The sequence below is a fragment of the Flavobacterium limi genome, from assembly GCF_010645075.1.
Taxonomy (GTDB): domain Bacteria; phylum Bacteroidota; class Bacteroidia; order Flavobacteriales; family Flavobacteriaceae; genus Flavobacterium; species Flavobacterium limi.
Window position 1 is genome coordinate 1 of record NZ_JAADZV010000003.1, and the last position, 57,671, is coordinate 57,671.

General features: G+C 34.7%; 53 protein-coding genes and 1 pseudogene (1 of these 54 running past the window's edge). 35 read left to right on the plus strand and 19 right to left on the minus strand.

The window, feature by feature from the left end; translation table 11 throughout:
- Positions 1-55: 55 nt before the first annotated feature.
- Together GXM16_RS07070 and GXM16_RS07075 are read right to left on the minus strand one after the other, a co-directional pair.
- On the minus strand, positions 56-511 hold the full coding sequence (locus GXM16_RS07070; RefSeq protein WP_163393706.1) for a hypothetical protein: 456 nt from the start codon (positions 509-511) through the stop codon (positions 56-58).
- A gap of 2 nt (positions 512-513) precedes the next feature.
- Positions 514-1,818 carry a phage integrase SAM-like domain-containing protein gene (locus GXM16_RS07075; protein ID WP_163393707.1) on the minus strand — a complete coding sequence of 435 codons (1,305 nt, stop codon included), beginning with the start codon at positions 1,816-1,818 and terminating at the stop codon, positions 514-516.
- 409 nt (positions 1,819-2,227) lie between these two features.
- Between GXM16_RS07075 and GXM16_RS07080 the strand changes: the two genes are divergently transcribed.
- Positions 2,228-3,322, plus strand: a complete 1,095-nt coding sequence (locus GXM16_RS07080) for a hypothetical protein (RefSeq protein ID WP_163393708.1) — start codon at positions 2,228-2,230, stop codon at positions 3,320-3,322.
- A 345-nt stretch (positions 3,323-3,667) separates the two neighbouring features.
- Here GXM16_RS07080 and GXM16_RS07085 read toward each other — a convergent pair whose 3' ends face one another.
- Positions 3,668-4,057, minus strand: coding sequence for a hypothetical protein (locus GXM16_RS07085; RefSeq protein ID WP_163393709.1), 390 nt, complete (start codon positions 4,055-4,057; stop codon positions 3,668-3,670).
- Between the two features lie 499 nt (positions 4,058-4,556).
- Here GXM16_RS07085 and GXM16_RS07090 point away from each other — a divergent pair, with 499 nt between their 5' ends.
- The 10 genes from GXM16_RS07090 to GXM16_RS07135 are packed head-to-tail and all read left to right on the plus strand — an operon-like array spanning position 4,557 to position 14,786.
- On the plus strand, positions 4,557-5,120 hold the full coding sequence (locus tag GXM16_RS07090; RefSeq protein ID WP_163393710.1) for a gluconate 2-dehydrogenase subunit 3 family protein: 564 nt from the start codon (positions 4,557-4,559) through the stop codon (positions 5,118-5,120).
- Positions 5,121-5,167: 47 nt separating this feature from the next.
- Positions 5,168-6,871 (plus strand): GMC oxidoreductase, encoded by a 1,704-nt coding sequence (locus tag GXM16_RS07095; protein WP_208797378.1) that lies wholly within the window; start codon positions 5,168-5,170, stop codon positions 6,869-6,871.
- Positions 6,872-6,891: 20 nt separating this feature from the next.
- Positions 6,892-8,046: a Gfo/Idh/MocA family protein gene (locus tag GXM16_RS07100; RefSeq protein ID WP_167519854.1), complete on the plus strand. Its 1,155-nt coding sequence runs from the start codon at positions 6,892-6,894 to the stop codon at positions 8,044-8,046.
- A gap of 10 nt (positions 8,047-8,056) precedes the next feature.
- Entirely contained in the window at positions 8,057-9,109 is a 1,053-nt protein-coding gene (locus tag GXM16_RS07105) for a sugar phosphate isomerase/epimerase family protein (RefSeq protein ID WP_163393711.1), read from the plus strand.
- 20 nt (positions 9,110-9,129) lie between these two features.
- Positions 9,130-9,492 carry a c-type cytochrome gene (locus GXM16_RS07110; RefSeq protein ID WP_163393712.1) on the plus strand — a complete coding sequence of 121 codons (363 nt, stop codon included), beginning with the start codon at positions 9,130-9,132 and terminating at the stop codon, positions 9,490-9,492.
- 12 nt (positions 9,493-9,504) lie between these two features.
- Entirely contained in the window at positions 9,505-10,968 is a 1,464-nt protein-coding gene (locus GXM16_RS07115; RefSeq protein WP_163393713.1) for a Gfo/Idh/MocA family protein, read from the plus strand.
- A gap of 29 nt (positions 10,969-10,997) precedes the next feature.
- Positions 10,998-11,708, plus strand: coding sequence for a 3-keto-disaccharide hydrolase (locus tag GXM16_RS07120; protein WP_163393714.1), 711 nt, complete (start codon positions 10,998-11,000; stop codon positions 11,706-11,708).
- A 47-nt stretch (positions 11,709-11,755) separates the two neighbouring features.
- Entirely contained in the window at positions 11,756-12,985 is a 1,230-nt protein-coding gene (locus tag GXM16_RS07125; protein WP_163393715.1) for a nucleoside permease, read from the plus strand.
- 19 nt (positions 12,986-13,004) lie between these two features.
- On the plus strand, positions 13,005-13,895 hold the full coding sequence (locus tag GXM16_RS07130; protein ID WP_163393716.1) for a hydroxypyruvate isomerase family protein: 891 nt from the start codon (positions 13,005-13,007) through the stop codon (positions 13,893-13,895).
- A gap of 18 nt (positions 13,896-13,913) precedes the next feature.
- On the plus strand, positions 13,914-14,786 hold the full coding sequence (locus tag GXM16_RS07135; protein WP_163393717.1) for a sugar phosphate isomerase/epimerase family protein: 873 nt from the start codon (positions 13,914-13,916) through the stop codon (positions 14,784-14,786).
- Positions 14,787-14,885: 99 nt separating this feature from the next.
- Here the strand turns inward: GXM16_RS07135 and GXM16_RS07140 are convergent, their stop codons facing one another.
- From GXM16_RS07140 to GXM16_RS07150, 3 genes are read right to left on the minus strand one after another with little or no spacing between them, the layout of a single operon-like run.
- Entirely contained in the window at positions 14,886-18,872 is a 3,987-nt protein-coding gene (locus GXM16_RS07140; RefSeq protein WP_163393718.1) for a T9SS type A sorting domain-containing protein, read from the minus strand.
- A 45-nt stretch (positions 18,873-18,917) separates the two neighbouring features.
- Positions 18,918-19,679, minus strand: coding sequence for a LytR/AlgR family response regulator transcription factor (locus GXM16_RS07145; protein WP_163393719.1), 762 nt, complete (start codon positions 19,677-19,679; stop codon positions 18,918-18,920).
- Positions 19,680-19,691: 12 nt separating this feature from the next.
- Positions 19,692-21,626 (minus strand): tetratricopeptide repeat-containing sensor histidine kinase, encoded by a 1,935-nt coding sequence (locus GXM16_RS07150; protein WP_163393720.1) that lies wholly within the window; start codon positions 21,624-21,626, stop codon positions 19,692-19,694.
- A 345-nt stretch (positions 21,627-21,971) separates the two neighbouring features.
- Between GXM16_RS07150 and GXM16_RS07155 the strand changes: the two genes are divergently transcribed.
- On the plus strand, positions 21,972-26,324 hold the full coding sequence (locus GXM16_RS07155; protein WP_163393721.1) for a PKD domain-containing protein: 4,353 nt from the start codon (positions 21,972-21,974) through the stop codon (positions 26,322-26,324).
- A gap of 16 nt (positions 26,325-26,340) precedes the next feature.
- Positions 26,341-27,342, plus strand: a complete 1,002-nt coding sequence (locus tag GXM16_RS07160) for a PorP/SprF family type IX secretion system membrane protein (RefSeq protein ID WP_163393722.1) — start codon at positions 26,341-26,343, stop codon at positions 27,340-27,342.
- A 107-nt stretch (positions 27,343-27,449) separates the two neighbouring features.
- Here GXM16_RS07160 and GXM16_RS07165 read toward each other — a convergent pair whose 3' ends face one another.
- From GXM16_RS07165 to GXM16_RS07175, 3 genes are all read right to left on the minus strand, one after another.
- Entirely contained in the window at positions 27,450-27,860 is a 411-nt protein-coding gene (locus tag GXM16_RS07165; RefSeq protein WP_163393723.1) for a VOC family protein, read from the minus strand.
- A 193-nt stretch (positions 27,861-28,053) separates the two neighbouring features.
- A complete protein-coding gene (locus GXM16_RS07170) occupies positions 28,054-28,479 on the minus strand; it encodes a lipocalin family protein (protein ID WP_163393724.1) in 426 nt (141 codons plus the stop codon).
- A 163-nt stretch (positions 28,480-28,642) separates the two neighbouring features.
- On the minus strand, positions 28,643-29,581 hold the full coding sequence (locus GXM16_RS07175) for a hypothetical protein (protein WP_163393725.1): 939 nt from the start codon (positions 29,579-29,581) through the stop codon (positions 28,643-28,645).
- 363 nt (positions 29,582-29,944) lie between these two features.
- Here GXM16_RS07175 and GXM16_RS07180 point away from each other — a divergent pair, with 363 nt between their 5' ends.
- The 12 genes from GXM16_RS07180 (at position 29,945) to GXM16_RS07235 (ending at position 37,943) form a co-directional block, all read left to right on the plus strand.
- Positions 29,945-30,103: a hypothetical protein gene (locus tag GXM16_RS07180; protein WP_163393705.1), complete on the plus strand. Its 159-nt coding sequence runs from the start codon at positions 29,945-29,947 to the stop codon at positions 30,101-30,103.
- An 83-nt stretch (positions 30,104-30,186) separates the two neighbouring features.
- Complete coding sequence (locus GXM16_RS07185; RefSeq protein ID WP_341874169.1) at positions 30,187-31,887, plus strand: tetratricopeptide repeat-containing sensor histidine kinase; 1,701 nt, start codon at positions 30,187-30,189, stop codon at positions 31,885-31,887.
- Positions 31,888-31,893: 6 nt separating this feature from the next.
- Positions 31,894-32,562 carry a response regulator gene (locus GXM16_RS07190; RefSeq protein WP_163393727.1) on the plus strand — a complete coding sequence of 223 codons (669 nt, stop codon included), beginning with the start codon at positions 31,894-31,896 and terminating at the stop codon, positions 32,560-32,562.
- A gap of 160 nt (positions 32,563-32,722) precedes the next feature.
- On the plus strand, positions 32,723-32,929 hold the full coding sequence (locus GXM16_RS07195) for a hypothetical protein (protein ID WP_163393728.1): 207 nt from the start codon (positions 32,723-32,725) through the stop codon (positions 32,927-32,929).
- Between the two features lie 4 nt (positions 32,930-32,933).
- Entirely contained in the window at positions 32,934-33,224 is a 291-nt protein-coding gene (locus GXM16_RS23080; RefSeq protein ID WP_425279965.1) for a DUF4236 domain-containing protein, read from the plus strand.
- A complete protein-coding gene (locus GXM16_RS07205) occupies positions 33,160-33,486 on the plus strand; it encodes an excalibur calcium-binding domain-containing protein (protein ID WP_163393730.1) in 327 nt (108 codons plus the stop codon). Before GXM16_RS23080 ends, GXM16_RS07205 begins: the two co-directional genes overlap by 65 nt.
- 3 nt (positions 33,487-33,489) lie before the next feature.
- Positions 33,490-33,885, plus strand: coding sequence for a tellurite resistance TerB family protein (locus tag GXM16_RS07210; protein ID WP_163393731.1), 396 nt, complete (start codon positions 33,490-33,492; stop codon positions 33,883-33,885).
- Between the two features lie 3 nt (positions 33,886-33,888).
- Complete coding sequence (locus GXM16_RS07215) at positions 33,889-35,157, plus strand: ABC transporter permease (protein ID WP_163393732.1); 1,269 nt, start codon at positions 33,889-33,891, stop codon at positions 35,155-35,157.
- Between the two features lie 4 nt (positions 35,158-35,161).
- Positions 35,162-36,064: a hypothetical protein gene (locus tag GXM16_RS07220; RefSeq protein WP_163393733.1), complete on the plus strand. Its 903-nt coding sequence runs from the start codon at positions 35,162-35,164 to the stop codon at positions 36,062-36,064.
- Positions 36,065-36,191: 127 nt separating this feature from the next.
- Positions 36,192-37,247 (plus strand): type I restriction endonuclease, encoded by a 1,056-nt coding sequence (locus GXM16_RS07225; RefSeq protein WP_163393734.1) that lies wholly within the window; start codon positions 36,192-36,194, stop codon positions 37,245-37,247.
- 57 nt (positions 37,248-37,304) lie between these two features.
- A complete protein-coding gene (locus GXM16_RS07230) occupies positions 37,305-37,715 on the plus strand; it encodes a single stranded DNA-binding domain-containing protein (protein WP_163393735.1) in 411 nt (136 codons plus the stop codon).
- 12 nt (positions 37,716-37,727) lie between these two features.
- A complete protein-coding gene (locus GXM16_RS07235) occupies positions 37,728-37,943 on the plus strand; it encodes a hypothetical protein (RefSeq protein WP_163393736.1) in 216 nt (71 codons plus the stop codon).
- A 79-nt stretch (positions 37,944-38,022) separates the two neighbouring features.
- Here the strand turns inward: GXM16_RS07235 and GXM16_RS07240 are convergent, their stop codons facing one another.
- The 6 genes from GXM16_RS07240 to GXM16_RS07265 all read right to left on the minus strand — a co-directional run bounded on the left by GXM16_RS07240 (position 38,023) and on the right by GXM16_RS07265 (position 45,950).
- The gene (locus GXM16_RS07240; protein ID WP_163393737.1) at positions 38,023-38,478 is read right to left on the minus strand and encodes a hypothetical protein; all 456 of its coding nucleotides are present in this window, start codon (positions 38,476-38,478) and stop codon (positions 38,023-38,025) included.
- A gap of 53 nt (positions 38,479-38,531) precedes the next feature.
- On the minus strand, positions 38,532-38,885 hold the full coding sequence (locus tag GXM16_RS07245) for a nuclear transport factor 2 family protein (RefSeq protein WP_163393738.1): 354 nt from the start codon (positions 38,883-38,885) through the stop codon (positions 38,532-38,534).
- Positions 38,886-39,275: 390 nt separating this feature from the next.
- Positions 39,276-40,025: a phosphatase PAP2 family protein gene (locus GXM16_RS07250; RefSeq protein WP_163393739.1), complete on the minus strand. Its 750-nt coding sequence runs from the start codon at positions 40,023-40,025 to the stop codon at positions 39,276-39,278.
- Positions 40,026-40,236: 211 nt separating this feature from the next.
- On the minus strand, positions 40,237-41,676 hold the full coding sequence (locus GXM16_RS07255; RefSeq protein WP_163393740.1) for a TolC family protein: 1,440 nt from the start codon (positions 41,674-41,676) through the stop codon (positions 40,237-40,239).
- Positions 41,669-44,836: an efflux RND transporter permease subunit gene (locus tag GXM16_RS07260; RefSeq protein ID WP_163393741.1), complete on the minus strand. Its 3,168-nt coding sequence runs from the start codon at positions 44,834-44,836 to the stop codon at positions 41,669-41,671. The genes GXM16_RS07255 and GXM16_RS07260 overlap by 8 nt, the downstream gene beginning before the upstream one ends.
- 34 nt (positions 44,837-44,870) lie before the next feature.
- Entirely contained in the window at positions 44,871-45,950 is a 1,080-nt protein-coding gene (locus tag GXM16_RS07265) for an efflux RND transporter periplasmic adaptor subunit (protein ID WP_188726537.1), read from the minus strand.
- A 9-nt stretch (positions 45,951-45,959) separates the two neighbouring features.
- Here GXM16_RS07265 and GXM16_RS07270 point away from each other — a divergent pair, with 9 nt between their 5' ends.
- Positions 45,960-46,115 carry a hypothetical protein gene (locus GXM16_RS07270; RefSeq protein ID WP_163393742.1) on the plus strand — a complete coding sequence of 52 codons (156 nt, stop codon included), beginning with the start codon at positions 45,960-45,962 and terminating at the stop codon, positions 46,113-46,115.
- A gap of 7 nt (positions 46,116-46,122) precedes the next feature.
- Here the strand turns inward: GXM16_RS07270 and GXM16_RS07275 are convergent, their stop codons facing one another.
- Positions 46,123-46,506: a hypothetical protein gene (locus tag GXM16_RS07275; protein ID WP_163393743.1), complete on the minus strand. Its 384-nt coding sequence runs from the start codon at positions 46,504-46,506 to the stop codon at positions 46,123-46,125.
- Between the two features lie 321 nt (positions 46,507-46,827).
- On the opposite strand from GXM16_RS07275, the gene GXM16_RS07280 reads away from it, so the two are divergent.
- The 8 genes and pseudogenes from GXM16_RS07280 (at position 46,828) to GXM16_RS07315 (ending at position 54,098) form a co-directional block, all read left to right on the plus strand.
- Complete coding sequence (locus tag GXM16_RS07280; RefSeq protein ID WP_163393744.1) at positions 46,828-47,328, plus strand: tetratricopeptide repeat protein; 501 nt, start codon at positions 46,828-46,830, stop codon at positions 47,326-47,328.
- A 120-nt stretch (positions 47,329-47,448) separates the two neighbouring features.
- Positions 47,449-48,408, plus strand: a pseudogene (locus GXM16_RS07285) (ion channel).
- A gap of 73 nt (positions 48,409-48,481) precedes the next feature.
- On the plus strand, positions 48,482-49,381 hold the full coding sequence (locus tag GXM16_RS07290; RefSeq protein ID WP_163393745.1) for a MerR family transcriptional regulator: 900 nt from the start codon (positions 48,482-48,484) through the stop codon (positions 49,379-49,381).
- Positions 49,382-49,416: 35 nt separating this feature from the next.
- Positions 49,417-50,883, plus strand: a complete 1,467-nt coding sequence (locus GXM16_RS07295; RefSeq protein ID WP_163393746.1) for a phytoene desaturase family protein — start codon at positions 49,417-49,419, stop codon at positions 50,881-50,883.
- A 3-nt stretch (positions 50,884-50,886) separates the two neighbouring features.
- Complete coding sequence (locus GXM16_RS07300; RefSeq protein ID WP_163393747.1) at positions 50,887-51,726, plus strand: phytoene/squalene synthase family protein; 840 nt, start codon at positions 50,887-50,889, stop codon at positions 51,724-51,726.
- 13 nt (positions 51,727-51,739) lie between these two features.
- Positions 51,740-52,180, plus strand: a complete 441-nt coding sequence (locus tag GXM16_RS07305; protein WP_163393748.1) for a sterol desaturase family protein — start codon at positions 51,740-51,742, stop codon at positions 52,178-52,180.
- A gap of 158 nt (positions 52,181-52,338) precedes the next feature.
- On the plus strand, positions 52,339-52,809 hold the full coding sequence (locus tag GXM16_RS07310; RefSeq protein ID WP_163393749.1) for an SRPBCC family protein: 471 nt from the start codon (positions 52,339-52,341) through the stop codon (positions 52,807-52,809).
- A complete protein-coding gene (locus GXM16_RS07315) occupies positions 52,806-54,098 on the plus strand; it encodes a cryptochrome/photolyase family protein (RefSeq protein WP_163393750.1) in 1,293 nt (430 codons plus the stop codon). The genes GXM16_RS07310 and GXM16_RS07315 overlap by 4 nt, the downstream gene beginning before the upstream one ends.
- A gap of 295 nt (positions 54,099-54,393) precedes the next feature.
- On the opposite strand, the gene GXM16_RS07320 is transcribed toward GXM16_RS07315, so the two are convergent.
- The 3 genes from GXM16_RS07320 to GXM16_RS07330 all read right to left on the minus strand — a co-directional run bounded on the left by GXM16_RS07320 (position 54,394) and on the right by GXM16_RS07330 (position 57,358).
- Positions 54,394-55,125: a DUF4304 domain-containing protein gene (locus tag GXM16_RS07320; protein WP_163393751.1), complete on the minus strand. Its 732-nt coding sequence runs from the start codon at positions 55,123-55,125 to the stop codon at positions 54,394-54,396.
- A gap of 269 nt (positions 55,126-55,394) precedes the next feature.
- On the minus strand, positions 55,395-56,699 hold the full coding sequence (locus tag GXM16_RS07325) for an ABC1 kinase family protein (protein ID WP_163393752.1): 1,305 nt from the start codon (positions 56,697-56,699) through the stop codon (positions 55,395-55,397).
- Positions 56,696-57,358, minus strand: a complete 663-nt coding sequence (locus GXM16_RS07330; RefSeq protein ID WP_163393753.1) for a TetR family transcriptional regulator C-terminal domain-containing protein — start codon at positions 57,356-57,358, stop codon at positions 56,696-56,698. Before GXM16_RS07330 ends, GXM16_RS07325 begins: the two co-directional genes overlap by 4 nt.
- Before the next feature lie 98 nt (positions 57,359-57,456).
- Between GXM16_RS07330 and GXM16_RS07335 the strand changes: the two genes are divergently transcribed.
- Positions 57,457-57,671: the 5' portion of a TIGR01777 family oxidoreductase gene (locus GXM16_RS07335; protein ID WP_163393754.1), read on the plus strand. 697 nt of this gene lie beyond the right edge of the window; only the first 215 of its 912 coding nucleotides appear in the window; the start codon lies at positions 57,457-57,459; its stop codon lies beyond the right edge, outside the window.

Consider the following 57,671-nt stretch of genomic DNA (forward strand, 5'->3'; position numbering starts at 1 on the left):
TAGGTGGTCATTTTGAACTGGAATCAGGTGCTCACTTTAAAACGGAATGGGGTGATCAATATAACCGGAATTTGCAAAGTAGCTCTTTTGGTTTTTTTTGAAGTTCAATTTGCGCCTTTATGCATTTTTGAAATTCTTTTATTTTACAATTAATCCTATTGTAATCTCTAAATCCTAATAATTCAAACTTATGTTCTTCTTTTTTGATACTCAAAAATCCATCATCAGATAAATAATAATCGACAGTAAATATTGAATTTGTATCAGTTGGTGTTGAACTGTCACAGTTCTCATCTATTAGATTTTCGATAAAAAGATTTTGAGTTTTAATATCTCGGGATTTATTGGATATGCTAATTTGCTCTAACTCTTTTAAATACAATATGTTAAATTCAGAGTTCAATAAAATAAGTAATGATAAATCTTTATTTGTTATTTCATTAATAAACTTCATTATCTCAAATGTGGAAGTGTTCAAGATGTTTTTATAAAAATCTTTTAATTCTGTCATGTTTACTTTTCATTTAAATTTCGAACTACTTCCATTACAGGAGTTTTTAGCGACGGTTGCAGTTTATCAAAATATTCTAGCATTTGATAAGCATTATCATATGTTGTTTTTCCTATATATTTTAAGAATACTCTTTCTGTGCCGTGGGCGGTTATATTCATTAAGATAGGCGTCGGTATATGTCCATAAAAATTAGTTGCGAACGAACGTCTGCAGACATGGCTACTTATGACTTCATACTTTGGATATAATTTCTCCACACTTGGTTGCCCCTGTTTAACTTTTTTACGTCCTTTTGTAGGAGAATCTAACTCAGCAATTTCACAAACATCTTTAATGTACTCGTTGAAATGAGTTAAAGATATTTTATAAGGGAAACCGCTTTCAATTATCTCAATAGCCTTAGGCAACAATGGAATCGCAACTAACTTACCTGTTTTTTGTTGTTTCAATTCTATAATTTGCTTCCCGCCTATTTCCTTTATATTCTTGAGAGTAATATTCAACAAATCTCCTCCTCTTTGACCTAGTAAACATCCCAAAAGAAGCCACTTCCTTGCATTTATTAATGCTTCTCGAATAAGAATTGCGTCTGCTATTTTTCCCTGCTCTTCTTCACTTAAAAAAACAATATCTTTCGATTCTCTACTTTCTGAGACACCTTTAATGTTTTTTATTTGAGGAGAAGTTTCAATGTCATTTTTTAAAGCATCAAGACATATAGTCCTGATATTTGCAATATTTTTACCAACATAGTTTGTTGAATACCCTTTTCCGAAAAGCCACATTTTAAACTGTTCAACAAACTTTAGATTTACATCTCTGACAAGTATACTCTTGCCTTTTTGAGTATCGGATTCGTAACGAATAATTGTACTTTTAAACAACTTTAAGTTCTGAACCCTTCCCTTACTTAATCCAAGTTCTTTCTTAGAATTTTGTTTATACGGAGCTTCATCAATATATTTTTGGATATATGTAGTCAATACATCTAATTCTAAAACAGGAATTTTATTATTATATAAATCTATCTGAAGCTGAAGCCAATCTCCGGTAAATTCAATTCCAGAACTTATTCCATCATTATATGAATTTTCAAGAAATACTTTTAGATCTCGTAATTTGCGATTTAGTTTCTTAGAATCTTCATCTTTTAATTTTACTTTCTCTTTATCAGAATCCCAAAAAACAGAATCAATTACGAATCCTGTTTTTCTCCAAAGAAGTCTTTTCCTGTCAATAGAATAGCGAACATATATGTTTGAATTTTTATTTTCGTTGCGAAGTACAAATTTCAATGTAGCCATAGTTATAGATTTAAATCAAATATAATTAGTTTGCTAAACATTTGCTAAGCAGAAAATATATTTGGGCGAATTAATATGATTTATAATGAATTTAAAAAGTCTCAATCCCTTTATTTATAGTACAAATTGAAACATCTAATTTTATAGAAAAACAGGGGTTTTGTCCCCTCCATGGTCACCACTTTTAAACAACCTCTAAAGTCTTTTGATTTTAGAGTTTTTTTATGGTTCGAAAAAATTGCACTTTTTTCTGCGAATCCTGCGAAGTAGCTTAAATACTGAAATAAATGGTTCGTATAACTTAAGGTCAATATAGCTTCTAAAAGACAAAATTTATTAAGTCTTCTTGATTTTTCAATATCTACTCGACTATATTTGTTAGACATTATTATTTTAAATATAAAGATTAATGAAGCAAAATATTTTTCAAATTCTTTCATTATTTAGTTTTGCAATATATGCTCAAGTTCAAGAAATCCCAACAGATATTCTAAAGTATGATCCAAATCTAACTCCTCAAGAGATTATTAGTAATTATTATCCAGATTCAAACTTAGATAATGATTTTCGAACCAATCGTCATTTTTTTGATATGATTAACTTCGATTTAGAAAAAAACAAGCCCGTTAAAAGCGTTAGTTTTACTCTTTCAGATGATAAATCCCCAGCATATCATTATGAATTTGACAAAGAGGGAAAGATTACTTTTATTAATGATTTCGTTGGTGCATGTACACATAGTTATAGTTATTCTAAAAATTTAATAACTATTATTGAATACAGTAAACATTATAATAAAAATATAAAGATAGATTCTGTTTATTTTGATAATAACCAAAATGTTATCAAACAATCACATACTTCATACATGGACAGAAATTCAGAAATTTGTGTACAATCTTTTTTAATAAACAAATATTCTGAAGATAATAAACTAATAAAAAAGTACTTTTACGGCAATCACAAAAAAGACAAACAGACTATAGGATATATATGTTTGTACGAAAACTTCAAGGATTCTATAATTAAAAGGCAACATTATTTATTAAATGAAAACAGCAGCTACCAAGACTTTTTAAACAATCCAAAGTATATTAGCCCTAAATATAATAAAACAGCATATTATGTCAACAATAAAGGCAAAATTTATAAAATCGAATACACTAGTAATGACGATAATCATAAACTGCGAAATTATAAAACAATAATCTACGACAAACTAGGAAGAATTATTGAACTTAATGAATCAGAAAGTAATTATGACCAATCTTTTGAATATGATAATTTTGGAAATCTAAGTCAATACAAAATCGGTAATGATTTTACTAAATATCATTACGACGATAATAGATATATTTCCAGATCAGAAGAAGTATATGGAACTATCCAAAAAACAATAGATTTATCATTTATAAATGATGAATATGGTAACTGGATTAAAATGCTAAATAAACTTGATGGTAGTAGACCAGTTCTAGCACGCAGAACAATTATCTATTATTGAAAATTAATACTTGATCTTAAGTTTTATCGACATTAATACTTTTATTTAATCGATTTATTGAATTTTTCTTTAATTGATTACTTAAATCACTAATCTTAGAAAAGTTTTTAAAAATATTTAACTCTTCTCAACAAGTCATTTAAATACGGTGAGTTTCTTCAAATTTTCAATTAAAAGGTTCGAATTCTGTACCGTCAAGGTCACTTTAAAAAACCTATTTTGTCTTGAAATAGTTTTTTTATACCTCTCCTAAAATTAATCTTAGTTCAACCTGCAACAGGCGTTTTGCAAATCAAACAGCCTAATCCAATAATAAGAAAAATTAAAAAGTCTTCGTCTCAATCATCATTCCACATTTTTCCATACCCTCCTCATCAGCTTTAATATTGAAAACTGTTGCTTTTCAGCAATCTCAATAACTTTTAAATTTTCATTTTGACTATCATCATGATTCCTCATTTCTAATTCAAAAAGCTCATCCTCATTAAGAGGCTGCTTCAAGTCAGCACCACCTTTATGGGGAAACTGAATGTAATTTTCGGGTGGTTTTGGCAATTTACTTTCACATTCCTTTGAACACAAGTTTACGAGAAGAGACAAAACATCAGTACCTACTTTAAGAGAATTCCAAAATTGATTCGTTTGTTTATATATTAAATTCCGACCAAAAACACTACAACCTACCATTTGTCCTTTATATCGTATTGGATTGTGGTTTAAACGCGGAAATTTCATTCTGTTTCTCCTATTACCATACAAAGCCCTTGTACTTACTCTACTATCTTTAAGATTTCTACATTTTGTTATTTCATAAGGTAACCAATGCAAATCATATGAAGTATAAGGATCAAAGTATTTCAAGCGCGTCCATCTCTCCTATTTCTGGCGGGATACGCTTTAGTCTACTTCCATAATCCTATGTTTAATATTACAAATAGCAAATCCAGATTTAATTTAGATATTTTTAGTAAGAATAAAGCTCTTAATAACATATTTTCTCTATATCTATCTAATATCTTTACTCTTAAAATTTTACATTTTTTCTTACTTCTTCTCTAATCACGCTTTTTGTTTTTAAAAATAATTACTAAAACGTTTTATTATATAAGAATTATTAATTTTATACAATTAATTAAGTTTTAAAATAAAAATACAGTTCTTTTTTTATTATTATTGTAAAGTATTGATAATTAAATTATCCATAATATTTACACCATATTTTTAATATTTTGCAATGGAAAGAAGAGACGCACTAAAAAAGATAGCTTATTTGATGGGTGGAGCAATCTCTGCTACAACAATGGGGGTTTTATTTGAAAGTTTTACTGTATACAATCCCGAACAGAATTACACCTATTCATTTTTAGCTACGGACGAAGAAATTCTTGCCGAATTTGCCGAAATTATTTTGCCCACAACCACAAATTCTCCAGGGGCAAAAGCTGCTGGTCTTGGAACTTTAATACCCTTAATTATAAAAGATTGCTACCCTCCTAATCTTCAACAAGTCTTTAAGAAAGGCTATGAAGATATGCTGGCTTTAAGCAAAACGAAATTCAACAAAGAATTCCTAAGTCTTAATGCTCAAGAAAAAAAACTTTTGATGAATGAATTAAAACAACAAACTATAGACAACAACAGAGAACCATCATTCTTTTTAATTGCCAGAGATTTAACTTTATTGGGCTATTTTTCTTCAGAAATTGGGTGCACTGTTGCAAGAGAGTATTTGCCTATACCAGGAAAATACGATGGAAATGTAGACTACATCCCGGGACAGAAAGCTTGGGCAATCTAAAGTCAAAACGTTTTGAACTTATTTTACTAATTTATCAAAAAGACATCGTGAATATCAATACCAATTTAAAGAAACAAAATACTTATGACGCGATTGTTATAGGTTCAGGAATAAGCGGCGGATGGGCTGCAAAAGAACTAACGCAAAAAGGCTTAAAAGTCCTGATGTTAGAACGCGGAAAAAATATCGAGCATATTAAAGATTATGATTCGGCAATGAAAGCGCCATGGGAAATAGCCTATTGTGGACAATTAACGCAGGAACAAAAGAGAACGCATCCAGTACAAACCAGGGATTATCCATATCAACAAGCTAATGAAAGCTGGTGGGTAAATGATTTGGAATGTCCTTACACAGAAGACAAACGTTTTGACTGGTACAGAGGTTTTCATGTTGGCGGAAAATCCTTAATGTGGGGACGTCAAAGCTATCGTTTCAGTGATCTCAATTTTGAAGAGAATAAAAAAGATGGTCACGGAAATGACTGGCCAATGCGTTATAAAGATATTGCACCATGGTATGATTATGTGGAAAAATTTGCGGGAATAAGTGGTCAGAATGAAGGCTGGCCTTTTTTACCGGATGGTCAGTTTTTACCTCCTATGGAAATGAACTGTGTTGAAAGATCTGTAAAAGATCGCATCGAAAAACATTATAACAAATCCAGAATATTGACCATCGGGCGTAGTGCAAATCTTACCGTACCTCATTTAGGAAGAGGCAGCTGCCAGTATAGAAACTTATGCAGCAGAGGCTGTCCTTTTGGAGCTTATTTCAGCACACAGTCCTCTACTTTGCCGGCAGCAATGGCAACTAAAAAATTAACAGTCCGTCCCTACTCGATTGTCAATCACATTATTTATGATAAAGAGACTAAAAAAGCAAAAGGCGTAATGGTTATCGATAGCGAAACGAATGAAAGCATGGAATTTTATGCCAAAATTGTTTTTGTAAACGGATCAACGTTAGGCTCCACATTTGTTTTACTAAATTCAACATCTGAAGCTCATCCAAATGGTTTAGGTAATGGCAGCGGACAGCTTGGGCACAATTTAATGGATCACCACTTTAGATGTGGTGCCGAAGGAACTGTTGAAGGTTTTGAGGATAAATATACCTATGGTCGAAGAGCAAATGGTATTTACATTCCAAGATACCAAAACTTTAATAACGATAAAAGGGATTACTTAAGAGGCTTCGGCTACCAGGGTGCAGCAAGCAGAGGCCATTGGCACAAAGAAGTAGCCGAATTAGACTTTGGCGGTGATTTCAAAGAAATTTTATCCAGACCGGCTGAATCCTGGACAATGGGATTAGGCGGTTTTGGAGAAATGCTTCCTTATTACGAAAACAAAGTATACATCGACCATTCTAAAAAAGACAAATGGGGACAGCCAGTATTAGCAATTGACTGTGAATACAAAGAGAATGAGGCAAAAATGCGCGAAGATATGATGTATGACGCTGCTGAAATGCTGGAAGCTGCTGGCGCCAAAAATGTAAAAGCTTATGATAATGGATGTTATCCAGGAATGACTATCCATGAAATGGGTACAGCCCGAATGGGGAATGATCCAAAAGAATCCGTACTGAACAAATGGAACCAAATGCACGAAGTAAGCAATGTATTTGTTACTGATGGCTCATGTATGCCATCCAGCGCCTGTCAAAATCCTTCATTGACGTATATGGCTTTGACAGCCAGGGCTTGTGATTATGCCGTAAAAGAATTAAAGAAAAAAAACATCTAGATAGTAAGATTATTGAAAATATGAGAAAATTAAAAATGGGAATGATTGGCGGTGGCAAAAATGCTTTCATTGGAGCAGTTCATCGCATTGCAGCCAACATGGACGGATTAATTCAATTGCATTGCGGTGCTTTTAGTTCGAATCCTGATGTATCCCTTGAATCCGGAAAAGAATTAGGTTTATCACAGGATAAATGTTATGAGTCTTACTCCCAAATGATTGAAACCGAAGCAAGATTACCTCCAGAAAAAAGAATGGATTTTGTTTCGATAGTAACCCCAAATCATGCCCACTTTGCTCCTGCTATGCTGGCACTAGAAAATGGCTTTCATGTTGTTTTGGATAAACCCATGACTTTGAGTCTGGAGGAAGCAAAATTATTGGAACAAAAAGTAAAAGAAACCGGTCTTTATCTTTGCTTAACACATACTTACGCCGGCTATCCTATGGTAAAACAGGCTCGTGAAATGGTAGCTAAAAATGATTTTGGAGCTATTCGAAAAATAATGGTTGAATATCCGCAAGGCTGGCTGAGCACTGACTTTGAAAACGCAGGAAACAAACAGGCAGCCTGGAGAACAGACCCATCAAAAAGCGGAATCAGCGGCTGTATGGGCGACATCGGAACTCATGCAGCGCATTTAGCAGAATATATTTCAGGATTGAAAATTACACAAATTTGTGCCGACATCAATACAGTTGTTGCCCACAGAAGACTGGATGACGACGGAAATGTACTTCTTAAATTTGATAATGGTGCCAACGGAATTTTGGTAGCCAGCCAAATTGCCGCCGGAGAAGAAAACAGCTTAAAAATTAAAGTCTATGGCGAAAAAGGCGGCCTGGAATGGCATCAAATGGAACCGAATACTTTAGTCGTAAAATGGCAGGACGCGCCTGCTCAGTTGTATCGTACCGGAAACGGGTATTTAGAACCAATTGCAGCATTTAACACCCGAATTCCAAGCGGACATCCTGAAGGGTACCTTGAAGCTTTTGGAAATTTATACAAAAATTTTGCATTGACTTTACAGGCAAAATTAGCAGGAAAAGAACCATCTGCAGAAATGCTTGATTTTCCAACAGTAGCAGATGGTGTTCGTGGAATGGCTTTTATAGAAAATGTAATTGCTTCCGGAAAATCAACTCAAAAATGGACTGAATTTATAATTTAAATCACAACAAATGACCACAATGCAAGGACCTGCGGTTTTTTTAGCCCAGTTTATATCTGATGAAGCTCCGTTTAATTCTTTGGAAGGGATTTGCCAATGGGCTGCCAGTCTGGATTTTAAGGGAATTCAAATTCCAACATTGGATTCGCGGTTTATTGATTTGCAAAAAGCCGCTGAAAGCAAAACTTATGCTGATGAACTTACCGGAATTGTTGGTTCATATGGATTAAAAATATCTGAACTCTCTACTCATTTGCAAGGTCAGCTGGTTGCTGTTCATCCGGCTTATGATGACTTTTTTGATGGATTTGCTCCACAGGCATTGCGTGGCAATCCAAAAGCAAGACAGGAATGGGCGGTACAGCAATTGCATTATGCAGCAAAAGCTTCTCAAAATTTAGGACTGAATGCGCATGCTACATTTAGCGGTTCCTTATTGTGGCAATATTTTCATCCGTGGCCACAGCGTCCACCCGGTTTAATTGAAGAAGGATTCAAAGAACTGGCCAATCGCTGGCTGCCAATACTGAATGAATTCGATAAAAATGGTGTAGATGTCTGTTACGAAATTCATCCGGGAGAAGATTTATTTGATGGCGAGACTTATGAAATGTTTCTAAAAGCCGTAAACAATCATCATCGCGCCTGTATTCTATATGATCCTTCGCATTTTGTACTGCAGCAACTGGATTATATTCAGTATATCGATTTTTATCATGAACGAATCAAAGCTTTCCATGTTAAAGATGCCGAATTTAATCCCACAGGAAAACAAGGAACTTTTGGAGGTTATCAAAACTGGCTGAATCGCGCAGGACGTTACCGTTCACCCGGCGATGGTCAGATTGATTTTAAAACCATTTTTAGCAAATTAGCGCAATACGATTACAAAGGCTGGGCTGTAATGGAATGGGAATGCTGTTTAAAAAATCAGGAAGACGGTGCCCGTGAAGGAGCCGAATTCATAAAAAAGCACATTATCAAAGTAACCGATAAAGCTTTTGATGATTTTGCTGCCGTCGAAACCAATACACAGCTTAACAGGAGAAATTTAGGATTATAAATTTGTTTAATTAATAGAATATGAAAATTAAAATTTTAGTTGCAATGATAACTTTAGGCAGTTTATGCTCTTTTTCAAATTATGTATCGATTCCGGCACAATATAGTGCTATAGAGCAAACCAAACCTTCTGAAGGAGAAGCTTTAATAAAAAAAGAAGATTGTGCAACCTGTCATAAAATAGATAAAAAAGTAGTCGGCCCATCCTATTTGGATATTGCAAAAAAATATCCAATGAACGATAAAAACATCAAATATATATCTGAGAAAATTACCAAAGGAGGCTCCGGAGTTTGGGGACCAATACCGATGTCAGCTCATACTGCATTAAAAAAAGACGATGCAAAGAAAATTGCAATATACATTCTATCATTGAACAAATAAATTAAGACCTAAATGGATCAGGATTTAAATAAAAATACAGAACCAGAATCTACTCTTCGTAGAGATTTTCTAAAAAAAGGTGTCTTAGCAACAGCTGGCTTAATGATTATTCCCAGGCATGTTATGGGAAGAGGTTTTGTAGCTCCCAGTGACAAATTAACAATTGCCGGTATTGGTGTTGGCGGGAAAGGAAGATCAGATATCGCGTCTTTTGAAAGAAGTGGTATCGCAAATATTGCTTACTTATGTGATGTTGATACCAGAAGAGCTGCGGATAGTGTAAGTGCTTATCCAAAAGCAAAATTTTACAAAGACTGGCGTGAAATGCTGGACAAAGAACATAAAAATTTCGACGCCGTATCGGTTTCAACACCAGATCATAATCATGCTATTCAGGCTTTTTCTGCAATGCAATTAGGCAAACACGTTTATGTGCAAAAACCAATGGCACATGATATCTACGAAGCCCATATGATGACACAGGCGGCTGCACGTTATAAAGTAGTGACGCAAATGGGAAATCAGGGATCATCCAATGATGGAACCCGAATTTTAAAAGAATGGTACGAAGCTGGTTTAATTGGTGATGTACATACGGTTTACGCCTGGACAGACAGACCTGTATGGCCACAAGGAATTCCATGGTCAACAGCAAAAACTGAAATTCCAAAGGAACTGGACTGGGATTTATGGCTTGGTACTGCTCCATATAAAAATTATGTAGATAAGTTAGTACCTTTCAACTGGCGCGGCTGGTGGGATTATGGCACCGGTGCATTAGGAGATATGGGATGTCATTTGATGGAGGCACCATTCTCAGTATTGAATCTGAAATATGCCAAAGATGTGCAGTGCAGTGTTGGCTCTGTGTATGTTGATGAATTCAGAAGAGGCTATTTCCCTGAAAGCTGTCCTCCTTCAAGTCATGTGACCTTAACTTTTCCAAAAACCAATAAAACGAAAGGCGATATCAAAATGCACTGGATGGATGGCGGTATTCAGCCAGAACGCCCAGAAGAATTAGGTGCTAACGAAATCTTCGGTGATGGCGGAAACGGCACTTTATTTATTGGAACAAAAGGGAAAATGCTTTGTGATACTTATAGTGAAAACCCGAGATTATTGCCTTTAAGCCGTAATGAAAATCTAAAAATAAAGGAGAAATATCCACGAGTAAAAGATGGTGCAAACGGACACCAAAAACAATGGATCGAAGGATGTATTGCCGGATATGGTAAAAAAGAACTAAGCTCTCCATTTGAAATAGCAGGTCCTTTAACCGAAGCCTTATTAATGGCCAATCTTGCCGTAAGGGGCTATGACTTGCACAAAGAATATTTAGGCGAGGATGTTTATCCGGGCCGCTCTGTTAAATTACTTTGGGATAATGATGCCAGGAAAGTAACCAATGTAGATGATGTAAATCAATTTGTAAAACGCGATTACCGAGATGGCTGGAAAAACCTCAGCTTCTAGAAAACAGTAAAGAATTAAATAGTAAAACCATGAAAAAGATTATCACAGCAGTATTAGCATTCAGTTTATTACAAACCTTACACGCTCAAAAAGGGTTCAAACCTATTTTTGACGGAAAAACCACAACGGGCTGGCACTCATATGGTAAAACGACAGCAGGTGCAGGATGGAAGGTTGAAGATGGCGTATTGCATTTTGATCCGGAAGCAGCCAAAAATGGTCAGGGAGGGGATTTAGTAACGGATGCTGAATATGAAAACTTTCATTTAAAATTAGAATGGAAAGTCGCTCCTAAAGCGAATAGCGGAATTATTTTTTATGTGAATGAAAACCCTCAAAAGTATAAAAACACTTATGAAACCGGTTTAGAAATGCAGGTATTGGACAATGAGGGTCATCCTGACGGAAAAATAACAAAACACCGTGCCGGAGATTTATATGATTTAATTCAAAGCAAATCAGAACCGGTTAAGCCAGTTGGAGAGTGGAATACTGCGGAAGTTGTTTGTAAAAACGGAAAACTGACTTTCGTTTTGAACGGAGTTATTATTGTTGAAACAGTACTTTGGGACGACAATTTTAAAGCTTTGGTTGCGGGAAGCAAATTCACAGCATGGCCGGCTTTCGGAACATTCAAAAAAGGAAAAATTGCTTTGCAGGACCACGGCGATAACGTATGGTACCGCAATATTTCAATTAAAGAGTGGAATACGATGGAAACTACAACCGGCTGTAAATAAATAATTATTAGCTTTATAACATCTCTAACCAGAATTAACCACTATATATGAATACAACTATCCGAATTAAATTATCTGTAATGATGTTTCTCGAATTTTTTATCTGGGGAGCATGGTTTGTTACTCTTGGCACTTTTTTAGGAAGCAACCTGAAAGCTTCCGGTGCAGAAACAGCAGCAGTTTTTTCTACTCAATCCTGGGGAGCCATCATTGCTCCTTTTATCATAGGTTTGATTGCAGATCGTTATTTTAATGCGGAGAAAATCTTAGGGATTTTACATTTAGCAGGTGCTTTTTTAATGTATCAAATGTATCAGTCGACAGATGTGGGAATGTTCTATATATATGTATTGAGTTATATGGTTTTATATATGCCAACACTGGCTTTAGTAAATTCAGTAGCATTCAATCAGATGAAAGATGCCGAGAAGGAATTTGCAAACATCAGGGTTTGGGGTACAATAGGCTGGATTTTGGCCGGATTAGCTATTAGTTTTGTGTTTCATTGGGATGCTGTAGAAGCTGTTTCTAACGGACTACTTAAAAATACATTCCTATTGGCCGGAATTGCAGCTTTAGTTTTAGGCCTGTTGAGTTTTACTCTGCCGAAAACTCCTCCAAAAGTTAGTCAAGGAAAAATTAAAATCGCAGACATTATGGGTCTTGATGCCTTAAAGCTTTTGAAGGATAAAAATTTCCTGATATTCTTTATTTCATCGATTCTGATTTGTATTCCGTTAGCTTTTTATTATCAAAATGCACACCCTTTCCTTACGGCTGCCGGAGTTGAAAACCCGACAGGAAAAATGGCTATTGGTCAGATCTCCGAAGCGTTGTTTTTATTGTTCATTCCGGTATTTTTTACCCGTTTTGGATTTAAGAAAACAATTCTTGTTGGGATGCTAGCCTGGGCAATACGCTACGTTTTATTTGCTTATGGAAATGGAGGCGATTTGAGTTTTATGCTAATCACAGGAATTGCTTTACACGGAATTTGTTATGACTTTTTCTTTGTATCGGGACAAATTTATACCAATTCAAAAGCAGGCGAAAAATACAAAAGTGCTGCTCAGGGCTTGATAACACTAGCTACTTATGGTATCGGAATGTTGATTGGCTTTGCAGTTGCAGGCTGGATTACAGATAATTACAAAACTGTTGAAGGGGCAATCAATTGGGTAATGGTATGGATAATTCCTGCCGGAATCGCTTTTGCCGTGTTCCTGATTTTTGCTCTTTTATTTCAGGATAAAAACAAACTGGCAAATGAAATTTAAGTATTTTTAAGACAAAAAAATGAGTACAACTTTTAATAGAAGGACTGCTATAAAAGGTATTCTTGCCGGAACTGTGACCTTAGGTGTTCCGGCGGATTTATTAGCTTTGGCTAAGCCTGACGAAAAACTTAAATTAGATTCGATGTTGAAAGGAAGGATTAATCATTCGGTAGCGCGTTGGTGCTTTAATGATTTTGATATTGAAACGCTTTGTTCAGAAGCAAAAAAAATTGGAATCACCGGTATTGATCTGGTTGGGCCAAAAGACTGGCCGGTACTAAAAAAACACAATCTTGTTTCGACTATGTGTAATGGTGCCGAATTAAATCTGGTGGACGGTTTCAACGATCAGAAATTTCATGAACAACTCATTAAAAATTACACCGAAATGATTCCGCTGGTAGCTCAGGCCGGTTACAAAAACCTCATATGCTTTAGCGGAAACACCAGAGGGAAAACAGACGAAGAAGGCTGGAACAATTGTATTCTTGGACTTCAAAAACTGATTCCACTGGCAGAAAAACATAAAGTAACCCTGGTTATGGAATTACTGAACAGTAAAATCAATCATAAAGATTACCAATGCAGCAAAACATACTGGGGAGTAGAATTGGCAAAACGAATCAACTCTGAAAATTTCAAACTGCTCTATGATATTTACCATATGCAGATTGACGAAGGAGATGTTATCAGAACCATTAGAGAAAATCATAAATACATTGCCCACTATCATACAGGCGGAGTTCCGGGTCGAAATGAAATTGATGAAACACAGGAACTCAATTACAGCGCTATAATGAAAGCTATTGCAGACACCGGTTTTACAGGATTTGTAGGGCAGGAATTTATTCCGCTGCAAAAAGATAAAATAGCCTCTTTGAAAAAGGCAATTGCAATTTGTGATATCTAACTTAATAAAGTAAAAACAATGATAAAGAGAAGAGATTTTATAATTAACAGCGGTTTGGCTTTAGGTGCACTGGCAATTGCCCCTTCCCTTGCGTTTTCGGCTAAGCAAAAAAATATTGGACTTCAACTGTATACTTTGAGAGCAGGATTTTCTAAAGATGTTAAAGGCGTTTTAGAACATGTGGCTAAATCAGGCTACAAAGAAGTCGAAACGTATGGATTCTCAACTGACAAGGGCTTTTTTGGCACTTCTGCGAAAGATTTCAAAAAAATACTTGTTGATAATGGTCTTAAAGCGCCAAGCGGACATTATGATTTTAATTCTTTTATAAAAGACAACAATGCTGATTTTCTAAAAGCCTGTATTGAATGCGCAAATCAATTAGGAAGTGAGTACATAACAGTTCCGTATTTAGACGAACAATTAAGAAGCGAATTAGATAGTTACAAACGAATTGCGCAGAAAATAAATGAAGCAGCCGTTTTATGCAAACAATCAGGATTAAAATTAGCCTATCACAACCATGATTTTGAATTTAAAAAGTATGGAAATCAAACAGGATATGATATTTTGCTACAGGAAACAGATAAAAAATTAGTTGATTTTGAACTGGATTTATACTGGGTAGTCCGCTCAGGAAATGATCCTTTGCAAATGTTTAAAGCTAACCCTGGGCGATTTACGATGTGGCACGTAAAAGACATGGATAAATCCAAAGCAGAATGGAATACCGAAATAGGCGAAGGAAGCATCGACTTTAAACCTATTTTCGCACAAGCTAAACTATCCGGCATGAAGCACTTTTTTGTGGAACAGGAAACAAATTACTCTCCAAATCCAACAGATTCTGTTAAAATAAGCCGGGATTTTGTTTCTAAAAATTTAATTTAAGTTACTCATCGCGTAATTTTTATAATTGCACCAATAAAAAAGCCTTTCAAAATCAACGACTTGAAAGGCTTTTAAGCGGAATAAATAATTTACCTAAATTTATTCCTTAATCAATTTTTCTACTTTGCTTCCCTTCTCAGTAGTAATTCTGATAAAGTAAAGACCGTTTTGTTTATTAGAAATATCAAATTTAGTTGTATTGCTATTTTCTATTGAAGTTTGAAGCAGTCTTCCCTGAACATCAAACAATTCAATATATTTCACAACGGTATCACAGTTGATATTTACATTTCCTTTAGTTGGATTTGGATATACTGAAATACTCTTATCTTTTTCAAAATTATCATTTCCTAATGATTCGAAAACGGTTTCTGCCTTATTAGTTTCAATTGGGAAATTGTAATCAAAAAAGATATTAGCCGTTTTGTCTACGTGATCACCATTAAGAAGATCATCTGCGCTTTTTATCTTAAATAAAATGTTTCCATGACCGCCAACAGGGTTTTTCTTTTTGGAAGTGGAAGAAGAAGCCAAATGGATTTTTTCAAAAACAAATTCAACAATATTTCCGTGAATAACAGTCTTCGAAGAATGTGATGAATTTAATAACTGCAAAGAACTAAGATCATATTTGCTTTCGTCAACAGCTATTTTTACGACTATATTTTCAGCTTCATAAGTACCTGTGTTTTCAAAGTTGACAATATAATGCAAATATTCACCGATTGTACTTGGGGAAACGCTTTCACCCTGGAGACACGTAATATCATTAGGATCAAATGAACCTACAACAGTCTGATGATACGTAAAAGTATTATCGGCAGGTGATTCATCCCCGGCAACAGGTGTTATGGCAACTGTAAAGTTGAAGATATCGCCATTATTTACCGCTGGAGTTTCCATCGGACTGTTTACATTAAATTCGAGATCAATGGTACGGCTTTCAAAGGGAAGCAAGCCATTGTAATTCCATTCGAAATTATTCGTTGTTTCGGTATCAACGGCCGGTGTAGCCGAAAGCAAATCCATTTTTGTATCATCAAAAGTCAACTTAATATTTCCTGAAAGCACCTGATTTCCTTTGTTTTTATAAACAATTCTGTAAGTTGAATCAAAGCCCGGTCTTGCAGGAGTAATGGGACTTATCACAATTTCTACATCAGGATGCACACCGTTTGCAGACAAACAAAAGCTTTGATAATTCGTATTATAGTTATTATCTGTAAAGTTGATTGTAGCTGCTGCCGGTGAAATATTAAAAGCTCCTGCATTTTCTATGTTTGGAAAAATACTATAATTTCCTGCCTGCGTGTAGAATTTCGAAGTTCCGTCAGTATTGGTAAAAGCTGAGCCGGTAGTCGTTCCGTCGTTTATATCAATTCTAATATTTGGGTGTAAAGGATCGTTGAGATTACATCCATTGTTATTTCCGTCAAATATAGTAGTTCCTACTAATGTATTGTGCTGACCGCCCGGAGTGAAGCTGCAATAAGAATTAGCGACAGTTGCCGTCATTCCCATACTATTTAATTGCGATTGTACATTGGCTATTTGAGAATCATCTGCACAAATGTAAGTCAGACCCGGATTTCCGGAAAAATCAAGAGTTTCACTACGTCCATTTTTTAGAAACAAATTAGTAAGCAAATTATTAGCACAATACAAACTGGATAGATTATTTAATGCACTTACATCGAGAGTTGAAATTTGATTACCATTACACGCTACATTGTTAAGCATTGGGCAATTGCTTACATTAAGATTGGTAAGCTGATTAAACCTGCAATCAATAGTTCTTAAATTTGATAAAGCACTAATGTCAATATTGGTTAACTGATTATTTCTGCATTCTATATCCAAAAGATTCGTCGATGCACTAACATCAAGAGCAGTAAGCAGATTAACACTGCACCCTAAATGCAGTAATGAAGTTAAAGGACTTAGATCAAGATTTACCAGTTCATTACCGCTGCAGTAAAGACTATGAAGTTTAGTAAGACCGTTTAAATTAAGATTCGAAAGCTTGTTAGCCCCACATTGTAAATAGTTCAGATTGACCAAATTATTGACATCCAAATTTGTTAGCTTATTATTATTACAGCTAAAGTCAGTCAGATTGGTAAAGGTATTTACATCAAGACTGGTTAGTAAATTATTGCCACAATGCAGTTTAGTAAGCTGGTTTAGTCCACTTAAATCTAATGCTGTAAGTGTGTTATAACTACAATTCAATGTTGTAAGATTAGGCATCGTCAAAACATTCAAAGTACTTATCGTATTGTAAGAACAATCTAATTCTTTGATATTCACTAAACCAATCATATTAAGATTAGACAGTTGATTGTGACCATAATTCAAATTTGTCAGCTGAATCAGGCCAATCAAATCTAAACTTGTCAGGAGATTATAAGAGCAATCTAAAGTAGTAAGATTAGTCAAGCCGTTTACAACCAGACTCGGAAGACGGTTTTTGGAACATTTTAATTGTTGCAGAAGCAATAAATTATTTACATCCAAAGAAGTAATTATGTTTCCTAATGCTCCTAATACACCATTGTAACCATAGTTAGAACAGTCTAAATATTTAAGTTTTGTTAATCCGGCTATAGCCAAAGAAGTAATTTGGTTTCCTATTGAAGTAGTTGAAATATGATTCGAACAATCTAAATATTCCAGGTTTGATAATCCGCTTATGTCCAGACTTCCCAAGACGTTATTGTTCCCATCCAGATACTTTAAATTGGGCACACTGCTCAAGTCAATATTGCTAATTTTGTTTATCCCAAAATTCAATGAAGTCAGATTGGTTAAATTGGTTAAATTCAGGCTTGTCAATTTGTTGTTGCTACAGTTTAGTGAAGCAAGATTGTTTAAGCCATTTAAATTTAAACTTGTCAATAGACCGTTTGAACAGTTGATAGATTTGATATTCGTCGTCCCCGAGCCGTTTACAGTAAAACTGGTGGTCTGATTATTAAACATATTAATATTGGCAAGATTGTTAAATCCTGATACATTTAATGTAATGCTTGCCGGGGATAAGTTTAAATTCAGGCTTTCAATAGCAGGAAAACCGTTTAAGGTTAGATCTGAATTGGCACCTGTATATTGAAACGTTTTCAAAGCTGTAAGGTTTGATCCATTGATAACTAAATTATTAGGAAGATAAGAGCAGCTCAAAGTCTTAAGATTGCTTAAACCATTCAGATTTAAAGTTGCAATATGGTTTTCACCACAGCTTAATTCTGTTAAAAGAGTTGTATTGCTTAAATCTAAGCTAGTGATTTGATTGTAAAAGCAATCCAGCTTCGTAAGCTTTGATAAAGTACTAACATCCAGACTGGTAAGCAGGTTATAAGTGCATTCCAGTTGATCCAGATTGGTTAAGCCGGTTAGGTTAAGATTAGCCAAATTATTATAGCTGCAAATCAATGATTTAAGATTGGTTAAGCCGTTTAGATTAAGATTTGTGAGTTTATTAGTTTCACAAAGCAATAATTCAAGACTGGTTAATCCGGTAAGATCAAGACTTGTAAGTTCATTGCTGCTGCAAAATAAAGTTTTAAGACCGGCTGAGCCATTGACATTCAGACTTGTTAGTTTATTATTACTGCAGAATAAAATTTTAAGATTATTTAAACCACTAACATTCAGACTGGTTAATCGGTTTTGATCCAGAAAAAGATTGACAAGATTGGTTAATGTACTGACATTGAATGCAGTCAGATAATTGGCTGAACAATTTAAGTTTGTCAGATTGGTTAAAGCTGTAACATCCAGGTTTAAAAGGATGTTATTGGAGCAATCTAAATTTTTAAGATTGGTAAAACTGGCAACCCCTGTTAAATTAAGAATTCCTGAATTTGAAACTTTCAGCTGATATACCGCGAGAGCTTCATTTGTATCAATTTCTCCATTATTATCAGAATCGATTTTGATCGAAATTCCTGCCGAATTCAGGGCTATGGAGTTCGTGGCATTTGCTTCCAGCAATTTGGCTTTGAAATTTGCATCCGGAATCGAAACATTTTGTGCATTTACTATTGCGCTCAATAGCAGCACAAACAAAAGTATTTTTCTTTGCATAATTAAAAGGTTTATTGGGGATTAGTTTATAGTTGGAGATATATCTTATAAGGATTTGATCAGTTCCTGCAGTTTTTCTTTTTTGCTTTGGGCGATTGGAATGTTACTGTTATCAGCCATAATTACATAACCGCCATCTGATTTTATATATGATTTCAAATAAGAAAGATTAATCAAATGCGATTGATGAATACGTTCAAAACCATGTTCCGTAAGCATTTCTTCGTATTCTTTTAATGTTTTTGAAATCAGAACCGGTTTGTGGTTTTTTATAAAAAACTCGGTATAATTGGCTTTAGCCTCACAACGAATGATATCTGCGACTTCAAACAGATGAATACCGTCACTGGTGGATAAAGCAATACGTTTGAAATTATCTACTTTTTTTCGAATATTTTCAAGCAGTAAATCGATATTTTCAAAAGATTTCTTTTTTCCGGCCGCTTCTTTTATTTTTACTATTGTATCCTGTAACTCTTCGGGATCTACAGGTTTCAGAATAAAATCCAGAGCACTGAACTTAAATGCTTTTAAAGCGTATTGCTCATGAGCCGTAATAAAAACAACATGTGCTTTTAGTTTTCCGTTTACTTTTGAGAGATTTTCCAAAATATCAAAACCTGTACCGTCGGCGAGGTGAATATCCAGAAAAATAACCTGAGGACGCAATTTTTCAATAGCGGCTATTCCTGTTTTGACACTTTCGGCTTCACCCACAATAAAAATATCATTGGTATAACGTTCTAAAAGTGCTTTTAAACCGGTTCTTAAATGTTTATCATCATCTACGAGTAATGCTGTTATCATTGGCTTTGGTTATTATGATATATATTGAACAGGCAAATACAATATTGCTTTTGTACCTGTTTTTTGTGAATTTGTATTCAAGTCCAGAATTTCAATTTTTGCTGATTTAGATGTAATAGATTCCATAATCTTCAGGCGTTTTTTTGTAATATCCAATGCCATTGACTGATGTGCCGTAACTGAATTTTCTTTTAAAAGTTTTGATTCTGAAAGTCCAATTCCGTCATCAGTAATCGTACAGATTAATTGTTCATTTTGTACATCAAAATCCACATTTATTTTTCCTTTTCCTTCTTTGGGAACCAAGCCATGTAGAATAGCATTTTCTACGAAAGGCTGAATCAGCAACGGAGGCAGTCCTACGTTAAATTCTACATTTTCACTTGAATTGATTTCAAATTCAAATTTATTATCAAAACGAAGCTGTTCCAGTTCCAGATAATTCTGAAGACTTTCAATTTCTTTATCAATCGGAATAAGCGAACCTTTAGAATATTCAAGTGTCAGGCGCATCAGTTTCGAAAATTTCGACAAATATTTTAAAGCCGAATCGGTTCCGTTTTGTACAATAAAACTTGAAATTGAGCTCAGGCAGTTGAATACAAAATGTGGATTCATTTGCAAATGCAGGGCTTTCTGTTCGTATTCGGCAAGATCTTTTTTAAGTGTTAATTGCCTTTTAACCTGCATTCGGTTATAAATTACAAGCCCTAAAACAATTAATAATAACGCTCCCAAAATGGAGAAAATAACAAATTGAATTTCTCTTTTGTGCTTTTCAGAAAGCAGGGCTTCTTTTTTCTTGTATTCGTAATTCATTTCAGCTTCAGCAAATTTTTTGGTCATTTCCTGATTGTTGATGCTGTCACGGGCAATAATGAAATTTTTATAATGAAGCAGCGCTGCTTCAGGATTATTTGTTGATTGATACAACTCGCTTAGTAATTCTTCTGAATGAAAAGTCTGATCCAGAACACCAATTTCCTGAGCGTACTCTAATGATTTTGTAGCATAGCGTATCCCTTCATTATATTTTTTCTGTTCCTGCAGCAATAAACCAATGTTGTACAAAGCAAGAGAAGCTCCGAATTTATTCTGAATTTCTTCATACAAAGCCAATGATTTCTGATAGCATTCATTAGCCAAATCAAAGTTCTTTTGTTCTTTATAATAATCTCCTAAATAATTATTAAGCAAAGCAAAACCTCTTTTATTTTCATTTTTAGCGAAACCTCTTTTTGCTTTGTTGTAATAGTGAATTGCATTTTTATATTCGCCAAGCTCAAAATATATTACTCCGATATTAGTTAGCGTCATAGGAGCATTTTGTTCACCCGTAGCAAGCTGAATTTTATAAGCCTCTTTAAGATATTGTAATGCTTTAGGATATTTTTGTTGTGATTTGTAGAGAATTCCAATGTTATTTAAAGCTTTAGAAATACCTGTTTGTTCGTCTATCTGCTGGTATAATCTTAATCCTTTTTCGTAATTTTTCAAGGCCGAGGTATGATTGCTCTGTTCAGAATACACAACCCCTGAACTGCAGTAAGCACGAGCCAGACCACTTTTTATTCTTTTTTGATGAATTTCTTTCCGTAAAGCAGTTTCAAACTCTGACTGAGCATTTTTAAAAAGCTTTAAAGCGTTCGTATAATCCCCAAAAATGACAGAGGCGTTTCCTTTGTTCAGATAGGCTGTAGCCAGTCCAAAATGGTATTCTTTTTTTAAACTGATTGTCATCGCCTTCTGGGCGTAATAGAAAGTAGAATCCGGATCTATCTCCTTGTACAGGTCTGCTATTCTATTATACTGATCAGCTTTTAGCGTATCAATTTTAGTGTTCTTTACAACTTTTTTCAGACTATCAACCTGAATATTTTGGGCATAAGATGTGCTCCAGCTGAAGATACTTAAAAAGAAAACTATTTTACCTGACTTGAAATTCACTGTTTTATTTGCTTGAGTGTCACAAATGTATAATATGTTTTTTAGTATTATAATCTCAATTATTATTTAATGGGTTTTGATTATTATTTGATTCTTCCGGATTATTTTGAAAAACTTAATTAGGACTAAACCTCTTTTAAGAAAGCCAACTTCAATTTTGAATCTGCGAATTATCAGCAAGTCCAGAAACAACAATCATCAAATATTCAACGAAAGAAAATGTTGATTAAAAAAAATCCAACAACTTAACTTTTTTTCATTAAAAAACAGATTAATTAGTAATCTTTTTCTTTTTTTTTAAAAAAAATCTTATACTTTTGACCCGAAATAAATGAATATTACTGCATGAAGAAACTTTACTTTTTACTCCTACTTTTTATATCCATAATTACTACAGCTGCTTATAGTTTTGAAAACAGCAGCAGTAAATTATTTTTACCCCCAACCGTTGATTTCAGTTTTACCAATGATGATGCCTGTTCAGGAACTCCGGTTACTTTTAAGGCTATTGTAAGCGGGACCGTTCCCCTTACTTACAAATGGGAATTTGGGGATGGAGCAACTTCGACCGAAATCAACCCAAGTCACATCTTTACTGCAGTTGGCTGCGGAACTAAAATTTTTAAGGTAAAACTAACTGTTACAGACAGTACTGGTCAGGTAAATTCGAGAATATATGATGTTTCTGTAAAAGAAAAACCCGATTTAAAGTTTACAGACCAGAATGGATCTAGCAAACCTTTTGAAAGATGCGGGGATAATAATTCAAATCCAAAATACACTATTACTGTTGTAAACAGTTCTACTTCTGCTTCATGTGTAACATCCTATAATGTAGACTGGGGTGATGGCAGTACGGAAACAAGTGTCACTTTTCCGAAATCACATCAATATCAAAGATTAGGTTCTTTCAATATGGTGATTACAGGCGTTGGAAACAGCAGCTGTAATAACTCTGTAACTTATGTTGTTAAAAACTCCAATAACCCAATGGGGGCTCTTATCGCACCAGGAAACACAACTAACTTATGTATTCCTGTCGATCCTATGAATTTTGCCATTGGTTCATGGGCACTCAATCCTATTAATACTAATTATTCTGTTAATTATGGAGATGGCAGCCCTATTGATACTTATTCTCAGGCACAACTTGAAAGTTCAGTTTATTATAATAAACTAAATCCTCAGGCCTCACAAAATTTCCCTATTCCACATAAATTCACAAGAGCCAACTGCCCGTCAGGAAGTACGGTAAGTTTAACAATTACAACAGATGGAACTTGCGGAAGTACGGTTCTTAATGCCGGTCCTATTATTATTTTAGACGTACCAGTAATCAGTTTTAGCGTTCCGTCTGTTGCCTGTGTAAATTCAGCTGTCCGTTTTAGTAATTCAACTTATGCGGGTTATACTAATGGCTGTAGTACTCAAAATGTTTATACCTGGGATTTTGGAGATGGTACTACTTCCAGAGAAGTTAATCCATATCACGCATATGCAGCACCGGGAAAATATAAAGTTACCCTTAGAGCTACAACACCATGTGGTGTGGGAATAACTCCTCCTGCACAGGAAATATGTATTGAACCTGTATTGCAGCCTAGCTTTACCTTTGGTAATGCCTGTGCATCAGAAACGGTTCAAATAACAAACACTACAGATACCAATTTAAATTGTGGTGTAGCAAACTATTATTGGGAAGTGACAGGTTACACCCCTGGCTTTTGTGGTAAAGAAACATTCCCCGGAAGCGGAGGACAATGGGACTATGTCAACGGAACAAATTATGAATCTAAAAATCCGGCTTTTAATTTTAGGACTCCTGGAACTTATTATATTCGCTTAAGAACACTTAATTCATGTGGAATTTACCAATATTCTCCAATAACAGCAATTCAAGTAAAAAAGAAACCCGTTATTTCATTAAAGCCAATTTCAGATTTTTGTAAATCGGCTACAATTTATCCTGAAGGGTTAGTTGAAGAAACCTGTTCTCCATCTTCAGAAATTACATATGAATGGAGTTTCCCAGGAGGTACGCCTTCAACTTCTACATTACCGAATCCTGGAGCTATTAATTACACTAAGACAGGTAATTACAGAGCTACTTTTAAGGTTACAAATAGCTGTGGTACAGCAGAAGTATGGAGAGACTTTTCTGTTGATATGGTTCTTTCCCCTGTTATTACTCCAAAAACAGCAAAAATATGCAGCGGTAATACTTTTCAAATCATACCTGTTAGCAACGGAACAACCGATAATGTCCCTGCAGGAACTACTTATGTATGGTCTAATCCCGTGGTTTCTCCGCCGGGTGCAATAAGTGGTGCCAGTGCGCAATCAAGCCCAAGAACAAGCATCAGCCAAACACTGATAAATAATACTGCTGGTACTGCAACGGTCACCTATACTGTATCTCCAATATCGACTTCATGTCCTGGACCTGATTTTACGGTTACGGTAACAGTCGAGCCAACAATAAAAGTTGTACAAACTATAAAAAATGTCACTTGTTACGGATATAGTGATGGTTCTATCAGCCTGACTGTGAGTGGAGGTACACCTCGTACAACAGGGAATCCTTATACGATATCCTGGACAGGTCCTAGCGGATTTACAAGTTCAGATGAGGATATTTCTAATTTAAAAGAGGGTTTATATTTTTTATCAATCACAGATAACGGAGGCTGTCCTTTTATTACTTCATATAATGTCTCACAACCAGGAGAATTTAGAATCACAGGTGAAAGTAAAAACGATATAACCTGCTTTGGATTAAAAAACGGTACCATTAATACCTCTGTAACAGGCGGAACCCCTCCTTATAATTTTGCCTGGACAAAAGATGGAAATCCTTATCCCGGTAATTCCGGAAACCTAAATAACCTTGAAAAAGGTGTCTATCAGGTGAAAATAACAGAAGCCAATAGTTGTGGGGAACTTACAGGAACAAGTTTCACCATTATTGAACCACCATTACTGGAAGTAAAATGGGAAAGTCAGGTTGATGTTTTGTGCTACGGATATAATACCGGTGAAATTAATGTAAGCTCATCAGGAGGAAGACCTGCTCATCGTTACAGCTGGACAGGACCAAACGGATTTAGAAGTAATCTTCAGAATTTAAAGAACCTTTATGCAGGTATGTATAATTTAACGGTTACGGATAATTCAGGCTGTACAGTTACTCTGAAAGTTGAAATACTTCAAAACCCGGAAATTAAATTAAACTACTCTGTTACTCACTTAACTTGTTACAGTGTCAGGGATGGAGTTATTAAAATTAATGGTATTACCGGTGGTGTTCCTTTTGCAACGGGCGATCCGTATATTATAAAATGGAGCAATTTAGGAACTGGCATGGAACAGTCTAATTTGTCTGCAGGAAACTACCTAATTACCATTACTGATGCCTTGGGATGTCCGAAAGATTTTCCAATAACGGTTAACAATGCGCCGGTATTTATGATTAATCCGGATTTTCAAAATATTTCGTGCCATGGAGCCAATGATGCACACATCCGTCTTAATCTTGTTGGCGGACAGGCACCACTTAAACTGGAATGGAGTGATGGTTCTACAGCCGGAATTGAAAGGAATAATCTTGGTCCCGGAAGTTATAAAGTAAAAATTACCGACGCCAAATTATGTGTAATTGAGGCAGAATATATTGTTGTTGATCCGCTTGAATTAGAAATAAGAGGAGATGTTTCAAACCCGCTTGACTGCGTTAAAGCAAATACAGGTGTTATAGACCTTGTTGTTACGGGAGGTACCGCTCCTTACACTTATGCATGGTCTAATGGAGCACGAACTGAAGATTTGAACCAGCTTACACCAGACAACTATACGGTTACGGTAACAGATTCAAGAGGCTGTAAAAAATCAGATACTTTTAAAATTATCCGATTCGAACAGCTTACACCTACAATTGAAGTCTTAACTGATTTTAATTGTGAGACCCGATTTGTCGATCAGACATTCGTAGGACATGTCAAGGGAGGAATTCCTCCATATACTTTAAAATGGTCAGACGGAGTTGTTTCCGGAGTTAATGGTGAAATAATGAAAACCGATAATAAAGGGTTAATCATTTTTACCGTTACCGATAGTTTTGGCTGTACAGCCGATGTAAATCATAAAGTGCTTAAACCTGTTTTGGGTGTGGCAAACTTTTCTACCAGTTCTTATGGAAAGGAAATGTTTGACCTTTATGCGATTTACGATCCGGTTAAATTTACAAATTTAGCCACGGGAGATTATACAAGCACATCTTGGGATTTTGGAGACGGCAATTTTTCTACAGAAACAAATCCAGAGCACATTTATACCAGAGAAGGTACTTATACCATAAAACAAGTCGTTAATTATCCTTTTGGTTGCAGCTATTCTTATGAAACTAATATTCTTGTAGAAAAAGGATACAAACTGGTTATGCCAAACGCTTTTACACCGAATAATGACGGAATCAATGATTCATTTGCACCTGTATTTCAGGGACTGAATAATGTAACCCTTGATATCTATGATACATGGGGAGGTATTATTTATACAGAGACAGGTGTAAACATTCATGGATGGAGAGGAAAAATTAAAGATCTGGATGCTGAAAACGGCAATTATTATTTCAGGATAACGGCCAAAACCTTCTACAACCATACCATAACAGAAAAAGGATCATTAACATTAATTAAATAAAAGCAACAGATTAAAAATGAGATTAAAATTACTAGTTGTTATACTGATAACATGTTGTTTTTATACCAAAACAAGAGCACAGGATCCTATTTTTACACAATATTTTTTAGTTCCCGAAACCTTAAATCCAGGTTTTACAGGCTTTATGGAAACTACTTATGCCGGAATTATTCATCGTGAGCAGTGGCCTGAATTAGACCTAAGTGTTGATACTGATTATGCATTTGTAAATACCTGGAGTGATCAACTTAACAGCGGAATTGGCTTAAACATTTTAAACCAAAGAGAAAATGCTTCCAAATATAATTATACACAAGTCAATGCCAATTATGCCTACAGGGTAAGAATAAATGATACCTGGACATTCAGACCGGGTATTGAAGCAGGATTTGGATTAAAATCATTTGCATTTGGCAATTTATTACTGGAAGATCAGATAAACATAAACGGCCCGAACAACGGAAGTTCTATTGATCCGCTGTTAGCGAACGATAAGGTTACTTTTTTTGATGTATCTGCTGGTATGGTTTTTAATACCGATGATCTTTGGATTGGCCTTTCAATGAAGCATCTTAACAGACCTAATATAGCATTGAGCACAAACGGAAACCTGCCGCTAAACACATTCTTCTCACTAAGCAGCGGGTATGAATTTCTGGTGGCAGATTATATTGACGTATTGTTCTTTCCGTATGAAACAAAAATGTTTTTCACGTCAAATTATATGCAGCAGGGACGCTATAACCGATTTGATTTAGGCGCTTCAATTTTATTCGAAAAAATGTTTTTTGGAACAACCTTCGTTACCAATCCTGCAAAAAATGGCATGAACAATGAATTGCTGACCTCTGTTAACTTTTTTACCGGACTACAATACGAACATTTGCGATTAGGACTTTCATATGACTTGAATACAACCAAAATAGGAAGAACAGGAGGCGTTTATGAACTATCATTGACATACCAGTTTGATTTGTCACGAAAATGTTTTGGATGCCCGAATTACGGGGATAATTAACAATCAAAATTTCGATTGATATCGTAAATCAAAACCTCTCAAAATATTTTTGAGAGGTTTTTGATTTTATAAGCTACTCCTTGAATATATTTACAGGGCGTTTATTTTTAAGCTGGCTCCCATAATTCGATTTTATTTCCTTCAGCATCCATGATATGTACAAATTTGCCATAATCATAAGTAGCAATTTCATCCAGTATGGTTACTCCGTTTTCCTTGAATTGAGTCACTAAACCTTCAATATTCTGGACACGGTAATTAATCATAAAATCTTTTTTGGACGGAGAAAAATAGTCATCTCCTTTTTTGAAAGGACTCCATTGGAGCGAGTTTATTTCTTCTGGCTTGTTGAGATCCCTGGATTCAAAACTGGAAGTGCCCCAGTCACTGATTTCAAATCCCAAATTTTTCGCATACCAGTCTTTTGTTTTCTGCGGATCATCTGAAAAGAAAAAAATCCCGCCAATTCCTGTTACCTTTGGTATTAAACTTTCTGCATTGGTTTTTTGATTTTCCATAAATTACTGTTCTGAGTTATTAAAATCATCAACTAATATAATCAAAATCAATTGTATCCTTACTTTGCTTCAAACGAATTTAATCACATGACGAAATTAAATTCAGTTTTATAAAAAAACGGAAATAACTTTTATCAGTTATTTCCGTTTTAATTCCAATTCAAATTAACAATTCTTTTACTTTAAGCCATATCTATCTTTTATAAACAGTGATAGCGCCAGTAGTCTTATTTCTTAATTTTAGTTCTTTATTAGTAAGATTCATAATATCGCTTGTTGTAGCTGTAGTACCAACAGTAATTGTTAAATCATTATGAGATCTTACATAAGTTCCGGTTGTTTCAGTTTTGTTACAATTTGCACCGTCGTAATCTCCTATAACCGCAACATTACTCAATTTTAATTCTAAATAATCTTTACTACATCCAGTTGCATTTTGGGGAGCATCAATTAACACTTCGTTATTTCCGTTAGCATCTGCTGTTCCTACTTTGCTTAGCTCATATTTTCCCTGGATTGGTACTATTGTTTCTCCTTCATTATCTTCATTGCTGCAAGATGTTGTTGCGAATAATCCAAAACTTAGTGCTAATACGTATAAAAAATTTCTAGTTTTCATGTTTTTTTGTTTTTAAAAATTATAATTTGATTTTATTTAACGAATTTACACTCGTTATAATTCAAATCTGTTTCATAATTTTCAAAATAACTTACATAATTGCCGTTTATTTGATTAAATCGTAATCTTATGTTAAATTACCAGAGAATTAACCAATAAAGTACTATTCCCTCTGCTTAACATATTTATCAATAATATACTGAGTTACGGGTCTTAATGCTTTTTTGTTTTCCGGGTGTGTTCCGTGTGTATTAAAAAAATCTATTCCGTTTGCTGTTTTAACATACCAGATAATTGCCTGTCCATCACTTTTAAAACAAGTTGTGGTATCACAAACCTTAATTTTCTTAAAATCCAAAAGATCTTTATTGTATGGGATAATAACATTTACATTACCCACAAGTCCAGAACTACAATCTACAATTTCATAATGATCATTAGACCACTGCATACAATGCTTCTTGATGAAGGCAAAATAAATTACTCCACCTATTAAAAGAAACATAACTAAAGTAACTATTATAGTAGATTTTGATTTTTTAAATAGTTTTTCAAAAAAATTCCTTTTAACACTACCGACAAAATTTAATGATTCAGGATTTTTTATAAAGCCTATGTCATCATTTAAATTTTTATTTAGTTGTGACCTATCAACATTATTTACAATACTTCTTTCTAGCTCAGGTTCTACAACAACTTTTGGTTCAGCCATCAAATTTTCTTCTTCCCTATTTTCTTGTCCGTAATATTTTTTAAACTTTCCAAAAGGCCTCGGTTCAAAACCTACCAAAACTGCAGCAAATTCCACTATTTCATCCGTTGGGGATTCTGTTTTCCCTCTAAAAAAAGCTCCTACTGATTTAAACTTATCTGTTTTGGATTGCAAAGTATTCTTTTTTGAAATATCAAAGCAAAATTCAAATAATGTAGAGAAGGTTTTTAAATCATCAGAATTCTTATTTATCTGAAATATTTCCCAACATAATTTTCTAAGTTTTGCCTGAGATGGATTCTGTAAAAAATGGCTATTGTCTCCATTTTTTACTTCTTCATACTTTTCTTTAATAGCTTTTTTATAATGCTCTGTAGTAATGTTTTGCATAGGCATCTATTTTTATTTTTAGGAATTTTCAGGACTTGCTGGGAATTTTCAGGATTCTGAAAACATATGTCGGAATTCCCGGAATTCCGTATCAATTCACGTTTGCAATGGTTGTTACTTTGCCTCAGAATCAAGTTAACGTTTTGATCTGCAGGTTAAAACAAATGTACAAAACTAGTTCAATTAAAAGTGCGGAAAACCGTAAGACGGCATTTATCCGGGAAGTATAGATAAACTCTTACTGTTCTGCGCACTTCACTTCCCAAACACAATTTGGTATTGAAATTAAGATCCGGAAAAGTTCCGGACAGCAATACCCATGTCTAATTTTTAAATCAAAAAAATATGAAAAATTTATTTTTATTGGGAGCGTTTGCACTATTGTCTACTACTCTGTTTTCCTGCACTGCAGATGAATATGAAACTCATACGAAAAAAGAAGTTGAAAAAACAAGTCCTATAACGCCTACATATGCAGATGGACCTGGAGATGATCCTGTAATTCCACCACCACCAAAATAATAATTCTTTAAACTTTTTAATTTATAATTAATTAGTACATTCGGGGAAAGTATGTATTTATGCTACGATCCCCGTTTTTTTATTTGTTTACTTTTCTTTTACTTTTTTCCTGCAAAGAAAAAACACTAACCAACATTAATAAAAGTAAGCCAACTCAAAAAGAAGCTATTAACTTTCGGGATAAAGGAATATTAAACTTTGAAAAGAAAAACCTCAATGTTGCTTTCCTTAATTTTAATAAAGCGAAAATTATATCTGAAACCATCAGAGACAGTGCAAATATTGCTTACAACCTTATCAGGATGGCTTCTATCCAGCAAATTACCGGAGACTATTACGGTAGCAAAGAAACATTAACAGAAGCCTTACCTTATATAAAAAGAAGAGATATTTTCAGCGTATCTGTCAATAATTTTTTTGGTATTGCAGACAAAGAACTTTCACTTTATAATGATGCGATTTACTATTATAAAGAAGCCATAAAAGACTGTACAGATTCTATATCAAAACAATCACCTTTAAACAATATTGCGGCTGTTTATATTAAACAAGAAAAATATGAAAAAGCCATTACTATTTTAGAATCCATTTTAAACAGAAAATTTTTAGACGCAAGTGCCCATGCGAGTAGTAAATCAAGAGTTCAGGATAATTTAGGTTATGCTTATTTTAAAAAAGGAAAAAATGACAAGGGGCTTTTATTAATGAACGAAAGTTTAAAAACAAGAAGACTCCATAATGATTCTTATGGTATCATAGAGAGCTATTTGCATCTTGCCGAATTTTATGCTAAAACTGACTCAAAAAAATCAAACCAATATGCTTTGGATGCCTACAAATCAGCAACAAAACTAAACAGTATCGATGAAAGATTAAGAGCGTTACAATTTTTGATTTTAAATGATTTAGGCAGAAAAAATATTGGATATGCAAAAAAATATATCACACTAAATGACAGTATAATTAAAATTAGAAACAACTATAAAAATAAATTTGCCAAAATAAAATACGATTCTAAAAAAGAAAAAGACGAAAATCAAAAACTTCGCTTAGAAAAAGCTGAAAATTTAGTGGCGCTCAAAGAGGCCGAAAAAGAAAAAATCATATTATATGCATCTATAATTATAGCTTCAACTACCTTTGTATTTTTGGCTATATATTTAAGAAAACGCTACAAACATAAAACCCGCCTTGTAGAAATAACCACAGCATATAACACCGAAACCCGTATTGCCAAAGATATACACGACGAACTTGCTAATGATGTTTTTCATGCTATTACTTATACGCAGACCCAGTCTTTAAATGCCGAAAACAATAAAGAAACCCTATTACAAAAACTTAATCATATTTATTCCCGGGTTCGCGGAATTTCCAGAGAGAATAGTAATATTGATACTGGGCCCAATTATTCAGCCGGTTTAAAAGAAATGCTTTCGACTTATAATAGCAACACTACAAATGTTATTATTACAAATATTGAAAAGATAAATTGGGAGAGTATTGAGGATGAAAAAAAGGTTACTATTCACAGAGTACTTCAGGAATTAATGGTCAACATGAAAAAACACAGCGAAGCTCTTTTGGCAGTTATAAAATTTGACAGCAAATCAAATGCTGTAATTATTGATTATACAGATAACGGAAAAGGCTGTGAAAAATCAAAAATCATAAAAAATGGTTTGCAAAATATGGAAAACCGTATTCTGGCCACAAAAGGAACTATTACTTTTGACACTCAGCCTGATAAAGGTTTTAAAGCAAAAATAACTCTGCCCAAATAAAAGCCCATGTTTAAAAAAGTAATAATAGCGGAAGACCTTGATACCATGAATTTAGGAATTCAGCAAGTCCTGAAAGATTTGGAGATTTTCGATTTTCAACATTCTAAATATTGTGATGATGTATTTCTAAAAATGCGTGCTGCAATCCATCAAAACGAACCGTATGATTTATTAATCAGTGATCTTTCGTTTAAAACAGATCACCGGGAAGTAAAAATTACCAGTGGAGACGAACTCATTCAAAAAGTTCGTGAATTACAGCCTGATATTAAAATCATAGCCTATTCTGTCGAAGATAAAAACTATCGTATAAAATCTCTTTTTTATGATGCTCAAATTGATGGTTTTGTACTTAAAGGTCTAAACAGCATTGAAGAACTGAAAAAAGCAATTCATCTTATTTCAACCTCTGATCAAAAATTTATTTCTCCGGAAGTGGCTTCTGCACTGCAGGAAAAAAACAACTACGAAATGGATGATGTCGATATTAAAATTTTAAAATATTTATCTGCCGGCACTTCACAGGATGAAATCATAGAAATTTTTAAAAGTACCGATATCAAACCCAACAGTAAAAGCGCCATCGAAAAAAGACTCTCTAAACTCAAAGACTTTTTTAAAGCTAACAATACCGTTCATTTGGTTTCGATTACTAAGGATATGGGGATAATTTAGTTCCTCATTATTATATTTTTCAAGCTCCCTCGGGAGCTTTTTTTATTTCTGAAATTTAAAATTTTACGGATTATGGTTTTCCGTAAAATACTGGTTTTAAATAGGTTTAAGTTTGAATTATTAAATTAAATTAAATTAAATCAATTCAAATTTTAAAACTATGAAAAATTATTATGTAAACAACACTGCTCAATTAAACGGAGATCATGAAGTTCATACTGATGAATGTCAATATTTTAAAAGTATTGTGAGTAAAAAATATCTCGGTCAGTTTTCAGATTGTAAACCAGCTGTTGCAGAAGCAAAAAAAACGTATTCCAAATCAAACGGCTGCAAAACTTGTTGCAATGCCTGCCATACAAGCTAATATTATGGGCTTTCGATTTCAAAAAAGGATTAAGCTTGGAGGCGGACTCGGATTAAATATTAGTAAATCCGGGATTTCTCCAAGTTTAAGAACAAAAATGGGAACATTTAGCAAATACGGCTATTCTGCAAAAACAGGCATCCCAGGATTAAAATACCAAAATAGCGGATGTCTGGTATTATTTCTCTTCACAGGATTTTTAACATTTTTAATCTACACACTAAAACGATATGGGATATCGAAAAGGATATTACAGAAAAGACGGAACTTATGTCCAGGGGCATTTTGCCAATAACAGATCAAAATCTTTTTCAGGTAAAAACAAAAATGGATGTGTAATTCTAATTTTTCTATTTATTGCACTTGGTTCAATCATTGCCTGCTCAGAATCATCTGATTCATCAGGAAACAGTTCAAATTCAGATTGTCCAACCAAAACTTGTGGCGATTTCACAAGTCAGGCACAAGCACAATCCGCATATAACAATAATAAAAGTTGCTACAAAAGCTTAGATTCTGACGGTGATGGTATTGCCTGCGAAAACTTAAAAAAATAAAATATGATAACACTAGAACTTAAAAGCCATTTTTTAAGATTATATCAAATGGCATTATCAGATGATCAATTCAATGTATTAGAACTTCAGATGCTATATCATTTTGCAGATGAAAGAGGAATTCCAAAAGAAGAACTTGACAAGCTTTTTTCAAATCCTGTCAGTACCGAACTTATAGTTCCGGAAGCCTTAACTACAAAAATTGAATATCTATATGATCTGACAAGAATTATCTGGGCAGACGGAAAAATAACAGATGATGAATTGAATATGCTTAGAAAGTATTGCAGGAAGTTTGATTTCGTCGAAGAAAACATCAATGATTTATCTGATTATTTAATTGATTGCGTCCAGAAAAATATTGGGAAAGAAGAAATTATTAGTCAATTAAACTCCTAGATTATGAAGTCACTTACACAATTATTCAGTTTAAAAAAAACAGCGGATTCTTCTATTAATGCTTACAATGAAAGTGAAGAAGACAGAGAACAAATCAGAATTACCTATTATCAAAGCGGTTTTGCTGCTTCTATAAAAGCAACAGGCAAACCTATTGTTCTAAAAGCATGTTTACAAAATTTATACATGAGTTTTGAAGACCAGTGCCGAAAACAAAAATTAGAGCAGGACAGATTAAAACAGCCCTATCGTGAAGAACAGGAGAAAAACAGAACCGAACTTAAAAAATGTGAGGCTGCAATTGGAATTTACGAAAAGAAAGAACAAGATATTAACGAGTCTGCAGATCTGATAAAAAATGAAATTATAGAGGTAAAACGTAATCCTGATAAATTCGGAATTGAAGACGGCAAAGGCTTAAAAGCACAATTTTATATTGGTTTGTTTTTATTGCTTCCCATTACACTTTATGTATTGGTGTTTTACATTTCAGCTTCTTATTCTGCATTTTTCAAGGAATTTTCGAATGATAGTTTAACTGCTGCCATTTTTGATGCAGATGCCTTAACAAATGCTTTTAAAGCAAGCTGGCTTGAAGGAGTTTTGGTCATAACAATTCCATTTGTATTCATGGGATTGGGTTATGTAATTCATATGGTACAGAAAGGAAAAGGCATCAAAAATATTTTGAGGATGGTTGCTCTTTTTATTACCACCTTTTTATTTGATGCGCTGTTGGCTTATCAAATCGAAAAAAAGATATATGAATTCAATAAAACAACCGATTCCGCACCATACAATTTAAATATAGCTTTGGGCGAAGCTGAATTTTGGATGATCATATTTGCAGGCTTTGTGGTATACATTATTTGGGGACTTGTTTTTGATTTTGTTATGAAAGAGTTTGAAAATATAGATAAAATAAGAGCTTTTATAAGAGGTAAAAAAGAAAACCTGGTTGATTTAGAAAAATTAAAAACTGAATATACCAACAAGATAAATGATTTCAAACAGCAAATTGTGACTGCAAATGGAAAAATTTCAGAACTACAATCAAAAATCGATGGGTTTGTTTTTCCGGTAAAAGAATACCTGCACTATCATCATCAATATAAAGAAGGATGGTTTCAGGCCATAAATACAGAAATTGCTTTAGCTCATAAAGAAAAAACAGAACTTTTAGAAAGTTGCGAATTTCACTCTGAAGAACATCTGAGTAAATTAAACCTGATCGATCCTGATTTTCAGCATTTGGTATATTCTAAAAATTAATCCTATGAACAATATCTTAAAAACATTTGCAATATTATTATTGCTCATTATCTCGCTTTCGTGCAAACAAGAAACTGATAAAGGCAAGGAAAAAATCACTTCTAAAAGCTCTGCGTCCGAAAATTATAATGTTAGTATACTACTTGATTTATCAGACAGAATTAGTATTCAAAAAAATCCTAACCCAACGATGGAATATTACCAAAGAGATTTAGGTTATATAAAATCGGTTTCGGAAGCTTTTACCCAGCATTTAAAATCAAAAAGAATAAGACAGATTGACGATAAAATGCAATTATTTTTTAATCCCGAACCTAAAGATCCGGATATCAATTCAATTTCACAAAAGTTAAAAATTGCTATTGATAAAAACAATGCTTCAAAGGATTTACTGAATTCTATCAATTCAAATTATGCTTCACAAACCTCAAAAATCTATGAGTCTGCGATAAAAGACAACAATTTTATCGGTTCTGATATCTGGAATTTTTTTGATACTAAAGTAAAAGATCAATGTATTGAAAAAGATTCGCGAAACATTCTTGTCATACTCACAGACGGCTATATGTTTTATGATAATACGATAATGAAAGAAGGAAACCGAACATCATATATCACTCCTGAATGGATTAGAAAAAATGGCTTGAACACCAAAGACTGGCAGAAAAAATTTAAAGAGCAGGATTTTGGATTCATTAAAGCCGGAAATGATTTATCTAACTTGGAAGTTTTGGTTTTAGGAATTAATCCAAATCGAAACAATCCATATGAGGAAAAGGTAATAAAAGCCTATTGGACAAAATGGTTTACTAATATGAAGATCAAATATTTTGAAATTAAAAATGCTGATTTGCCTTCAAACACAGAAAAAATCATCAAAGATTTCATATTGGAAAAGAAATCATAAAACGTTTATCCTTAAAATTTTACAATCTCATTTTATATCTAAACAAAAATCAGCTTTTACGGATTTCCATAAAATACTGATTTTAATTGACTCTACATTTGAATAATTAATTTTAAACCGACAACCAATGGAAATCAACATTCAACTAAAATCATTAGCCGATAAAATCAATCAGCTTAAAAGTAAAATCGAAACCGAAGAATCTACCAAACATGCTTTTGTATTGCCTTTTATTCATGTTCTCGGATATGATGCTTTTAATCCACTTGAAGTTGTACCTGAATTCACGGCAGATTTAGGTTTGAAAAAAGGAGAAAAGGTAGATTATGCTATTTTTCAGAATGGAGAACCCATTATTATTGTCGAATGCAAAAGCTGGAAAGAAAAATTAACGGTACATAATTCGCAATTGTTCCGTTATTTTCATGTTACCAAAACCCGATTTGCGCTTTTAACAAACGGAATCAATTATCAATTTTTCACTGACCTGGATGCTCAGAATAAAATGGATGAAAAGCCGTTTTTAGAATTTGACATCACGAATCTTAAAGAAAATACGATTAATGAAATTACAAAATTCCACAAGTCCAATTTCAATGTAGATAATATTGTCAGCAATGCGAGTTCTTTAAAATACATTAAAGAAATTAAGAAACAGATCAATGCTGAACTTGAAAATCCTTCGAATGATTTTACCCGGTTTTTTGCCAATAAAGTATATACAGGAAGACTGACTGAAAAAGTAGTCGATGAATTTAAAGACTTAGTTCAGAAATCACTGAATCAATTGATCAGCGAAAAAATTAATGACCGCCTTAATGCAGCACTTACAAAGGAAACAATCAAACAACAGGACGAAGAAATTGTAACTATTGAAGAAGAAAATAAAATTATTACAACTGAAGAAGAACTTGACGGTTTCAGAATTGTTGTTGCAATCTTAAGACGAAAACTTCCGATAAACAGAATTGTCCATCGTGATACACAATCTTATTTTGGAATCCTCCTGGATGACAACAATCGTAAACCTTTATGCAGATTGCATTTAAATGGAGGGAAAAAGTACATCAGTTTATTCAATCAAAATAAAAGCGAAACCAAATTATCAATCTCATGCATTGACGATATTTACGAATTTGAAAAAGAATTATTAGAAACAGCAGCACTTTATGAAACCGAATAAATTATTTATTTCACATTAAATAATAATTTAAGTTTGATCTTCTAAAATGTATTGCTTATGCTAAAAAACTACTTACTATTATTCATTGTACTTGCAACACTTTCCTGTAAAAAAGCTGATGCTCCGCCTCCACCACAGATTAATTCTTTTTACAAAAAAGTAATTACCGCTGACGACCGCAAAACGATTACACCCGAAGAAGCGAAAACGTATCATGTTGATAAAACTTATCAATATAAATACAGGACAGGATATTCTCAACATTATGAATATAATTACGATGTAAAAGGAATCAATGCAAAAGGTGATTCGGTTTTTGGTAATATAAATGTCGAAGGAAAATACGGAGCCGGAATTTTAATCAACGACAGCCTCGGAGACATTGAAATTAATACCGAATGGATTGCTTACGGAAAACTAAAAGCCGTTGATAAAAAAAGAAATGAATATCACTTAATTGTAAAATAAATAACGTCTCGAATGAAATATAGTTTATTATTACTCCTGCTGTTTGTTTCGCTCTCTTCTTTTCAGCCTTTAGAGAACAATGTGTATATATGTGGTCCAACCGGTGCAAAAAAATATCATTATAAGGAAAACTGCCGTGGATTAACTGCCTGCAGACATGAAATTACAAAAGTTACCATTAAACAGGCACAAGCTTATGGTCTTACACTTTGTGGTTGGGAAGATTAAATTGGGAATGTTTTTATATCTATGCTTTTGCACTTCTTAAATCTTTTTTCAACCGGCCAGCCAAATCTAATTAATAATTCTATTTTCTAAAAAGTATTACTTTACCTTGACAGGACATTCCCCAGTCCTGTGCTTCTTTATCTATGTCCCAATACCAATAATTTCTTCCCTCATTAAATCCGCCTCCAATCATTACGGAGTCTATCCAGATATTCAAAGTAGTAAAGACGATCAGAAAACCAATTAGTATATTGTATGAGAAACGAATCCATTTTGGTCTGCTAATTTTTCTGATAAGGTTTTTTACACCTGCGTGAATAATAAAAAGCGCTAAACTCCAAACCACAACATTTAGTAAAACTCCTGAAATACTGTAAAAATATTCCATAGAACTTCCTAATGACTTTTGCTTAAACACAAATGGACTGCCATAATAATCCGGGAACATTTCGGGACCTTCACAATGGTATTCAACACCGATTGTTAATGATAAAACGAATCCTAAAGCTATGTACGGAATAGTTAAATATTTCATTTTTTGACCTTTCAATCATTTGTCTATGAATCAATATTCGCGGAAATAATGATTTAATTCAGCTCAATATCCATTCTTCGCAACAGAGCATCCTGAACAACAAAAATATGTTTTACAACACCATTAAACATTTCATTTCCGTGCAAATCAAGTACAATCTGATGAATGGCAACCTCAACTGTTTCGTCTGCTCTCTCAATTATTTCAACAGGCTCAACATTTGGATTTATTTCCGTCCATTGCCTTGTCCAGTATTTCCGAATTTCTTCGTGTCCTTGTATATATCCGCCTTCAAAAGCTTTTGGCCATTCTACATCCGGATGGAAAGTTGAAAGTGCCGTATCAATATCTCTGGCATTAAAAGCGAAGTATGCTTTTTTGATTAAATTTTGAATTTGGTTGTCCATAACTAAGGTTATTTTTTATGTTTCACTTTGTATTGTTATTTTAATCTGGTGCTCGTTTGCAACGAGTACCTACTTTCTTAATTACCCAAGTCTTAGCGTTTGCAACGCGGTTTCCTAGCGCAATGGCTCTACTACAACAATTACAAAAAGCGGAATTGTCTTCTTCATAATTTCTATAACTACTAGTGACATAATTACGTTCCTGAAAAACAATTTGAGCTTCAACTGAATTATAATGTATATAACGAATTCTCTGTTGTATTTATCTTAATTATAAGAGTTGCAAACGCTACTACCTCTACACATTCGATTCATGTAGGGAACTCATTGTAAACGAGCATCAGATTGAGTACTCATTAGAGACAACCACCATGTTATTTTTTTTAGAATCTAAAACGACATTGACATTCCTAATCCATATTGTTTCCCATTATAAACAGGCATGATAATCCCGTTTAGGCTTTCCTTGTTTTTAAATATTGTTCTTTTTATCAGAGGATGAAACCAATATGCCATTTTGGTACTTAAAATTCCAATACCTGCTCCAGCAGCAACATCACTGAACCAATGTCTGTCATTATACATTCTAAAAAATCCAGTTCCGGCAGCTACCAAATAACCTGAAATTCCATACCAGATCGATACATCTTTATATTCTTGATAAAGAAATTCAGCCCCCATAAAAGCTGTTGCGGTATGACCAGAAGGAAATGAGTTATTCGAGGTTCCATCAGGTCTTAACTCGTTACCAGTCATTTTTATTAGATTAACTGTTGTTCCCATAATTAAGTATGCAGAAGCTAAAACAATTGTTCTGTCTTTGAAGTTATTTTTCCCTTTAATTCCAACAGTATTTAAGGCATAGACAGATAAAAAAGCACTATATTGAGAAAAGTCGTCAATTGTAAATTTATTGTCAATATGTTCATTTATTTCTTCTTTAGTATCAGTATTGATGTCTTTTAGCGTATGACTTTCCAACCCAATAACACCATATGCAATTAAAGTTGTGGGAATTACTAATGCCTGATATTTAAATTTTATATTTTTATTTATAGATAAACTATCCGGAGTTTTATATTGTCCATATATACTTAAAATAATAAAATTAAATAAAATGACCAGAATTGTTTTTTTCATAGGTTTTGAATTAATTTAACTTTTACGTATGACATATCAATAAATTCTCATACACTTTGTAGCTTTACTAAATCAATATTTTTTACAGCTAATATAACAATCTTTTTATTTCAATTGACACACAAACCTTAAACATAACTTTATCAAAAACCTCCCGAAAATTTTACTTTCCGGGAGGTTCAATCCTACAACTATTAATAAAAAAATGATATTATTTCCAGCCGCCGCCTAAGTCTTTATATACATAAACTGCTGCGTTGAGCTGTTCTTTTTTGGTGTCGATCAATTCTAACTTTGATTCTAAGGCATCACGCTGTGTCATCAAAACTTCGAAATAATCCACTCGCGCCGATTTAAACAAGTCATTCGAAACCTCAATCGATTTATTTAAGGCGTCCACCTGCTGTGATTTTAAATCGTAGCTTTTCTGTAAATTATCAATTTTAGAAAGTTGATTCGAAACTTCCAGATACGCATTCAAAATCGTACGGTCGTAGTTGTACAATGCCTGAAGCTGTCTCGCATTGGCACTTGAAAACTCGGCTTTGATAGCATTTCTGTTAATCAGCGGTGCTGCTAAATCTCCTGCCACTGAGTACAAAATAGATTCCGGAAACGTAAACAGATAAGACGGTTTAAAAGCCTGCACGCCAAAAGCTGCCGAAATATCAAGCGAAGGATAGAATTCGGCACGGGCTACTTTTACATCTAATTTGGCTGCAACCAATTCTAATTCGGCTTGTTTCACATCCGGGCGGTTCATCAATAACTGAGACGGAATTCCGGAATTGACTTCAGCAGGCAATAAAGTCAAAAAGTTACTGTTGGTCCTCTTGACTTCCTGCGGATATCTTCCTAATAAGAAATTGATTTTATTCTCGTTTTCTTTAATTTTCTGAAGAATATCAAACTCTAAACTTTTTGAAGTCAAAACCTCAGCCTGAAACTTCTGCACACCTAATTCTGTAGCTCTGGCAGCCTGCTTCTGAATTTTTACAATTTCTAAAGCATTCGTCTGCAATTCGATGGTTTGTTTTACAATCTCCAGCTGACTGTCTAAAGCTAATAATTCGTAATACGAATCGGCTACCTCAGCAATCAGATTGGTAATCACAAAGTTTTTACCTTCTACGGTTGCCAGATAACGGTTTACTGCCGCTTTTTTAGAATTGCGCAGTTTTTTCCAGATATCTACTTCCCAGTTGGCGTAAGCAGCAATGGTAAAATCACCAAGCGGATCCGGAGTTTCTACTCCCGGTTTTATTTCTGTAGTAGCATCACCTGCACCCTGACTCGTGTAGCGGCCTACTTTTTCTACTCCTGCACCGGCACGTACACCCACAGACGGCAGTAAAAGTCCTTTTTTAACACGGATATCGTTTTTTGCAATTTCGATTTCCTGCAGCGTAATGTTCAGCTCCTGATTATTTTTTAAGGCCACATCAATTAAGTCAATCAGATTCTGATCCTTAAAAAATGTTCTCCACTTCATGGAACCTGTATTAACTGTATCCAGGTTTTTTGTTGTTCCAAAAGATTCCGGAACAGGCGCACTTGCCGTTGCAGTCTCGGCTACCGGGGCTTTACAGCCCAATACAGCAAGACAAAGGCCTAATGCAATACTATATTGATATGCTTTGAATTTATACATGATTGTTATCAATTTCTTCAGTTAATGGATTCTCTTCTTCATGTTTTACCAGTTTGTATTTCTCGGCAATTTTACCAAAAATGTAATACAATCCCGGAATCACAAATACCCCGCAAATGGTTCCGATAAGCATCCCTCCAGCAGCGGCAGTACCAATAGTTCTGTTGCCAATTTTACCAGGACCAGTTGCAAAAGCCAATGGTAATAATCCGGCGATAAAAGCAAACGAAGTCATCAAAATAGGACGAAAACGGGCTTTTGAACCTTCCATAGCAGCTTCCAGAACTGATTTTCCGGCTGCGTGCCGCTGAATCGCAAACTCTACAATCAATACGGCATTTTTACCCAATAAACCAATAAGCATTACCATGGCAACCTGTGCATAAATGTTGTTTTCTAATCCGGTTAATTTCAACAGAAGGAAAGCTCCAAAAATACCTGCCGGTAAAGAAAGAATTACCGATAATGGCAGAATAAAACTCTCATATTGCGCTGCTAAAACCAGATACACAAATCCTAAACAGATCAGGAATACCCAAATTGCCTGATTTCCCTGTGCCACCTCATCGGCAGAAATACCCGCCCAGTCAATATCATATCCTCTTGGCAGTTTTTTGGCAGCCACTTCCTGAATCACTTTAATCGCAGTTCCGGAACTGTATCCCATTGCAGGACCACCACTGATTTCTGTAGAAGTGTACATATTGTGTCTCGTAATTTCTGAAAGACCATACACTTTTTCCAGTTTCATAAAGGCCGAAAATGGCACCATTTCGTCATGGTCATTTTTTACATATAATTTCAGGATATCATCCGGCTGAGCACGATATTCCGGTGCTGCCTGAACGATTACTTTATAGTTGATTCCGTATTTGATGAAACTGATTTCATAGTTACTACCTACAAGCGTTGATAAAGTATTCATCGCATTTTCGATAGAAACTCCTTTTTGCTGCGCCAGATCATTATCGACTTTCATCATGTACTGGGGGAAACTCGCACTAAAGAAACTGAACACGTTTGTTAATTCAGGACGTTTGTTCAGTTCTTCAACAAACTCTTTATTTACCTCTTCCAGTTTTTTGAAATCACTTGTACCTGTTTTATCGAGCAAACGTAGCTCAAATCCTCCTGCAGCTCCATATCCCGGAACTGCCGGTGGCTGGAAAAATTCGATATTGGCTCCCGGAATGTCTTTCGACTTTTCTTCGAGTTCAATCATAATCTCCTGAACGGATTGTTTTCTGTCATTCCAGTCTTTAAGGTTAATCAGACAGGTTCCGGCATTGGCTCCGGTACCCTCAGTCAGGATTTCATAACCAGCCAATGATGAAACTGATTTTACACCTTCTATACCTTCGGCCACTTTTTGCAATTGCTCGGCAATATTATTTGTTCTTTCTAATGATGAACCCGGAGGTGTCTGGATAATCGCATAAAACATTCCCTGATCCTCATTCGGAATAAATCCTGAAGGAACAGTACTGCTGATCAACCATGTTCCGGCACAAAATCCAAGAAGTGCAACAATGGTTACCACTCTTCTGTTTACAATTTTTGCCAGTACATTTTGGTATTTGCCCTGAGCCAGATTAAACTTGTTGTTGAAACCATCGATAAACCTGTTTACCGGAGTTTTCTTCTTCGGTTTACCATGATTGTTTTTCAGCATCATCGCACAAAGAGCCGGTGTCAAAGTCAAAGCCACAATACCTGAAAGTATAATTGCCGTTGCCATTGTAATCGAGAACTGTCTGTAGAAAACTCCCACAGGTCCTGACATAAAAGCAACCGGAATAAATACCGCCGCCATTAAGAAAGTGATTGCAATAATCGCCCCCGCAATTTCGTGCATCGCTTTCTTAGTTGCTTTAAATGGCGACAGATGTTCTTCTTCCATCTTGGCATGGACGGCTTCAATAACCACAATCGCATCATCGACGACGACCCCAATTGCCAATACTAAAGCAAATAATGTAATTAAGTTCAGTGAAATATCGAAGAAAGTCATGAACACGAATGTTCCCACCAGTGAAACCGGAACGGCAATTGCGGGAATAACCGTAGAACGCCAGTCTCCTAAGAAAAGAAATACTACCAAACCTACCAGAATAAAGGCCTCAACCAAAGTATGAATTACTTTTTCGATAGAAGCATCAAGGAATTTCGAAACGTCATACGAGATTTCGTAATCCATTCCTTTTGGGAATTTGGTTTTAAGTTTTTCCAGTTTGGCTTTTACGTCTTCAATAACCTGATTGGCGTTACTTCCAAAAGACTGTTTTAATACGATTGCTGCAGATGGTTTTCCATTTAAATTCGAATAAATATCATACATCGAACTTCCAAATTCAATCGTAGCAATATCTTTTAAACGTAAAAGCTCTCCATTAGGATTAGATCTTACAACAACATTACCGTACTGTTCTTTGGTTGTAAAACGTCCTGAATATTTTAATACATATTCGAATGCCTGAGAACGCTTACCGGAACTTTCTCCGGTTTTACCTGGCGAAGCTTCCAGACTCTGGCTCGATAATGCCTCCATTACCTCTTCGGCAGAAATTTTATAAGCCAGCATTCGGTCCGGTTTTAGCCAAATACGCATCGCATATTCACGTGTTCCTAAAATATCTCCGGATCCAACACCATTTACCCTTTTTAATTCTGAGAGTATATTGATATCTGCATAATTATAAAGGAACTTCATGTCGGTATTTTTATCGTTGCTGTAAAGATTCACATACATCAACATACTCGGTACTTCACGGGTAATCTTCACCCCTTCTCTAACTACCAGAGGCGGTAATTTATTAGTAACCGAAGCCACACGGTTCTGGACATTAACGGCAGCCTGATTTGGGTCTGTACCTAAATTAAATACTACCTGAATACTCGCTTCACCATCATTTCCGGCATCTGAGGTCATATATTTCATTCCCGGAACCCCATTCAGGGCTCTTTCCAGCGGAATAATAACCGATTTAATCATCAGCTCTCCATTCGATCCCGGATAATCTGCAGTGATATTAACCATCGGAGGAGAAATCGAAGGGAATTGAGTAATAGGTAAATTGAGTACCGACAAAACCCCTAAAAAGACAATTATCAACGATATAACGATAGATAATACAGGTCTTTGTATAAATTTATTAAACATCTGTTTGTTTTTTTAATGATTGAATCAGTTAAACCTATTCTGCTTTTAGTCGTAAGTTGTTGATTACCTTTTGCGGAGCGATATAACCGTAATTGATTTTGTCATCTTCTTTTACTTTCTGAACACCTTCCAGTAAAATTTTATCATTTTCGGTAAGTCCGCTGTTGATGACATACAAATCCGGGATTTCGCCAGTAATCGTAATTTCTTTTGAACTCACTTTGTTGTTTTTGCCAACTACGAATACGTATTTTTTATCCTGGATTTCATAAGTTGCTTTTTGCGGAATCACAATAGCATTCTTCAACGGAACCAGCATCTGAACTTTTCCGGTTTCTCCATTTCTAAGCAGTTTTCCATTATTGGCAAATCTTGCCCTGAACGCAATATTTCCGGTTTCATTATCAAATTCACTTTCAATAAGTTCTACTTTTCCTTTGTATTTAAAAGATTCGCCATTAGCCAGAAGTAAGTTTACATTATTCCCGGCACGATCTTTTACATTAGTCTGATATTGCAGGTATTCCGGCTCAGAAACATTAAAATAAGCAAACATCTGGCTGTTGTCTGAAAGGCTTGTCATCAATTCGCCTTCATCAATAAGACTTCCTAATTTTAACGGGATACGGTCAATCGTTCCGTCAAAAGGCGCTCTGATTTCGGTAAATGATAAATGAAGTTTTGCCAGTGCGACCTCTGCTTTTGCTGATTGGAGTTTTGCCTGGGCAACACTTAATTCGTTTTTAGAAACGATATTTTTATCTGCCAGGGTTTTCGCATTTAAAACTTCTATTTCTGCAGATTTTTGTTCTGCCTGAGCTTTCAGTAATTCTGCCTGATACATATTCGGCATAATTCTGAACAATAGCTGACCGGCTTTTACGAACTGACCTTCATCCACATAAATATTTTGCAAAAACCCTTTTTCCTGGGCACGGATTTCGATGTTTCGTACAGAGCGAATCTGTGAAACATACTCTTTGGTAAACGAAGTGTCAATTTTTACAGGATTTGTTACTGTAAATTTTTCCGCTTCCTCTTTTTCTTCTTTTTTAGATGTACAACTGGTTAGGCACACCAGGGCAATTAAGCCTGTGAGAACAATTCTTTTCATGATTTAAGTATGGAAATTAAGCGATTGAATGCTTGGAATGCAAAGATTCCTTTAGAGGTAAAAAGCATCAGTAACCATAGTCAGAACAGAACTGTCCCATGTGAAGAAATAAAATATACATCACGAGATATGAATATGCACATAACTCAGGCAACCGATGTATAGATATTTATCAGATTCTTAAAACGCGCTGCGTAATGTAAATAGGATTTGAATAGCCACAGAATGGCACGAAGAATTTGAAATGACTGTGATAATTAACCGTAATCTGATCTGAGAATGTCAGATACCAATTATCAAGCAGACTATAATTTGCAGCAAAAGCTTTACCGCTTAAATCACTTTTAAGAGCATCACCACCTTGGAATTCCTCATCCAGATCAACGTCAGCTTCTTCAATTATAGAAGTTCCCTGCTCGTGTGTGATGTACTTTACACGATGTTTATGCTCATAGTTATGAGCAGGAGAATTTTGGTGTGTACCGGCACTGATATATTGCCCTCCGCCCAGCAGAAGGAAATTCATGAATACCAGAAATACAATTATTCTTCTCATTTGGTTGCGAAAGTAAGCAAAGAATTGAAACAAAAAAATAAATTTTAATAAGGTTTAACAACTAAAAACAAACGAAAACGTTTTCTTTGGTTCATTAAAAATTTAACAGTCGGATTTTGAGATTTAATTTGTAAAAAATAGAAGACTTTTTATTTGAAAATAAATTAGTTGTCATTTTTTAACGGCTGATTATCATTTAAATAACTCAAAGTATAAATTTATTTCTTCTTTTTATCCTATTTTTGAACCAAAACAAGTTCTCTTACAAAAGAAATATTCTATATTCGTTTAACAATATCAATTAACCCCAAATTAGTTTTTATGAAAAACATTTTACTTACTTTATTTTTTATGGCGGCCGGTTCAGTATGGTCACAATCTGCAACTGCTTATTTCGATAAAGCGATGAAAAAAGCCGAAGCAGGAAACACAAAAGGAGCCATTGCTGACTACACTAAGGCTATCAGTATGAATTCAAAATTTGTAGAAGCCTATCAAAACAGAGGTGTTGCTAAATTCAAGCTGAACGATTTACCAGGAGCTTTAGCAGATTTTAACAAAACTATCGAATTAGACAACATGAATGCAGGAGCTTTTACCGGCAGGGCTAATGTTAATTATAAATTGTTAAACTATGCAGATGTCATAAAAGATTGTTCTTATTCTATTATGTTGAATCCAAAAGATTATGTAGCTTATAATCTTAGAGCATTAGCTTATAACAAATCGGGCGACAAAAAGAATTGCTGTAAAGATTTCTCTAAAGCCATAGAATTAGGCAGCCAGAGCGCTATTAAAAACAGAGCTACTTTCTGTAAATAAAAACATCAATAACCAATCATATCAGGCAATCTGTAGAATTTACTTTTACAGATTGCTTTTTTTATATAAAAAAGGGTCTTATCAACCTAATCCTTACATTTGATCCAAAATAAAAAACGAATGGCTCTTTTAAGAAAAATAAACAATAATGCCCAAACAGATCAAAACTCAGGTTTCGGCACCAATGCAAACAGCTACGGCGGAAGATTCGTAAACAAAAACGGAACCCCGAATATCGAAAAAAGAGGCATGCACTTATTACGCAGAATCAGCTGGTACCATACCATGATTGATATGCCCTACTGGAAATTCATGCTCATTCTGCTGCTCTTTTATATTACCATTAATTTTGTTTTCGCGATTCTTTATTATGCAATCGGAATTGAACATCTGGACGGAATTGAACAATCCCAAAGCATATGGACGCAATTTGGTCAGGCTTATTTTTTTAGTGCCCAGACTTTTACAACTGTTGGCTACGGACATATCAGCCCAAAAGGATTTTTAACCAGTGCCCTTTCTGCTGCCGAAGCCTTAATCGGACTTTTAAGTTTTGCTATTGCGACGGGTTTGTTCTTTGGAAGATTCAGCAAACCAACTGCTTTTTTAAAATTTTCACACAATGCTTTAATTGCCCCTTACAAGAATGGCAAAGGTTTAATGATTCGTTTAGTTCCTTTTAAAAACACCAATTTTACAGATGCAACAGCTAAAGTAACCCTTGGGATGACGGTAGAAGAAAATGGAATAATGACCAATAAATTTTACAATCTGGATTAAGAACTGGACAGGATTAATGCTCTTTCGTTAAGCTGGACATTGGTTCATCCTATTACAGAAAACAGTCCTTTGTATAATTTCAGTGAAGAGGATTTTAACAAAATTCATGGTGAAATTTTAGTATTCATTAGCACTTTCGACGATATCTTCAGCAATACCGTTGCTGCCAGGACTTCTTATACGTTTAATGAAATTGTATATGGAGCCAAATTCAAAACCATGTACAACCGAAGCAAAGACGGTTTCAGCACAATTTTGCATTTAGATTTATTAAACAATATTGAGCGGGTAAATTTCTAAAATCTATCATTTTAATCAGGTTTTAAATGTTATCTCGGATTTTATTCTATTTTTGTTTATCCAATAACAAAAAATGATAGACAACATAAAGACCGTTTTCAGTATAAAAGATCTGGAAAACTTATCCGGAATAAAAGCACATACTATTCGCATATGGGAAAAAAGATATAATATTCTTGAACCTATGCGAACTGATACCAATATCCGGCTTTATAATTTAACCAGTCTGCAAAAGCTGCTAAACATAACATTACTTCATGAATACGGTTACAAAATATCGAAAATAGCTACTTTCCCTGAAGAAAAAATTCCACAGCTGGTTCGTGAAATTATTTCCATGAAAAATTCACAGAACTACGCCATCAATTCCTTCAAAATGTCTATGATGAATTTTGATCAGGAAATTTTTTTCAACACTTTTGACTGGTTGATTTCTGAAAAATCATTTCAGCAGGTTTTTAAGGAGCATTTTCTTCCACTGTTGAAAGAATTAGGACTTTTATGGCAGTCACAAACCATCAGTCCGGCAAATGAACATTTCATGAGCCATCTGATCAAACAAAAAATATTAATTTATACAGAAGGGCTTCAAATTCTGAAACCTGCCAAAACTGATAAAGTTTTTGTGCTCTCGTTACCGCTAAATGAGATTCACCAGATCGGATTGCTGTATCTTCAATATGAAATTTTACTTCAAGGTTACAAAACCATTTATTTGGGTGAAAGCATGCCTATTGAAAATCTGGAGGACCTTACTAAACATTTCAATAAGATTACCTTTGTTACCTTTATGACTGTCCAACCCGATCGTAATGTTGTGAACCAGTATGTAAAAACAATGGAACAGAAATTACTCTTAAAGAGCAATGAAATCTGGCTGGTTGGAAAAATGACAGAGAATATTGAAAGAAAAAACTTATCCGAAAGAACCTTTGTTTTTAATTCGATGGAAGAAACAATTCAGAAAATATAATTTTTGTTTAAAGTTTTTGTACATTTGTTAGACAAATGAAAAAAACTATCTCCATAATAGGCTCCGGGTTTTCTGCTCTAGCAGCTTCATGCTATCTGGCACAACAGGGGCATGCCATAACTATCTACGAAAAAAACGATTCAATTGGCGGAAGGGCAAGACAATTTAAAAGCAATGGTTTTACGTTTGATATGGGGCCAAGCTGGTACTGGATGCCCGATGTTTTTGAACGTTTCTTCAATGATTTCGACAAAAGTCAATCTGATTATTATGAACTTTTAAAACTAAATCCGGCGTATCGTGTTTATTTTGGGATTAATGATTTTATCAATATTTACGACAATCTTGAAGCTATCAAATCTACTTTTGAAAACGTTGAAAAAGGAAGTGGCCAAAAGCTTCAGACTTTCATCAATCAGGCTAAAAGCAATTATGATATTGCTATAAAAGATCTGGTATATCGTCCCGGAATTTCTCCTTTGGAATTGATTACACCAAAAACGATTTTAAAACTCAATCAGTTTCTTAGCAACGTCAGTTCTGATATCCGAAAAGAATTCAAAAGCGAAAGATTAATTCAGATTTTGGAATTTCCGGTTCTTTTTTTAGGGGCTAAACCTTCAAACACTCCTTCGTTTTACAATTTTATGAATTATGCCGATTTTGGCTTGGGAACCTGGCATCCCAAAACCGGAATGTTTGATGTCGTGCGCGGAATCGAAAAATTAGCCTTGGAACTTGGAGTTACCATAAAAACAAATTCTTCAATAGAAAAAATAATAGTCGAAAATAAAACCGCTACCGCAATTATAATTGACGGAAAAACAATCAAATCTGACATCGTTTTAAGCGGTGCCGATTACCAGCATACAGAAACTTTATTAGAAAAAGAATACCGTGTTTACTCTGAAAACTATTGGGAGAAACGTGTTTTTGCGCCTTCGTCCCTTCTGTTTTTTGTAGGTTTCGATAAAAAAATAGAAAACATTACACACCACGCATTATTCTTTGATGTAGATTTCAATCAGCATGCCGCTGATATTTATGACGACCCAAAGTGGCCTGAAGCGCCATTGTTCTATGCTAATTTCCCATCAAAAACAGATTCGACAGCAGCTCCTGACGGAATGGAAACCGGCTTTTTTTTAATTCCGTTAGCTCCCGGAATAAATGACAGTGAAGCACTTAGGGAAAAATATTTTGAGAAGATTATTACTCGTTTTGAGCAGATTACACAACAAAAAATAAAAAATAACATTATATTTAAGAAATCATTCTGTAAAAACGACTTTGTAGCAGATTACAATGCCTACAAAGGAAATGCTTACGGAATGGCAAATACCTTATTACAAACCGCTTTTTTGAGGCCAAAACTAAAAAGCAAAAAAGTTCGTAACTTATATTTTACAGGACAATTAACAGTTCCTGGCCCAGGGGTTCCGCCTGCTTTAATTTCAGGAAAACTGGTTGCTGAGTTAATTCAAAAATCACTTAGATCTTAAAAAATGAAATCACTATTCGACACCGTTTCTTTCAAATGCAGTAAGCTGGTTACCAAAAACTACAGCACTTCTTTTTCGCTCGCCGTACACATGCTGGCACCAAGCATTCGCGATGCCATTTACAGCATTTATGGCTTTGTGCGTTTTGCTGACGAAATTGTAGATTCTTTTCATGATTATGAAAAAGAGTATCTTATTGACGATTTCGAAAAAGAATATTACAAAGCAATGCAGTTAGGAATTAGCCTTAACCCTATTCTTAATTCTTTTCAGCATACCGTAAAACAATACAATATTACCGACGATTTAATTCAGGCCTTTCTAAAAAGCATGAAACTGGATCTTATCAAATCAAATTATAATACCCAGACCGAATACGAAGATTACATTTACGGTTCAGCTGATGTTGTAGGCTTAATGTGTCTTAAAGTTTTCGTAAAAGGAAACAATCAAAAGTATGAGCAGCTGAAAAATGAAGCGATGCGATTAGGATCGGCTTTTCAAAAAGTCAATTTCCTTCGGGATTTAAAAGATGATAACCTGGTTTTAAACCGAAATTACTTCCCGGGTGTCAATTTGAATTCGTTCGATGAAAATGCAAAAACCGCTATCATCAACGAAATCGAAGAAGATTTCAAAGCTGCTTATCAGGGAATCGTAAAACTGCCCATTGAAGCTAAATTTGGCGTTTACACTGCTTTTATATATTACAAAAAACTATTAAAAAAACTCAAAAATACGCCCTGTTCGGAAATTGGAAATTCAAGAATCAGGGTTTCAAATTACACTAAAGCAGGTCTTTTGGCTCAGTCTTTTGTAACTTACAAATTAAAATTAGTCTAAAAAATAAAGTAAAATGATTTCTTTTTTAATCTTTTTAGGTGTTTTTCTGTTCATGGAATGCGTTACCTGGCTTACGCACAAGTACATTATGCATGGGCTAATGTGGTATTTTCACGCAGATCATCACCAGCCAAAATACGAACATACTTTTGAACGCAACGATATCTTCTTTGTGATTTTCGCCATTCCAAGTATTATTCTCTTTTACTTTGGAGTCAAGGGCGGTTTCAATTATCTGTTTTTCGTAGCATGTGGCATTACCACCTACGGAATATGCTATTTTTTGATTCACGATGTATTGATTCACCAGCGATTTAAATGGTTTAAAAACACCAAAAACAGATATCTTGTTGGTCTCCGAAAAGCACATAAAATTCACCATAAACATTTAGGAAAAGAACACGGAGAGTGTTTCGGAATGTTATTCGTCCCTTTCAAATACTATAAAATGTAGCAGAATTTGGGCGTTCCCCAAGGGTCGGGTTTTCCGTTCCCGCTTTTTTGTGGCAGAGGCGAACGTTAATCAAAGATATTTAAGCATGCCACAAAAAGAGCTCCACTGCAACCCCTAACGCATCCGTAAATAAGAACTTTTTTCTCTAAGGCAAGTCTATGAAAATCTATAAAATAGAAACAATTCAGCATCTTAACGCTACCATTGAAGATTGCTGGGACTTTTTTTCGAGTCCAAAAAACCTTCAAACCATCACCCCGAATGATATGAGCTTCGAGATCCAGGATTTTGATGGAAAGCGCATGTATCCCGGGCAAATCATAACCTATACGTTGAAACCTTTGTTCGGAATTAAAATCAATTGGGTAACCGTCATTACCGTTTCTCAGGAAAACCAGTATTTCATAGACGAACAGCGTTTCGGCCCTTACGCTTTATGGCATCACAAACACTTTTTTGAACCGGGAGAAAATGGCGGAACTAAAATGACAGACATTGTACATTATGCCATCCCTTTTGGATTTCTTGGGCAAATTATGAATAAATTAGTTGTAAATAAAAAGGTCAATGGCATCTTTGATTTTCGTCGTACCAAAATAGACGAATTGTTCAATTCAAAAGTAAAATGAAACAAAAAGTCTCCTTTTTCTGGTTCCGACGTGATTTACGCTTAGAAGACAATACAGGATTGTTTCATGCTTTGCAATCTGATTTTCCTGTAATTCCGCTTTTCATTTTTGACGATGAAATTCTGGATAATCTTCCAAAAAATGATGCCAGAGTCAGTTTTATTTATGAATCACTTGAGAAGGTAAATAATGAATTGAATACTTTAGAATCTTCCATTTTAATTAAAAAAGGAAATACCAAAAACGTCTGGAAATCCCTCATCGAAGAATTTGATATTCAAAAGGTTTTCTTCAACAAAGATTACGAACCTTTTGCCATTAAGCGTGATGTGTTAATTACTCAATTATTAAAAGAAAACAATATTGAGTCCTTCACTTATAAAGATCATGTGATTTTTGAAGAAAAAGAAATTACAAAAGCAGACGGACTTCCTTATACGGTCTACACACCTTACAAAAACAAATGGCTGGAGAAATATCATCTTTCAGGTTCAGCAACTGAATATGATACGAAATCTTACTTTTCAAATTTTGCAAAAAACAAGTTTCCTTTTCCGGATTTGTCTACCATTGGTTTTGAAAGAAGTGCTATAAAAGTACAACCTCATAACCTGACCCAAATTGCCTATTACAAAGAAACCCGCGATTTTCCGGCTTTAGACAGCACTTCGTATCTGTCGCCACATTTACGCTTTGGAACAGTTAGTATTAGGAAATTAGTGAATTGGGCAAACCGAAAAAATCAGACCTTTCTAAGCGAATTGATCTGGAGAGAATTCTTTATTCAGATTCTGTTTAGTTTTCCGAATTGCGTCAATCACAATTTCAAATCGGCTTATGACGGCATTCAGTGGCTCAATAACGAAGATGATTTCAAACGCTGGTGTTCCGGAACAACGGGCTATCCAATGGTCGATGCCGGAATGAGACAACTCAATGAAACCGGATACATGCACAATCGCGTGCGTATGGTCGTGGCAAGTTTTTTATGCAAACATTTATTGATTAACTGGCAATGGGGCGAAGCCTATTTTGCTGAAAAATTACTTGATTTCGAATTAGCCTCAAACGTAGGAAACTGGCAATGGGCTGCAGGAACCGGCTGTGATGCCGCTCCGTATTTCAGGGTTTTTAATCCCGAGATCCAACAAAAGAAATTTGACGAGAAAGGAATCTACATCCGTAAATGGATTCCTGAATTTGATTTGGGATACAACGAACCAATGATTGATCATGCGTTTGCAAGAGATCGGGCGATTGCAACTTATAAGGCGGGGATACTTAAATAATCTGGTAATCTTTTGCAAAGCGGCTTTTTAGATAGATTGACGTAATAGGAAATACTTTAAAACGCTTATCGTTTAGGAACCGCGTTGCAAACGTACAACTTTAATCTTAAGAAAAGTGGGGACTCGTTGCAAACGAGCACCAGAGTTGGGTAACGTTTTGGCGCTTGGCGAGGTTGTGAACTTCGGAACCGATTATTTTCGGTTAAAGATAAAATTTCTTGCGAAATGTAAACCTGAATTTACTACAAAACTCGCAATCTCGCCAAACGGCTGTTAGCGGTTCGGGCTTTTGTCGTCATAATTCAATTTTTAATTCTTTTGCTAAATCTCTGACATAGTCTTTATGTGGCGATTTGGCTGGTTGAATGTTCTCATAATATTCTTTAAATAGTTTCGCTCCATTCTCTTTGTCGTCAAACCAAACAATTAACGCTGTGTCCAACTTTGCTCTTGGTGAAGAACGATAAGGAAGATGTCCGTTGTTAGAGATTATTTTCTCTTTTGTTTCTAAACCCTCAAACCATTCAAAAACTTTTGTTTCAAGTCCGCTAAAAATTTCTTCACTAATTCTCTTATTATCGTCCGTAATTGTCCACCAATAGTCTTGTCCAGTTAGTAATGTTCCAAGTCTATCCCTGATTTGACAATCATACTCTTTGTAATACTTTTTGTTTTCTGTCGGTGATTGAAATTGGAAAAGACTTTCAATACAAACTCCAAGGTTAACTACAAACTTTCCGTATAGATTTTCTCGCAGTCCTGGTATTTCATAGCCTTGTCCAATCGGATATTGTCCACTTTGAAAGTTTATCACTTGGATTATTCCATCGTCAAGCCGTCTGTTAAATGTCCTGCCGTTTTTCTTGAAGCCAAGAGGTTTGAGTTTAATAAATACGTCCTTCTCAACTATGTCAAGTTGAGTTTTAAAATCTGTCGGTGTCGCTGATTGTTTAGTTTCACTTTTAGATTTGTCTTGCCGTTTAAAAATATCAAATATTCCCAATTTTATTTTTCTGTTATTATGCAATATCTATTTAGCCTGACCGCTAACTTGTATATATGCGAAATAAACATTCGCATATACACCCAAATTTAGGTAGATTGGCGAATGTTTGTATCGCATTATTATTTTCAAATATATTTATTTTTTCCTACAAATCATCCGAAAGTATTTTGCTTGATTGATTTCTAACAATCTTCTTCTTTTGAAAACCATTGCCCTAGCCCAGATGGAAACGACATCCTTTTGTGGCAGGGTTTGCCACAAAAGATATAGTGCACAGCTGGAACCAGCTCCTAATATTTCAAATAATTATCTACAACAATTTTAGCTTTCAGATCAAACATTAAATTGTACAATCCGAAGAACGTTCGGTTCATGTAAATAAAGTGCTTGGAGCCTCGGTTGCCATTCATTTTTTTCAGGTTGGTATCTTCTGAAAAACGTTTTCCTAATTCTGCGATAGCACTGAAGAATTTTTCATCTGAAAAATCGAATGTTTCGTTTTGAAATGGTTTCGTAAACAATGATAACAAATCATGAAACATGGCTGTAAAGTATTCAACTTCAGCAGGCGAATCGTCTGTGCGAAGAATTTCCAGTTCGAATAATTTATCGTTGAAACGGTTTTTATCGGTAATGACATTTTTGTTGATGAGTTCGAAATATGGGATATAAAAGTCATTCGGGATTTGTTTCATACAGCCAAAATCCAAAGCAATCAGTCGGTTTTGATCGTCAACCAAGAAGTTTCCGGGATGGGGATCGGCGTGTACTTTTCGCAAAACATGAATTTGATACATGTAGAAATCCCATAGTGCCTGACCAATTTTATCTCCGGTTTCACGATCAAAATCTTTTGCTGTAAATTCCGAAAGGTGAATTCCGGTCATCCAGTCCATCGTAATGATTTTCTCTGATGAGAATTCAGGATAATAATTCGGAAAAAGAATGTTTTCAATCTTACTGCAGGCTTTTACAACTTCTTCGCTCTGTCTTAATTCCAGTAAATAGTTGGTTTCTTCGATGAGTTTGTCTTCAACTTCTTTAAAATATTTATCAGAATCTTTTCCCTGCAGGTTAAACATGCGGATGGCGATTGGTTTTACAAGTGCCAGGTCTGAAGAAATACTGTTGGCAACACCCGGATACTGAATTTTAACTGCCAGTTTTTTACCATCTTTCTTAGCCAGATGTACTTGCCCGATACTCGCTGCATTTACCGAATTGGCATTAAATTCGTCAAAGATTTCATTAGGCGTTTTGCCAAAATTGTTTTTGAATGTCTTTAAAACCAGCGGCGCAGAAAGCGGCGGAACAGAAAATTGTGATAACGAAAATTTCTCAACATAGGCCTGAGGCAAAAAGTTTTTGTTCATGCTCAGCATCTGGGCAACCTTCAGAGCACTCCCCTTGAGACTTTTTAATCCGTCGTAAATATCTTCGGCATTGTTTTCATTAAGTTTATCGCGGGTCAAATCTGGGTTGACTATTTTTTCAGCATAATGTTTTACGTAGTTTACTCCAATTTTAGCTCCTGTCTGGACCAGTTTTCCTGCTCGTTCTATTTTTGAAGTTGGTATATAATCGATTGTTTTCATTGTTTGCTGTATATTTTTTCTTTGAAAAGGAATTTTCCTAAATCTATCAAATGGTTCATTGGCGCTACATTCATTAATTCGAAAGATGCATTTACCGATTTTTCGATAAAAATGTCTGTTTTTTCAAAAGCTGCTGATGCATCGTCTTTCCAGAATTTTATCGTCAGCATCAATTGCAGCCAGGCGCTTTCCTGAATCGCTTTCTCCTGAAACTTCTGCAGTTTTTCAACTTCAAGCCTGTAATCATCCGTCAAAATTTCAGAAACATATTCTTTAAAACTATCTCTGAGTGCAGTAAGCTGCGTTAAGTTTTTCAATGGATTTCTGTCTATTTTCAGTGATTGCAGTACATAACTTCTGTTAGCTGTCAGGATTTCGAAGAAGGTAAAATAAAAACTCAGCATTTTGTTTTTCATATCGTATTCTAAATAATCTGTGTTTTGATGCAGCAAATTAATTGTATTGACAAAAAACAATCTGAAAATCTCTTTTTCCAAACCTTCGAGCGTTCCAAAAAAAGTATAAAATTCAGCCTCGGTAAAATCTTTATCTTTTGCAAAATGATAAACCGATTTTGGTTTTTCGCCTTTCTCCAGCACTTCATTCATGTATATTGAAACAATATCTTCTTTACTGATTACCTTATTTTTAGCAGCCATTTTTTTAAAATTTAGAATTTGCCTTAAAGGTAAGGAATGTTTGAGTATCTTTACTTATACCCACACGAGAGACACTGTTAAATATATTGTAAACTATCATGGCTGCGACTGTACTACTAACCGGGGGAACCGGATTTATTGGCGAATATCTAACGAATATCCTTTTAGCAAATGGTTTTTTGGTATCTGTTTTAAGCAGATCAAGCCGAAACAATACAGATCATATTACCTATTATAAATGGAATCCGGATGAGGATTACATTGATGAAGAAGCTATCACTTCTGCAGATTATGTCATTCATCTGGCAGGGGA

Coding starts and splice junctions, on each gene's coding strand:
- GXM16_RS07190 (WP_163393727.1), top strand. CDS start 31,894: ATGTTTAAAAAAGTAATAATAGCGGAAGACCTTGATACCATGAATTTA.
- GXM16_RS07155 (WP_163393721.1), top strand. CDS start 21,972: ATGAAGAAACTTTACTTTTTACTCCTACTTTTTATATCCATAATTACT.
- GXM16_RS07205 (WP_163393730.1), top strand. CDS start 33,160: ATGGGATATCGAAAAGGATATTACAGAAAAGACGGAACTTATGTCCAG.
- GXM16_RS23080 (WP_425279965.1), top strand. CDS start 32,934: ATGGGCTTTCGATTTCAAAAAAGGATTAAGCTTGGAGGCGGACTCGGA.
- GXM16_RS07115 (WP_163393713.1), top strand. CDS start 9,505: ATGGATCAGGATTTAAATAAAAATACAGAACCAGAATCTACTCTTCGT.
- GXM16_RS07075 (WP_163393707.1), bottom strand. CDS start 1,818: ATGGCTACATTGAAATTTGTACTTCGCAACGAAAATAAAAATTCAAAC.
- GXM16_RS07195 (WP_163393728.1), top strand. CDS start 32,723: ATGAAAAATTATTATGTAAACAACACTGCTCAATTAAACGGAGATCAT.
- GXM16_RS07170 (WP_163393724.1), bottom strand. CDS start 28,479: ATGAAAACTAGAAATTTTTTATACGTATTAGCACTAAGTTTTGGATTA.
- GXM16_RS07295 (WP_163393746.1), top strand. CDS start 49,417: ATGAAAAAAACTATCTCCATAATAGGCTCCGGGTTTTCTGCTCTAGCA.
- GXM16_RS07275 (WP_163393743.1), bottom strand. CDS start 46,506: ATGAGAAGAATAATTGTATTTCTGGTATTCATGAATTTCCTTCTGCTG.
- GXM16_RS07265 (WP_188726537.1), bottom strand. CDS start 45,950: ATGAAAAGAATTGTTCTCACAGGCTTAATTGCCCTGGTGTGCCTAACC.
- GXM16_RS07300 (WP_163393747.1), top strand. CDS start 50,887: ATGAAATCACTATTCGACACCGTTTCTTTCAAATGCAGTAAGCTGGTT.
- GXM16_RS07145 (WP_163393719.1), bottom strand. CDS start 19,679: ATGATAACAGCATTACTCGTAGATGATGATAAACATTTAAGAACCGGT.
- GXM16_RS07270 (WP_163393742.1), top strand. CDS start 45,960: ATGGAAATTAAGCGATTGAATGCTTGGAATGCAAAGATTCCTTTAGAG.
- GXM16_RS07220 (WP_163393733.1), top strand. CDS start 35,162: ATGAACAATATCTTAAAAACATTTGCAATATTATTATTGCTCATTATC.
- GXM16_RS07310 (WP_163393749.1), top strand. CDS start 52,339: ATGAAAATCTATAAAATAGAAACAATTCAGCATCTTAACGCTACCATT.
- GXM16_RS07085 (WP_163393709.1), bottom strand. CDS start 4,057: ATGAAATTTCCGCGTTTAAACCACAATCCAATACGATATAAAGGACAA.
- GXM16_RS07305 (WP_163393748.1), top strand. CDS start 51,740: ATGATTTCTTTTTTAATCTTTTTAGGTGTTTTTCTGTTCATGGAATGC.
- GXM16_RS07120 (WP_163393714.1), top strand. CDS start 10,998: ATGAAAAAGATTATCACAGCAGTATTAGCATTCAGTTTATTACAAACC.
- GXM16_RS07215 (WP_163393732.1), top strand. CDS start 33,889: ATGAAGTCACTTACACAATTATTCAGTTTAAAAAAAACAGCGGATTCT.
- GXM16_RS07280 (WP_163393744.1), top strand. CDS start 46,828: ATGAAAAACATTTTACTTACTTTATTTTTTATGGCGGCCGGTTCAGTA.
- GXM16_RS07330 (WP_163393753.1), bottom strand. CDS start 57,358: ATGGCTGCTAAAAATAAGGTAATCAGTAAAGAAGATATTGTTTCAATA.
- GXM16_RS07325 (WP_163393752.1), bottom strand. CDS start 56,699: ATGAAAACAATCGATTATATACCAACTTCAAAAATAGAACGAGCAGGA.
- GXM16_RS07175 (WP_163393725.1), bottom strand. CDS start 29,581: ATGCAAAACATTACTACAGAGCATTATAAAAAAGCTATTAAAGAAAAG.
- GXM16_RS07230 (WP_163393735.1), top strand. CDS start 37,305: ATGCTAAAAAACTACTTACTATTATTCATTGTACTTGCAACACTTTCC.
- GXM16_RS07290 (WP_163393745.1), top strand. CDS start 48,482: ATGATAGACAACATAAAGACCGTTTTCAGTATAAAAGATCTGGAAAAC.
- GXM16_RS07255 (WP_163393740.1), bottom strand. CDS start 41,676: ATGTATAAATTCAAAGCATATCAATATAGTATTGCATTAGGCCTTTGT.
- GXM16_RS07070 (WP_163393706.1), bottom strand. CDS start 511: ATGACAGAATTAAAAGATTTTTATAAAAACATCTTGAACACTTCCACA.
- GXM16_RS07100 (WP_167519854.1), top strand. CDS start 6,892: ATGAGAAAATTAAAAATGGGAATGATTGGCGGTGGCAAAAATGCTTTC.
- GXM16_RS07140 (WP_163393718.1), bottom strand. CDS start 18,872: ATGCAAAGAAAAATACTTTTGTTTGTGCTGCTATTGAGCGCAATAGTA.
- GXM16_RS07135 (WP_163393717.1), top strand. CDS start 13,914: ATGATAAAGAGAAGAGATTTTATAATTAACAGCGGTTTGGCTTTAGGT.
- GXM16_RS07125 (WP_163393715.1), top strand. CDS start 11,756: ATGAATACAACTATCCGAATTAAATTATCTGTAATGATGTTTCTCGAA.
- GXM16_RS07260 (WP_163393741.1), bottom strand. CDS start 44,836: ATGTTTAATAAATTTATACAAAGACCTGTATTATCTATCGTTATATCG.
- GXM16_RS07250 (WP_163393739.1), bottom strand. CDS start 40,025: ATGAAAAAAACAATTCTGGTCATTTTATTTAATTTTATTATTTTAAGT.
- GXM16_RS07105 (WP_163393711.1), top strand. CDS start 8,057: ATGACCACAATGCAAGGACCTGCGGTTTTTTTAGCCCAGTTTATATCT.
- GXM16_RS07235 (WP_163393736.1), top strand. CDS start 37,728: ATGAAATATAGTTTATTATTACTCCTGCTGTTTGTTTCGCTCTCTTCT.
- GXM16_RS07240 (WP_163393737.1), bottom strand. CDS start 38,478: ATGAAATATTTAACTATTCCGTACATAGCTTTAGGATTCGTTTTATCA.
- GXM16_RS07225 (WP_163393734.1), top strand. CDS start 36,192: ATGGAAATCAACATTCAACTAAAATCATTAGCCGATAAAATCAATCAG.
- GXM16_RS07080 (WP_163393708.1), top strand. CDS start 2,228: ATGAAGCAAAATATTTTTCAAATTCTTTCATTATTTAGTTTTGCAATA.
- GXM16_RS07165 (WP_163393723.1), bottom strand. CDS start 27,860: ATGGAAAATCAAAAAACCAATGCAGAAAGTTTAATACCAAAGGTAACA.
- GXM16_RS07090 (WP_163393710.1), top strand. CDS start 4,557: ATGGAAAGAAGAGACGCACTAAAAAAGATAGCTTATTTGATGGGTGGA.
- GXM16_RS07130 (WP_163393716.1), top strand. CDS start 13,005: ATGAGTACAACTTTTAATAGAAGGACTGCTATAAAAGGTATTCTTGCC.
- GXM16_RS07210 (WP_163393731.1), top strand. CDS start 33,490: ATGATAACACTAGAACTTAAAAGCCATTTTTTAAGATTATATCAAATG.
- GXM16_RS07245 (WP_163393738.1), bottom strand. CDS start 38,885: ATGGACAACCAAATTCAAAATTTAATCAAAAAAGCATACTTCGCTTTT.
- GXM16_RS07160 (WP_163393722.1), top strand. CDS start 26,341: ATGAGATTAAAATTACTAGTTGTTATACTGATAACATGTTGTTTTTAT.
- GXM16_RS07110 (WP_163393712.1), top strand. CDS start 9,130: ATGAAAATTAAAATTTTAGTTGCAATGATAACTTTAGGCAGTTTATGC.
- GXM16_RS07315 (WP_163393750.1), top strand. CDS start 52,806: ATGAAACAAAAAGTCTCCTTTTTCTGGTTCCGACGTGATTTACGCTTA.